The organism is Actinomadura rayongensis (assembly GCF_009831215.1).
GTDB classification, from domain to species: domain Bacteria; phylum Actinomycetota; class Actinomycetes; order Streptosporangiales; family Streptosporangiaceae; genus Spirillospora; species Spirillospora rayongensis.
This window is the reverse complement of sequence record NZ_WUTW01000005.1, coordinates 1-55,388: the sequence shown is the minus strand read 5'-3', so window position 1 is coordinate 55,388 and position 55,388 is coordinate 1. Positions and strand designations below refer to the sequence as shown.

Annotated in this window: 53 protein-coding genes, 1 tRNA gene and 1 riboswitch (1 of these 55 running past the window's edge); of the genes, 34 read left to right on the top strand and 20 right to left on the bottom strand. The window is 73.6% G+C overall.

All coding sequences use genetic code 11. The annotated features are described in order from the left end of the window. On the top strand, positions 1-844 hold the 3' portion of the coding sequence (locus GQ466_RS21825; protein WP_161104873.1) for an ATP-binding protein. Its footprint begins 365 nt before the window's first position; 844 of the gene's 1,209 nt are visible here — the last part of the coding sequence; its start codon lies off the left edge, out of view; its stop codon occupies positions 842-844. A gap of 85 nt (positions 845-929) precedes the next feature. Next, positions 930-1,610 (top strand): response regulator, encoded by a 681-nt coding sequence (locus GQ466_RS21820; protein WP_161104872.1) that lies wholly within the window; start codon positions 930-932, stop codon positions 1,608-1,610. A gap of 76 nt (positions 1,611-1,686) precedes the next feature. Here GQ466_RS21820 and GQ466_RS21815 read toward each other — a convergent pair whose 3' ends face one another. Next, positions 1,687-2,538 (bottom strand): hypothetical protein, encoded by an 852-nt coding sequence (locus GQ466_RS21815; protein ID WP_161104871.1) that lies wholly within the window; start codon positions 2,536-2,538, stop codon positions 1,687-1,689. Positions 2,539-2,687: 149 nt separating this feature from the next. Further along, the gene (locus GQ466_RS21810; RefSeq protein ID WP_161104870.1) at positions 2,688-3,455 is read right to left on the bottom strand and encodes a hypothetical protein; all 768 of its coding nucleotides are present in this window, start codon (positions 3,453-3,455) and stop codon (positions 2,688-2,690) included. A gap of 296 nt (positions 3,456-3,751) precedes the next feature. On the opposite strand from GQ466_RS21810, the gene GQ466_RS21805 reads away from it, so the two are divergent. Together GQ466_RS21805 and ispF are read left to right on the top strand one after the other, a co-directional pair. Then, a complete protein-coding gene (locus tag GQ466_RS21805; RefSeq protein WP_019632798.1) occupies positions 3,752-4,234 on the top strand; it encodes a CarD family transcriptional regulator in 483 nt (160 codons plus the stop codon). A 35-nt stretch (positions 4,235-4,269) separates the two neighbouring features. Beyond that, on the top strand, positions 4,270-4,740 hold the full coding sequence (ispF, locus tag GQ466_RS21800) for a 2-C-methyl-D-erythritol 2,4-cyclodiphosphate synthase (protein WP_337193576.1): 471 nt from the start codon (positions 4,270-4,272) through the stop codon (positions 4,738-4,740). An 18-nt stretch (positions 4,741-4,758) separates the two neighbouring features. On the opposite strand, the gene GQ466_RS21795 is transcribed toward ispF, so the two are convergent. Further along, complete coding sequence (locus GQ466_RS21795) at positions 4,759-6,033, bottom strand: DUF2637 domain-containing protein (RefSeq protein ID WP_161104869.1); 1,275 nt, start codon at positions 6,031-6,033, stop codon at positions 4,759-4,761. A gap of 199 nt (positions 6,034-6,232) precedes the next feature. Here GQ466_RS21795 and cysS point away from each other — a divergent pair, with 199 nt between their 5' ends. The 6 genes from cysS to GQ466_RS21765 all read left to right on the top strand — a co-directional run bounded on the left by cysS (position 6,233) and on the right by GQ466_RS21765 (position 11,433). Continuing rightward, the gene (gene cysS / locus GQ466_RS21790) at positions 6,233-7,627 is read left to right on the top strand and encodes a cysteine--tRNA ligase (RefSeq protein WP_161104868.1); all 1,395 of its coding nucleotides are present in this window, start codon (positions 6,233-6,235) and stop codon (positions 7,625-7,627) included. Positions 7,628-7,702: 75 nt separating this feature from the next. Next, positions 7,703-8,263 carry a Clp protease N-terminal domain-containing protein gene (locus GQ466_RS32925; RefSeq protein WP_161104867.1) on the top strand — a complete coding sequence of 187 codons (561 nt, stop codon included), beginning with the start codon at positions 7,703-7,705 and terminating at the stop codon, positions 8,261-8,263. Positions 8,264-8,349: 86 nt separating this feature from the next. Further along, on the top strand, positions 8,350-9,267 hold the full coding sequence (rlmB, locus tag GQ466_RS21780; protein ID WP_161104866.1) for a 23S rRNA (guanosine(2251)-2'-O)-methyltransferase RlmB: 918 nt from the start codon (positions 8,350-8,352) through the stop codon (positions 9,265-9,267). A 40-nt stretch (positions 9,268-9,307) separates the two neighbouring features. Beyond that, on the top strand, positions 9,308-9,505 hold the full coding sequence (locus GQ466_RS21775; protein WP_161104865.1) for a hypothetical protein: 198 nt from the start codon (positions 9,308-9,310) through the stop codon (positions 9,503-9,505). Between the two features lie 29 nt (positions 9,506-9,534). After that, complete coding sequence (locus GQ466_RS21770; RefSeq protein ID WP_161104864.1) at positions 9,535-10,203, top strand: HAD-IA family hydrolase; 669 nt, start codon at positions 9,535-9,537, stop codon at positions 10,201-10,203. 54 nt (positions 10,204-10,257) lie between these two features. Further along, entirely contained in the window at positions 10,258-11,433 is a 1,176-nt protein-coding gene (locus GQ466_RS21765) for a zinc-dependent alcohol dehydrogenase (protein WP_161104863.1), read from the top strand. Here the strand turns inward: GQ466_RS21765 and GQ466_RS21760 are convergent. Both GQ466_RS21760 and GQ466_RS21755 read right to left on the bottom strand, forming a co-directional pair. Beyond that, positions 11,411-12,436 (bottom strand): DNA topoisomerase IB, encoded by a 1,026-nt coding sequence (locus tag GQ466_RS21760; protein WP_161104862.1) that lies wholly within the window; start codon positions 12,434-12,436, stop codon positions 11,411-11,413. The two genes, GQ466_RS21765 and GQ466_RS21760, sit on opposite strands and share 23 nt — an antisense overlap. Positions 12,437-12,521: 85 nt before the next feature. Further along, positions 12,522-12,689, bottom strand: coding sequence for a hypothetical protein (locus GQ466_RS21755; RefSeq protein ID WP_161104861.1), 168 nt, complete (start codon positions 12,687-12,689; stop codon positions 12,522-12,524). Between the two features lie 143 nt (positions 12,690-12,832). Here GQ466_RS21755 and GQ466_RS21750 point away from each other — a divergent pair, with 143 nt between their 5' ends. Continuing rightward, positions 12,833-13,579 carry a 3-oxoacyl-ACP reductase family protein gene (locus GQ466_RS21750; RefSeq protein WP_161104860.1) on the top strand — a complete coding sequence of 249 codons (747 nt, stop codon included), beginning with the start codon at positions 12,833-12,835 and terminating at the stop codon, positions 13,577-13,579. 461 nt (positions 13,580-14,040) lie between these two features. On the opposite strand, the gene GQ466_RS30960 is transcribed toward GQ466_RS21750, so the two are convergent. Continuing rightward, the gene (locus GQ466_RS30960; RefSeq protein ID WP_202420932.1) at positions 14,041-14,673 is read right to left on the bottom strand and encodes a DUF3618 domain-containing protein; all 633 of its coding nucleotides are present in this window, start codon (positions 14,671-14,673) and stop codon (positions 14,041-14,043) included. A gap of 823 nt (positions 14,674-15,496) precedes the next feature. After that, the gene (locus GQ466_RS21740) at positions 15,497-16,090 is read right to left on the bottom strand and encodes a TetR/AcrR family transcriptional regulator (RefSeq protein ID WP_337193575.1); all 594 of its coding nucleotides are present in this window, start codon (positions 16,088-16,090) and stop codon (positions 15,497-15,499) included. A gap of 64 nt (positions 16,091-16,154) precedes the next feature. On the opposite strand from GQ466_RS21740, the gene GQ466_RS21735 reads away from it, so the two are divergent. Further along, entirely contained in the window at positions 16,155-17,603 is a 1,449-nt protein-coding gene (locus tag GQ466_RS21735) for an MFS transporter (protein WP_161104859.1), read from the top strand. A 395-nt stretch (positions 17,604-17,998) separates the two neighbouring features. On the opposite strand, the gene GQ466_RS21730 is transcribed toward GQ466_RS21735, so the two are convergent. Then, a complete protein-coding gene (locus tag GQ466_RS21730) occupies positions 17,999-18,427 on the bottom strand; it encodes a MarR family winged helix-turn-helix transcriptional regulator (protein ID WP_161104858.1) in 429 nt (142 codons plus the stop codon). Between the two features lie 88 nt (positions 18,428-18,515). On the opposite strand from GQ466_RS21730, the gene GQ466_RS21725 reads away from it, so the two are divergent. The 3 genes from GQ466_RS21725 to GQ466_RS21715 are packed head-to-tail and all read left to right on the top strand — an operon-like array spanning position 18,516 to position 20,269. After that, the gene (locus GQ466_RS21725; protein WP_161104857.1) at positions 18,516-19,454 is read left to right on the top strand and encodes a quinone oxidoreductase family protein; all 939 of its coding nucleotides are present in this window, start codon (positions 18,516-18,518) and stop codon (positions 19,452-19,454) included. Positions 19,455-19,512: 58 nt separating this feature from the next. Beyond that, positions 19,513-19,944 (top strand): SRPBCC domain-containing protein, encoded by a 432-nt coding sequence (locus GQ466_RS21720; protein WP_161104856.1) that lies wholly within the window; start codon positions 19,513-19,515, stop codon positions 19,942-19,944. After that, positions 19,934-20,269 (top strand): ArsR/SmtB family transcription factor, encoded by a 336-nt coding sequence (locus GQ466_RS21715; RefSeq protein WP_161104855.1) that lies wholly within the window; start codon positions 19,934-19,936, stop codon positions 20,267-20,269. The genes GQ466_RS21720 and GQ466_RS21715 overlap by 11 nt, the downstream gene beginning before the upstream one ends. 3 nt (positions 20,270-20,272) lie before the next feature. Here the strand turns inward: GQ466_RS21715 and GQ466_RS21710 are convergent, their stop codons facing one another. Next, positions 20,273-21,091 carry an MmyB family transcriptional regulator gene (locus tag GQ466_RS21710; RefSeq protein WP_161104854.1) on the bottom strand — a complete coding sequence of 273 codons (819 nt, stop codon included), beginning with the start codon at positions 21,089-21,091 and terminating at the stop codon, positions 20,273-20,275. Between the two features lie 135 nt (positions 21,092-21,226). Here GQ466_RS21710 and GQ466_RS21705 point away from each other — a divergent pair, with 135 nt between their 5' ends. Continuing rightward, the gene (locus GQ466_RS21705; protein WP_161104853.1) at positions 21,227-22,093 is read left to right on the top strand and encodes an aldo/keto reductase family oxidoreductase; all 867 of its coding nucleotides are present in this window, start codon (positions 21,227-21,229) and stop codon (positions 22,091-22,093) included. Here the strand turns inward: GQ466_RS21705 and GQ466_RS21700 are convergent. After that, positions 22,040-22,843, bottom strand: a complete 804-nt coding sequence (locus GQ466_RS21700) for an SDR family oxidoreductase (RefSeq protein ID WP_161104852.1) — start codon at positions 22,841-22,843, stop codon at positions 22,040-22,042. The genes GQ466_RS21705 and GQ466_RS21700 overlap by 54 nt on opposite strands. 94 nt (positions 22,844-22,937) lie before the next feature. On the opposite strand from GQ466_RS21700, the gene GQ466_RS21695 reads away from it, so the two are divergent. Beyond that, entirely contained in the window at positions 22,938-23,771 is an 834-nt protein-coding gene (locus tag GQ466_RS21695; RefSeq protein ID WP_337193574.1) for a sigma-70 family RNA polymerase sigma factor, read from the top strand. Here the strand turns inward: GQ466_RS21695 and GQ466_RS21690 are convergent. Beyond that, complete coding sequence (locus tag GQ466_RS21690) at positions 23,768-24,613, bottom strand: SMP-30/gluconolactonase/LRE family protein (protein WP_161104851.1); 846 nt, start codon at positions 24,611-24,613, stop codon at positions 23,768-23,770. The two genes, GQ466_RS21695 and GQ466_RS21690, sit on opposite strands and share 4 nt — an antisense overlap. Positions 24,614-24,718: 105 nt before the next feature. Between GQ466_RS21690 and GQ466_RS21685 the strand changes: the two genes are divergently transcribed. After that, complete coding sequence (locus GQ466_RS21685; RefSeq protein WP_161104850.1) at positions 24,719-25,678, top strand: helix-turn-helix transcriptional regulator; 960 nt, start codon at positions 24,719-24,721, stop codon at positions 25,676-25,678. A 62-nt stretch (positions 25,679-25,740) separates the two neighbouring features. Here the strand turns inward: GQ466_RS21685 and GQ466_RS21680 are convergent, their stop codons facing one another. The 3 genes from GQ466_RS21680 to GQ466_RS21670 all read right to left on the bottom strand — a co-directional run bounded on the left by GQ466_RS21680 (position 25,741) and on the right by GQ466_RS21670 (position 32,347). Next, complete coding sequence (locus GQ466_RS21680; protein WP_161104849.1) at positions 25,741-27,609, bottom strand: class I SAM-dependent methyltransferase; 1,869 nt, start codon at positions 27,607-27,609, stop codon at positions 25,741-25,743. Positions 27,610-27,613: 4 nt separating this feature from the next. Beyond that, entirely contained in the window at positions 27,614-28,639 is a 1,026-nt protein-coding gene (locus tag GQ466_RS21675) for an alpha/beta hydrolase (protein ID WP_161104848.1), read from the bottom strand. Positions 28,640-28,861: 222 nt separating this feature from the next. Next, positions 28,862-32,347 (bottom strand): FG-GAP-like repeat-containing protein, encoded by a 3,486-nt coding sequence (locus GQ466_RS21670; protein ID WP_161104847.1) that lies wholly within the window; start codon positions 32,345-32,347, stop codon positions 28,862-28,864. Between the two features lie 226 nt (positions 32,348-32,573). Between GQ466_RS21670 and GQ466_RS21665 the strand changes: the two genes are divergently transcribed. Together GQ466_RS21665 and GQ466_RS21660 are read left to right on the top strand one after the other, a co-directional pair. Continuing rightward, positions 32,574-33,068: a DinB family protein gene (locus GQ466_RS21665; protein WP_161104846.1), complete on the top strand. Its 495-nt coding sequence runs from the start codon at positions 32,574-32,576 to the stop codon at positions 33,066-33,068. Between the two features lie 318 nt (positions 33,069-33,386). Beyond that, positions 33,387-33,560, top strand: a complete 174-nt coding sequence (locus GQ466_RS21660) for a hypothetical protein (protein ID WP_161104845.1) — start codon at positions 33,387-33,389, stop codon at positions 33,558-33,560. On the opposite strand, the gene GQ466_RS21655 is transcribed toward GQ466_RS21660, so the two are convergent. Further along, positions 33,560-33,633 (bottom strand) — tRNA-Thr (locus GQ466_RS21655). The genes GQ466_RS21660 and GQ466_RS21655 overlap by 1 nt on opposite strands. Positions 33,634-33,755: 122 nt before the next feature. Here GQ466_RS21655 and GQ466_RS21650 point away from each other — a divergent pair. From GQ466_RS21650 to GQ466_RS21630, 5 genes are all read left to right on the top strand, one after another. Further along, the gene (locus GQ466_RS21650) at positions 33,756-34,904 is read left to right on the top strand and encodes a hypothetical protein (RefSeq protein WP_161104844.1); all 1,149 of its coding nucleotides are present in this window, start codon (positions 33,756-33,758) and stop codon (positions 34,902-34,904) included. Between the two features lie 337 nt (positions 34,905-35,241). Further along, positions 35,242-35,742: a DUF485 domain-containing protein gene (locus GQ466_RS21645; RefSeq protein WP_161104843.1), complete on the top strand. Its 501-nt coding sequence runs from the start codon at positions 35,242-35,244 to the stop codon at positions 35,740-35,742. After that, positions 35,739-37,424: a solute symporter family protein gene (locus GQ466_RS21640; protein WP_237418267.1), complete on the top strand. Its 1,686-nt coding sequence runs from the start codon at positions 35,739-35,741 to the stop codon at positions 37,422-37,424. Before GQ466_RS21645 ends, GQ466_RS21640 begins: the two co-directional genes overlap by 4 nt. 128 nt (positions 37,425-37,552) lie before the next feature. Next, positions 37,553-40,012, top strand: coding sequence for a S8 family serine peptidase (locus GQ466_RS21635; protein WP_161104841.1), 2,460 nt, complete (start codon positions 37,553-37,555; stop codon positions 40,010-40,012). 100 nt (positions 40,013-40,112) lie between these two features. Continuing rightward, positions 40,113-40,373, top strand: coding sequence for an SHOCT domain-containing protein (locus GQ466_RS21630; RefSeq protein WP_161104840.1), 261 nt, complete (start codon positions 40,113-40,115; stop codon positions 40,371-40,373). A gap of 510 nt (positions 40,374-40,883) precedes the next feature. Here GQ466_RS21630 and GQ466_RS21625 read toward each other — a convergent pair. Then, on the bottom strand, positions 40,884-41,498 hold the full coding sequence (locus tag GQ466_RS21625) for a MarR family winged helix-turn-helix transcriptional regulator (RefSeq protein WP_337193573.1): 615 nt from the start codon (positions 41,496-41,498) through the stop codon (positions 40,884-40,886). A 174-nt stretch (positions 41,499-41,672) separates the two neighbouring features. Here GQ466_RS21625 and GQ466_RS21620 point away from each other — a divergent pair, with 174 nt between their 5' ends. From GQ466_RS21620 to GQ466_RS21610, 3 genes are all read left to right on the top strand, one after another. Beyond that, complete coding sequence (locus tag GQ466_RS21620) at positions 41,673-41,993, top strand: DUF3263 domain-containing protein (RefSeq protein ID WP_161104839.1); 321 nt, start codon at positions 41,673-41,675, stop codon at positions 41,991-41,993. 19 nt (positions 41,994-42,012) lie between these two features. Further along, positions 42,013-42,813, top strand: a complete 801-nt coding sequence (otsB, locus tag GQ466_RS21615; RefSeq protein ID WP_161104838.1) for a trehalose-phosphatase — start codon at positions 42,013-42,015, stop codon at positions 42,811-42,813. Positions 42,814-42,947: 134 nt separating this feature from the next. Further along, on the top strand, positions 42,948-43,646 hold the full coding sequence (locus GQ466_RS21610; protein WP_161104837.1) for a hypothetical protein: 699 nt from the start codon (positions 42,948-42,950) through the stop codon (positions 43,644-43,646). Between the two features lie 40 nt (positions 43,647-43,686). On the opposite strand, the gene GQ466_RS21605 is transcribed toward GQ466_RS21610, so the two are convergent. Beyond that, entirely contained in the window at positions 43,687-44,265 is a 579-nt protein-coding gene (locus GQ466_RS21605; RefSeq protein WP_161104836.1) for a PadR family transcriptional regulator, read from the bottom strand. A gap of 129 nt (positions 44,266-44,394) precedes the next feature. Beyond that, the gene (locus GQ466_RS31855) at positions 44,395-46,743 is read right to left on the bottom strand and encodes a serine/threonine-protein kinase (protein ID WP_337193572.1); all 2,349 of its coding nucleotides are present in this window, start codon (positions 46,741-46,743) and stop codon (positions 44,395-44,397) included. A 58-nt stretch (positions 46,744-46,801) separates the two neighbouring features. Here GQ466_RS31855 and GQ466_RS21595 point away from each other — a divergent pair, with 58 nt between their 5' ends. Then, positions 46,802-47,353: an RNA polymerase sigma factor gene (locus GQ466_RS21595; protein ID WP_103560709.1), complete on the top strand. Its 552-nt coding sequence runs from the start codon at positions 46,802-46,804 to the stop codon at positions 47,351-47,353. A gap of 13 nt (positions 47,354-47,366) precedes the next feature. Here GQ466_RS21595 and GQ466_RS21590 read toward each other — a convergent pair whose 3' ends face one another. Further along, positions 47,367-48,791 carry an alpha,alpha-trehalose-phosphate synthase (UDP-forming) gene (locus tag GQ466_RS21590; RefSeq protein WP_202420930.1) on the bottom strand — a complete coding sequence of 475 codons (1,425 nt, stop codon included), beginning with the start codon at positions 48,789-48,791 and terminating at the stop codon, positions 47,367-47,369. Between the two features lie 184 nt (positions 48,792-48,975). Then, positions 48,976-49,117: riboswitch (SAM riboswitch) on the top strand. 14 nt (positions 49,118-49,131) lie between these two features. Here GQ466_RS21590 and thrC point away from each other — a divergent pair. The 5 genes from thrC (at position 49,132) to GQ466_RS21565 (ending at position 53,787) form a co-directional block, all read left to right on the top strand. Further along, the gene (thrC, locus tag GQ466_RS21585) at positions 49,132-50,394 is read left to right on the top strand and encodes a threonine synthase (protein WP_161104835.1); all 1,263 of its coding nucleotides are present in this window, start codon (positions 49,132-49,134) and stop codon (positions 50,392-50,394) included. A 29-nt stretch (positions 50,395-50,423) separates the two neighbouring features. Then, positions 50,424-50,702, top strand: a complete 279-nt coding sequence (locus GQ466_RS21580; protein WP_161104834.1) for a MoaD/ThiS family protein — start codon at positions 50,424-50,426, stop codon at positions 50,700-50,702. A gap of 358 nt (positions 50,703-51,060) precedes the next feature. Further along, positions 51,061-52,686 carry a chaperonin GroEL gene (gene groL / locus GQ466_RS21575; RefSeq protein WP_161104833.1) on the top strand — a complete coding sequence of 542 codons (1,626 nt, stop codon included), beginning with the start codon at positions 51,061-51,063 and terminating at the stop codon, positions 52,684-52,686. 115 nt (positions 52,687-52,801) lie between these two features. Further along, positions 52,802-53,392 carry an LURP-one-related family protein gene (locus GQ466_RS32920; RefSeq protein ID WP_161104832.1) on the top strand — a complete coding sequence of 197 codons (591 nt, stop codon included), beginning with the start codon at positions 52,802-52,804 and terminating at the stop codon, positions 53,390-53,392. Beyond that, positions 53,389-53,787 (top strand): hypothetical protein, encoded by a 399-nt coding sequence (locus tag GQ466_RS21565; RefSeq protein ID WP_161104831.1) that lies wholly within the window; start codon positions 53,389-53,391, stop codon positions 53,785-53,787. The genes GQ466_RS32920 and GQ466_RS21565 overlap by 4 nt, the downstream gene beginning before the upstream one ends. Here the strand turns inward: GQ466_RS21565 and GQ466_RS21560 are convergent. Beyond that, positions 53,784-54,647, bottom strand: a complete 864-nt coding sequence (locus GQ466_RS21560) for a prenyltransferase/squalene oxidase repeat-containing protein (RefSeq protein WP_161104830.1) — start codon at positions 54,645-54,647, stop codon at positions 53,784-53,786. The two genes, GQ466_RS21565 and GQ466_RS21560, sit on opposite strands and share 4 nt — an antisense overlap. Positions 54,648-55,388 lie beyond the last annotated feature (741 nt).

Genomic DNA, 55,388 nt, shown 5'->3' with positions numbered 1-55,388 from the left:
GCTGCGCCGCGAGGGCCGCTGGTTCGCCGTCCGGGTCGCGCCGCTCGGCACGCACGGGCTCGTGCTCGTCCTCGCCGAGGACCTGACCGAGTCGCGCCGCGTCGAGGCCATGCGCCGCGACTTCGTCGCCAACGTCTCGCACGAGCTGAAGACCCCGGTGGGCGCGCTCGCGCTGCTCGCCGAGACCGTCGAGGGCGCCGCCGACGACCCCGAGGCCGTCCGCCGCTTCTCCGGCCGGATGCAGCACGAGGCCGTCCGGCTCACCAACCTCGTCCAGGACCTCATGACGCTGTCGCGCGTGCAGGGTGAGGAGCCGCTGCCCGAGGTCCGGCCGGTCGCGCTGGACGAGGTCATCGCCGAGTCGCTGGACCGCAGCCAGATCCGCGCGACGTCCAAGAACATCGACCTCGGCTCGGGCGGCGCCACCGGCCTCAAGGTGCGCGGCGACGAGGAACTGCTCGTCACCGCGCTGCGCAACCTCATCGACAACGCCATCGCCTACAGCCCCGAGAACACCCGCGTCGTCGTGTCCACGCGCTGCTGCGAGGAGGACGGCGACGGGCAGCCCGAGGTCGAGCTGAACGTCACCGACCAGGGCATCGGCATCCCCGCCGGCGAGCTGGACCGCATCTTCGAGCGGTTCTACCGCGTCGACCCCGCCCGGTCCCGGCAGACCGGCGGCACCGGACTCGGACTCGCCATCGTCAAGCACGTCGCCACCAAGCACCACGGCACGGTCTCCGTGTGGAGCGAGGAGGGCCACGGCTCGACGTTCACGCTCAGGCTTCCGCTGCTGACGACCCGTCCGCCGGACGGACCGACGCCCGAGGAGCCCGATCTGTGAGCCCGGCCGCGCACCCGGCACGGCCCCCCACCCGGCGCTCCCGCGCCGGAGCCCGACACCGCACCACCCGCCAGGAGGCAACACCGTGACCCGCGTGCTCGTCGTCGAAGACGAGGAGTCGTTCAGCGACGCCCTGTCGTACAACCTGCGCAAAGAGGGCTTCGAGGTGGCCGTCGCCGCCACCGGCCCGGACGCGCTGGAGCAGTTCGATCAGGCCGGGGCCGATCTCGTCCTCCTGGACCTGATGCTGCCCGGCCTGCCCGGCACCGAGGTCTGCCGCGAGCTGCGCTCCCGCTCGAACGTTCCAGTGATCATGCTGACCGCCAAGGACAGCGAGGTGGACAAGGTCGTCGGGCTCGAACTCGGCGCCGACGACTACGTCACCAAGCCGTTCTCCACCCGCGAGCTGATCGCCCGGATGCGCGCCGTGCTGCGTCGCCGGGGCGAGGGCGGCGAGCCCGTCGTCGCGACGCTGGAGGCGGGACCGGTCCGCATGGACGTTGAGCGCCACGTCGTGACCGTCGAGGGCGGCAACGTCCAGCTGCCGCTGAAGGAGTTCGAGCTGCTGGAGGTGCTTCTCCGCAACGCCGGGCGCGTCCTCACCCGGATGCAGCTCATCGACCGGGTCTGGGGCGCGGACTACGTCGGCGACACCAAGACCCTCGACGTCCACATCAAGCGGCTGCGGGCGAAGATCGAGGACGTCCCGTCCACGCCGCGCCACATCATCACCGTGCGGGGCCTCGGGTACAAGTTCGAGCCCTGATCGGGGTCGCAGACCGGGTGTGCGCAAAGGGAAAGGGGAGTGGGCCCTCGCGGGCGCACTCCCCTTTCCTGTGGGTTCAGTGCTGCGGCGAGGCGGTGGGCGAGCCGCCGCCCGACGTCGGCGCGTCGTTGTTGGCGCCCGGCGTGCCGGGGCCGCCGTTGTGGCCGCTCTGCGTCGGCGCGGGCGACTCCGGCGTCGTCGGGGCGGGGCTGCGCGGGACGCCCGCCGACACCGCCGTGTAGGACGCGTACTCGTTCTGCTGCGGGACGACCGGGACGACGACCGTCACCTGGCCCGCGTTCTGGAACGACAGCGTCAGCCGCAGGTTCTCGCCGCCGAGCAGCGGGCTCTGCAGGCCGGTCAGCACGACGAGCGGCTGCCGCGCATCGGCCGCCGCCGGTCCGCTCGGGGTCGCCGCGCCCGCGCCGCCCGCGCCCGGGGTGGGCTGGTCGCCCGCGCCGGTGTTCTGCGTCGCGGTGATCTGCGCGGCGGGCGACTCGGTCTTCTTCGGCTTCTTGGCGGGCGTCGGGGTCGCGGACGGCTCGGCGGCCGTCTGCGCCGTCCCGAGGAGGTTGGTCAGGCTGCCCCGGCCGTCGGCGTCGCGCGGCGGCAGCGTGATCGCGCCGCCGGTGATCTTCGCGGTCCCGAACTTCTCGGCCGTCACCGCGACGAGCCGGTCCTGCGCCCCGGTCTGGTTGATGATCGACGCGTACAGCGGGACGCGCGCCCCTGGGTCGAGCCGCTCGCCGGGCTTCGGGCCGAGCAGGAACATGTTCCGCACGTCGATCCGGGTGCCGTTCTCCGGCAGCGAGACGTTGACGCCCTCGGTGAGCTGGGTCGGCTCCACGGTCTGGGGCACCTGCCCGGCGCCGCAGCCGGAGATGACCGGCGCGATGGCCACGGCACCCGCGAAGGCGAGTGCCGCCACTCGACGGCTGTTACGGATCACGGCGTCGGTCTCCTCGGCGAAAGGCGGATCGGGGTTGCGTCAGGGGCGTGTGAGAACGCCAGGCAAAGCGTAGCGAGACCTGATCACCGATCGGCCTCCGGGGTGGCCCGGCGGCGGGAAAACGTCGGTCAGCGCAGTTCCTTGATCCGCCCGACGAGATCGGGCGCGGGCTGGGCGGCCGACAGCGGCAGCGTGCGCGCGTCCGCGACGATTCCGTCGGCCTGGACGAGCACGGCCGTCAGGCCCGCGCCGGGCGTCCCGGCCGCCGGGGCGTAGGCGCCCGCGAGCACGCCGGACGGGTCGGCGACGAGCTGCGGCGAGCCCTCGTGCGCGGTGGCGGCGAGCGCGCGCAGCTCGCGGCGGACGGCGTCGCGCGCGAACGTCCGGCCGCGCGTGTCCGCGACGAGCCAGAACCGCAGCTCGAACTCGCGGGCCGTCCCCGACAGCTTCGCGACGAGCCCGGAGCACGCGCAGCCCGGCGGCACGATTCCGATGACGCCCGGCCGCAGCGTGCTGAGGTCGGCCCGTTCGGTGCGGCCGGTGACGAACTCGACGGTCCCGTTCGGCAGCGGCCCGTCGACCTCCCCGGCGGGCGCGGCCGGGCTGCGCTCCAGCAGCGACGCCGTCGGGCGCACCGTCGGACGCGGCCCGAACGCCGTCATGAGCCCCCCGCTGACCAGCGCGGCCAGCAGCGCCAGCGTGATGATCGGGACGGCGACGCCGAAGCGCGTGACGGGCGCGACCAGCCGCGCGGCGCGTTCGCGGCGGCGGCGCCTGCGCTCCTCGCGGCGGTAGGCGAGGACGTCGGCGGCGAGCGCGCGGGCGTCGTCGGGCACCACGACGTCCACCCGAGGGAGCCCGTAGTCGTCGGGCTCGTGGTCGCCGTCTGGCCGCACGCCGCACCTCACCTCGCCGGAACGCCGTATCCTGGGGTATTCGCGTCGTTCGCGCGCTTCGTACCCGCCTGGTCCGGCATGTTCACCTCCAGTATGCGGCGACCGCCGGACGTCCCGGCGGAACCCGGCCGCCGGACCCGGGCCGCGACCGCTCGCCGACGGGCGCCCGAACGCATGGAACGCTGCCCTTGTCAAGCTCCCAATTAGGGGGTTGACCTGCGCATTTGTCGAGAAGGCCGGTGCGGCGCCCTTCGGGCCCGTGCTAAACTGGTGTCAGCGGAAGGGGTATCTGTCACATGACTTTCCAGGTCGGCGACACCGTCGTCTACCCCCATCACGGGGCTGCTCGAATCGAGGCCATCGAGACCCGCACCATCAAGGACCAGGAGAGGATCTACCTGGTCCTGAAGGTCGACAAGGGCGACCTGACCGTGCGCGTCCCGGTCGAGAACGTCGAAGAAGTGGGCGTCCGGGACGTCGTGGGCAAGGAGGGCCTGGAGAAGGTGTTCGAGGTGCTGCGCGCACCTTACACCGAGGAGCCCACCAACTGGTCCCGCCGGTACAAGGCGAACCTGGAGAAGCTCGCCTCCGGTGACGTCAACAAGGTCGCCGAGGTCGTCCGCGACCTGTGGCGGCGCGACAAGGAGCGCGGGCTCTCGGCCGGCGAGAAGCGCATGCTGGCCAAGGCCCGGCAGATCCTGGTGAGCGAACTCGCGCTCGCCGAGAAGACCAACGAGGACAAGGCCGAGGCCCTCCTCGACGAGGTGCTGGCGAGCTGATCCCCGCGTTGAATCCCGCGGAACGGCTCCCCCGGGTGGGCGTCGGCACGGACGTCCACCCGTTCGGTGACTCCGGCCGTCCCCTCTGGGTGGCGGGCCTGCTCTGGCCGGACGAGGGCCCCGGGCTGGCCGGACACTCCGACGGCGATGTCGCCGCGCACGCCGCCTGCGACGCGCTGCTGTCGGCCTGCGGGCTCGGCGATCTCGGCGCGGTCTTCGGCACGTCCGACCCGCGCTGGTCCGGCGCCGCGGGGACGACCCTGCTCGCCGAAGTCGCCCGGCTGGTCGGCGAGGCCGGCTACGTGATCGGCAACGTGGCGATCCAGGTGATCGGCAACCGGCCCAAGATCGGCAAGCGGCGGGCCGAGGCCGAGGACGTCCTCGCCAAGGCCCTGAACGGCGCGCCGGTCTCCGTCTCGGCGACCACCACCGACGGGCTCGGGCTCACCGGGCGCGGCGAGGGGCTCGCCGCCGTCGCGAACGCGCTCGTCCTTCCCGCGCTCTGACCCGGCCGCCTCACCCCTTCACTCGGCGGGCGGGGTCGGGGAGCTGCGGAAGCTCCCGGACGGCGGGTTCCAGTCCCAGATCTCCAGGTCGCCGTCCTTGGCGGGCCGCTCGACGTCCTCGCCCTCGTCGTCCCGGACGATCCGCTCCTCTTCGGTGAGCGTCGGTTCGGCGGGCACCGGATCGGTGGCCTGCTCGGCGATCGTGCGGACGTCCGACGGCAGCAGCACCGGCGCGGGCTCGGGCGCGTCCACCTCCGCGTCCGACGCGGGCAGCGGCGGCGCCTGTTCCTCGCGCCGCGCGACCTCGTCCTCGTCCCGCGCCTCGCGGCGCGTGACCTCCGGCTCGTCCTCGCCCGCGCGCACGTCGTCGGGTTCCTCGGCCGCGAGCGCGTCCTGTCGCGCGGCGGCCGACTCGTCCTGTGCCGGGCGCGCGTCGTGGTGGGTGACGGGCGGCTCGTCCTGCGCCGGATGCGTGTCGTGGCGGGTGACGGCCGGTTCTTCCTTTGCCGGGCGCGCGTCGCGGCGGGTGACGGCAGGTTCGTCGTCCTCGCTTGCGCGGGGTTCGGGGAGTTCGACGGGCGGGTCGTCCGGCAGGTCGGGGTCGTCCAGGAGCAGGGGGTGGGCGGGCTCGTCGTCGTCGGCCCAGGCGACCTCGCGCATCGTCCGGACGTCGTGCCGGGGCATCTCGCGGGTCTCGTTCCACGTGCCGCCGGCCTCGGCGCGGGCCGCCCAGACGGCGCCGTAGTCCTCGTCCGGCGCGGGCGGCGGGACGACCAGGACCTCGGGTTCGGCCTCCGGCAGCGGCGGGGCGTCGGCCTCGGCGCGCGCCGGCGCCTCCGGGACGGGCCCGGGGGACCGTTCCGCCGCCGTCCTGAGCTGCTTGATCATCGTCAGCCACAGCCACACCGCGACGGCCAGCATGACGTTCGGCGCGACCGCGACCCCGGCCTTCACCGCGTCCCGGGGAAGCGACCCGTAGCCCCGCACCGCGTACTGCACGGCGAGCGCCGCGCCGCCCGCGAGCAGGACGAGCAGCAGCAGCCACCGCAGCGTCCGCGCGAACCAGCCCGCGCGCCGCGCGACCACGACCGCCAGCAGCGCGACGACGATCAGCGTGTCGGCCATGACGGGGTACGCGGGCGCCCAGCGCGCCTCGACGCCGCCGGTGCGGGCGAGGACGCACAGCGGTTCGTAGGTCTGCACGAACCCGGCGCCGGCGAGGACGAGCACGGCGAGCGCCGCCGACCAGGTGAAGAACCGGCCGGGGCGCGGTGGACGGGAGGACGACGGCATCGCGGGCTCTCTCCGGGGGAAGGGGTCCGGTCCCGGTGGATGCCCGTTCGCGGCCGGGTCATCCACGGAGGCGCGGTGATCATTCCGCTGTCCGCGACCCTAGCCGCTCCGCGCCGCCGAGCGTGGGAGGCCCGCTCCGGACACTGCTCCCTACCCGCGAACCGTGCCCGCGAAGCGCCGCATCCCATAACCTGGATCGGTGAGCCTGCACCTCTACGACACCGGCACCCGTACCGTCCGCGTTTTCGAGCCCCTGCGCGAGGGCCGCGTCGGGATGTACGTCTGTGGTGCCACTCCGCAGGCCGCGCCCCACATCGGCCATCTGCGCTCCGGCGTCATCTACGACGTGCTGCTGCGGTGGCTGCTGCGCTCGGGGTACGAGGTGACGTTCGTCCGGAACGTCACCGACGTGGACGACAAGATCCTCGCGGTCGCGCACGCCACCGGCGTCCCGTGGTTCGCGATCGCCGAGGGCAACCAGCGGGTGTTCGGCCGGGGCTACGACACGCTCGGCTGCCTGCCGCCGACGGTCGAGCCGCGCGCGACCGGGCACGTCCCGGAGATGATCGGCCTGATCCGGCGGCTGATCGAGAACGGGCACGCCTACCCGGCGGGCCGCGACGTGTACTTCGACGTCCTGTCCTGGGCGGACGAGTACGGCGCGCTGTCCAACCAGAAACTCGACCACATGCGCCCGTCCGGCGACGTCGTGGACGAGGAGGCCAAGCGCGACCCGCGCGACTTCGCGCTGTGGAAGGGCGCCAAGCCCGGCGAGCCGTCCTGGGAGACGCCGTGGGGCGAGGGACGTCCGGGCTGGCACCTGGAGTGCTCGGCGATGGCGACCCGCTACCTCGGGGCGGAGTTCGACATCCACGGCGGCGGCATGGACCTGATCTTCCCGCACCATGAGAACGAGATCGCCCAGTCCCGGGCGGCCGGGGACGCGTTCGCCCGGTACTGGCTGCACAACGGCCTGCTCACGGTGGACGGCGAGAAGATGAGCAAGTCCGTCGGGAACGTCGTGCTGCTGCCCGAGCTGCTGAGCCTGGCCCGTCCGGCGGAGGTCCGGTACTACCTGGCGTCCGCGCACTACCGGTCGCTGCTGGACTTCACGCGGACCGCGCTCGGCGAGGCCGTGTCGGCGTACCAGCGGATCGAGGGGTTCGTGACGCGCGCCGCCGAGCTGGCCGGGCCGGTCGAGCCCGGTGAGCTGCCGGCGGCGTTCACCGACGCGATGGACGACGACCTCGGCGTCCCGCAGGCGCTCGCGGTCGTCCACGAGACCGTCCGGGAGGGCAACAACGCGCTCGCGGCCGGGGACGCGGCGGCCACGGCGGCGGCGCTCGCGGCGGTCCGCGCGATGACCGGCGTCCTCGGCCTGGACCCGCTGGACGAGCAGTGGGCGGGAAGCGCCGAGAGCGACCTGCGTCCGGTCGTGGACGCGCTGATCCGCGTCGCGCTCGACCAGCGGCAGGCCGCGCGGGCGCGCAAGGACTACGTCGCCGCCGACGGGATCCGCGACAGCCTCGCCGAGGCCGGGATCCTCATCGAGGACACCGCGCACGGGCCGCGCTGGGAGCTGAAGCGTTCCTGACGAACCGGGCGGCAACGGGTCCGGGGGCGAGTACGGTCGGAGGCCGGGACTCCCCCTACCCCGAGGCGGTGCGACGTGTTAGAGCGGTTCACCGGCCGCGCCCGCGCGGCGGTCGCGGCGGCGCGGGACGAGGCGCGGCGGCTGCGGCACGACCATGTCGGCACCGAGCACCTGCTGCTCGGCCTGCTCGGCGCCGACGACGATCCGGCCGCGGCGGCGCTGGCGGACGCGGGCGTGACGCTCGACGCCGCCCGCGCCCGCGTCGTCGAGCTGGCGGGCCGCGCGGCGGACGCGGCGGCCGGCGAGATCCCGTTCACCCCGCGCGCGAAGGCGGCGCTGGAGCTGGCGCTGCGGGAGGCGCGGCGGCTGGACGCCGAGTCGATCGACACCGGGCACGTCCTGCTCGGCGTGCTCCGCGAGGGCGGGGGACGCGGCGTCGCCGTCCTGACCGGCCTCGGCGCCGAGCCCCGCGCGCTGCGCTCGGACCTGCTGGCCCGGTGCGGCGGGCCGCGCGCCGAGCCGTTCCTGCCGCGCGCGCGGCCGTCCACCGCCCGTCGCCTGGACGCCATCGAGCGGCGGCTGGAGAACATCGAGACGCTGCTGGCGACCGTCGTGGAGCGCATGGACCGGACGTGACGCCTCCGCGCGCCGCGTAAAATCGGAAGGTCCGCCCCCGAACCCGTGCGGGCGTCCGCACCCGCAACCGCATCCGAGGGACAGACATGGCCAAGCGCAAGGGCAAGGGACCGACCCCCAAGGCCGAGGACCGGCACTGGCACGCCAAGCGCCAGCGCGCCCGCGCCGCCAAGAGCGCCAAGCGCACCGGCACGCCGACGGCCGGTCCGGGCACGTCCCGTCCGGCCGAGCGCGAGCCGGTCCGCAAGAGCCGTCCGGCGGGCGCGCGGCGGGCCAACGGCGAGACGCCCGAGCTGGTCACCGGCCGCAACCCGGTGGTCGAGGCGCTGCGGGCGGGCGTGCCGGGCAGCGCGCTGTACGTGTCGGAGGGCCGGGACGACCGCGTCCGCGAGGCCATCCAGATCGCGGCCGACCGGCGCATCCCGCTCATGGAGATCGGCCGGGCCGAGCTGGACCGGCTGACCGACGGGGCCGTCCACCAGGGCCTCGCGCTCCAGGTCCGGCCGTACCGGTACGCGGACGCCGAGGACCTGCTGCGCGGCACCGCGCCGCTGATCGTCGCGGTGGACGGCATCACCGACCCGCGCAACCTCGGCGCGATCGTCCGGTCGGCGGCGGCGTTCGGCGCGAGCGGCGTCGTGGTGCCCGAGCGGCGCGCGGCCGGGGTGACGGCGGGCGCGTGGAAGGCGTCGGCGGGCACGCTCGCGTCGATCCCGGTGGCGCAGGTGACGAACCTCGCGCGGCAGCTCAAGGCGTACCAGAAGGCCGGGTGCTTCGTGGCCGGGCTGGACGCCGCGGGCACCGTCCCGGTCGGCGAGATCGAGGTCGCCGACGGGCCGTTCGTGCTGGTCGTGGGCTCGGAGGGCAAGGGCATCGGGCGCCTGGTCGCCGACACGTGCGACCTGCTCGTCACGATCCCGATGCCGGGCGCGGCCGAGTCCCTGAACGCGGGCGTCGCGGCGGGGATCGCGCTGTACGAGGCCTCGCGGCTGCGCTCGTCCTGACCCCGCGTACCCTGGGAGCGAGCAGATAGGGGGCACCGAGATGGCACTGCGCCGCCCGTCGTTCCTGCCGTCGCTGGACGAGCTGGAGAACCAGGTGGAGGCCCGCGCCGCCGCCCAGGCCCCGAGTAAAAGCGCGTACTTCGACCACCCGATCGCGCGGAACATCTTCTGGGTCTCGCTGGTCCTCGTGATCGTGTCGCACCTGGTCGCGCTGTCGCTGTTCTTCTTCATCGACTGAACCGCGCCGCGGCGGGTAAGCGGTCCCGCGTGAAGGACGCAGTGATCTTCGACGTGGACGGCACGCTGGTCGACACCAACTACCTGCACGCGGTGAGCTGGTGGCAGGCGTTCCGGCAGCACGGGCACACGGTGCCGATGGCGTCCGTCCACCGGGCGGTCGGGATGGGCTCGGACAAGCTGCTCGACGCCGTCCTGCCCGCCGACCGGGACCGCTCCGCCGACGACGCGATGCGCTCCGGCCACACCGCCCTCTACGCCCAGTACTGGGACCGTCTGGACGCGTTCGCCGACGCGGGCGCGCTGCTGCGGCGCTGCGCGAGCCAGGGCAGCCGCGTGGTGCTGGCGAGTTCGGCGTCGGCGACCGAGATGGGCGCGCTGCGGCGGGCGCTGGACGCCGACGACGCGATCGACGCCATCGCCTCGTCCGCCGACGTGGAGGAGAGCAAGCCCGCGCCCGACCTGGTCGAGGTCGCGCTGAGGACGGCGGACGTGGCGGCGGAGCAGGCCGTGTTCGTCGGCGACGCCGTCTGGGACGTGCGGGCCTGCGTCCGGGCGGGCGTGCCGTGCGTCGGCGTCCTGTCGGGCGGGACGTCCCGCGCCGAGCTGATGGACGAGGGCGCCGTCGCCGTCTACGCCTCTCCGGCCGAGCTGCTGCGGGAGTTCGACGCGAGCGTCCTGCACCGGACCATCGCATAGCGGTTCGCTCCGGGGGTAGGCGCGAGGTTCCGTCGATCTTCCGGGAGGAACCTGATGAGAGCGCTCACCTGGCAGGGCAAACGCGACGTCCGCGTGGACGAGGTCCCCGACCCGGTGCTCAAGGAGCCGAACGACGCGATCATCCGGGTGACGTCGTCGGGCATCTGCGGCTCCGACCTGCATCTTTACGAGGTGCTGGGGCCGTTCATCGAGCCCGGGGACGTGCTCGGGCACGAGCCGATGGGCGTGGTCGAGGAGGTCGGGGCGGAGATCACGAACCTCACGCCCGGCGACCGGGTCGTCGTCCCGTTCAACATCTCGTGCGGGCACTGCCACACGTGCGACCAGAAGCTGTACGCGCAGTGCGAGACGACGCAGGTCCGCGAGCAGGGCATGGGCGGCGCGCTGTTCGGCTACACCAAGCTGTACGGCGAGGTGCCCGGCGGGCAGGCCGAGTACCTGCGCGTACCGCAGGCGCAGTTCGGGCCGGTCAAGGTGCCGCAGGGGCCGCCGGACGAGCGCTTCGTCTTCCTGTCGGACGTGCTGCCCACGGCGTGGCAGGCCGTCGAATGGGCGGACATTCCGGACGGCGGGTCGGTGACCGTCCTCGGCCTCGGGCCGATCGGACAGATGTCGGCGCGCATCGCCCGGCACCGCGGCTACCGGGTGATCGGCGTGGACCTCGTCCCGGAGCGGCTGTCGATGGCGCGGCGGCACGGGATCGAGTGCGTCGAGCTGTCACCGGACACGGTCGAGGCCGTCCGCGACCTCACCGACGGGCGCGGCACGGACTCGGTGATCGACGCGGTCGGGATGGAGGCGCACGGCTCGCCGTTGGGCAAGGCCGCGCACACGCTCGTCGGGTTCATGCCCGACCGGGCCGCCGAGCAGCTCATGACCCGCGCCGGGGTGGACCGGCTCGCCGCGCTGCACCTGGCGATCGAGATCGTCCGGCGCGGCGGGACGATCTCGCTGTCCGGCGTCTACGGCGGCATGACCGATCCGCTGCCGATGCTGCGGATGTTCGACAAGGGCATCACGCTGCGGATGGGCCAGGCGCACGTCAAGCGGTGGATCGACGACCTGCTGCCGCTGGTGAGCGACGACGCGGACCCGCTCGGCGTCATGGACTTCACCACGCACAAGCTGCCGCTGGAGCAGGCGCCGCACGGCTACGAGATCTTCCAGAAGAAGCAGGACGGCGCGATCAAGGTGCTGCTCCAGCCCTGAGCATCGTCCGGACGGCCTCCTCGACGCGGCCCTGCGTCGCCAGCTCCCCGAACTGCGCCTCGCCGCCGAGTTCCTGGAGCACGGGCGCGATCGTGACGCCGTCCTCGTACAGCTCGATGACGCGCGGGTTGATGTAGGCGTCGCGCGCGACGGCCGGGGTGTTGCCGAGATAGCCGGCGACCTCCCGGACGACGCGCGCGACCGCGCGTTTGCGGGCCGTCTCGGTCTCCGCCGCGCGGGTCGAGACGGCCAGGCCGACCGCCGCGAGGACGGTGGCGTGCCACGTCCTGAAGTCCTTGGCGGTGAAGTCGCCGCCGGCCGCCGCGCGCAGGTAGTCGTTGACGTCCGCGCCGCGCACCTCGTGCCAGCGGTCGCCGTCGCGGTGGATGAGCAGCTGGCCGCCGCCGTCGGCGCGCCGCTTCAGCGCGCTGACGACCCGGCACACCGATTCCTCCACGACGGCCTGGTGCCGCTCCTTGCCGTGCTTGGCGGGGTACTCGAACGTCACGGCGCCCCTGGCGCAGGTAACGTGCTCGCGCAGGACGGTGGCGAGGCCGTAGGTGCCGTTCTCCTCGGCGTACTCCTCGCCGCCGATGCGGAAGAAGCCGAGGTCGATGAGCCGGACGGCGGCGGCGAGGACGCGTTCGCGTGTGAGGCCGCGTCCGTCCAGGTGCGCGGCGACGGTCGTCCGGACGCGCGGCAGCCGAGCCCCGAACTCCAGCACATGGTCGTGCTTGGCGCGGTCCCGCTCCTCTCGCCAGCGCGGGTGGTAGAGGTACTGGCGGCGGCCGGCCTTGTCGACGCCGACGGCCTGGAGGTGGCCGTCCTCGTGCGGGCAGATCCACACGTCCTGCCAGGCGGGTGGGACGACGAGCGCCTTGACGCGGTCGAGTGCGGCGGGGTCGGTGAGCGGCCGTCCGTCCGGACCGAGGTAGCGGAAGCCGCGCCCGTGCCGTCGCCGCCGGATCCCGGGGCCGCCCGGGTCGCTGCGCCGCATCGTCATGGCTCAAGATCCGTTACCCGGCCCGGGTACGGCGAAACGGGGGCGACGGCTCGGCCGCCGCCCCCGTCAGCACGACGCGGTCGGCTCAGCCGGGAATGAGCTGGCCGATGACCGGCAGGCCCTTGAGCAGGTCGCCGGGCCCGCCGGCGGCGTGGACGGGCGCGGCCGGAGCGGCCTGGGCGACCGGGGCCGCCACCAGCGGCGCGGCGAGGACGGAGGCCGCGACGACGGTCGTGGTCAGCAGACGGCGCATCGAGTTCCCTTTCACGGGTGGACTTCGGACAGCCACCACTACAGCATGCGACGGCCCGATCACGTGCGGTGTTGGCCGAATGGACGAACCCGATGCCGCTTACATGCCAGCACAGCCCCCCGCCCCTCCACAAAGCTCGAGCCATGAACGACACGACTTTCACCGGCCGCTCCGCACTGGTCATCGGCGGTTCCCGCGGCATCGGAGCCGCCATCGCCCTGCGCCTGGCCGCCGGAGGCGCGGACGTGGCCCTGACCTACCGAGAGGCCGAGGACGACGCCGAAAAGATCGCATCGGCCATCACCGAAACAGGCCGCCGCGCCCTCCCCCTACGCGCCGACAGCGCCTCCCCGGACGCCCTGACCGCCGCCGTGGACCGCACGGCCGCCGAGTTCGGCCGTCTGGACATCCTGGTCAACAACGCGGCGGCCTACCTCGTGGGCCCCCTGGACGAACTGGGCCCCGAAGAAATCGACCACGTCCTGGCAGTGAACGTCCGCGCCCCCTACCTGGCATCACGCGCCGCAGCCCGCCACATGACCTCCGGCGGACGCATCATCACGATCGGCAGCAACATCGCCGAACGCACCCCCTTCCCGGGACTGACCCTCTACGCCCTGAGCAAGACGGCCCTGGTCGGCCTGACCCGCGGCCTGGCCCGAGACCTGGGCCCACGCGGAATCACGGCAAACCTCGTCCACCCCGGCCCCACGGACACCGACGCCAACCCCGCCACCGGCCCCGCAGCCCCCACGATCAGCGCCCTGACAGCCCTCAACCGCTACGCGAACCCCTCCGAGATCGCCGCCGTAGTAGCCCACCTGGCAGCCCCCGACGCCGCCTACGTGACCGGCGCCGTCCTCTCCGCCGACGGCGGCTTCGCCGCCTGACCCACCCCAACGGCGCACGCGGACGCACTGCACACCGAACGGCGTAAGCCGTCGGCGCCACCCGCCGGAAGGCGCCCACGGGCACGCCACCCGTCCGAACGCCGTCCACGGACTCGCCACGAGCCGAGCGACGTAGGCGGACCCGCCGCCCGGCCAAGCCCCGCACGCCAGCGCGCCACCCATCCGGGCGGTGCACGCGGGCGCATCATGTGCCCTGAGCGGCGCGCCACCCGTCCGAGCGGCGTACGCGGGTCTGTCACGTGCTCGAGCGACGGCGGCTTCGCCAGCCGTCCGGGGGCGTACGCCAGCGCGCCACCCATCTGCACGCCGCAGGTGGGCGCACTGCACGCTCGGGCGGCGTTCGCGGGCGCGCCACGTGCCCTGGTGGTGTTACGCGGGCGCCGCCCGCCGGGTGGTGCGTGGGGCGCTGCTCGGCGGGCGGCGTGCGGCGGTGGGTGGGGTCAGTGGCGCTTGCGGATGCGGGACGCGATCAGGAGGGTGGCGGCGGCTGCCAGGGCGCCTTGGGCGCGGGGGCGGGTGGCCGGGGAGGCGGCCGTGCGCGCGGCCACGTCGCGGCTCCGTTCGGCGGCGCGGACCGCCAGGTCCTGGCTCTGGGCGGCGGCGCGGGTCGCGATGTCCTTGGCCTGTCCGGCGGCGTCGCTGCTCGCCAGAACGGCGCCCAGGTCGCGGAACTGGCCGGACGCGCGCTGCCACGGCGTCGCGTTCTTGCGGGCGCGGCGGCGGCGCAGCGCCCGGCCGGCCAGGGCGCCGGCGGCCAGCAGCGCGGCGCTCGCCGGGATGAGGATGCGGCGGCGCGTGCCCGGGTCCTCGCGCGTCGCCTCGACGACCTGGCGGGTCGTGGCGCGGGCGTGCTCCTGGGCGCGGCGCACGGCCGTGCCCGCCTTCTCCTTGACTTCGTCGGCCTTGTCGCGGACCTCGTCCGCGGTGTCCTTGGCCCGGGCCTTGACGTCCGCCTTCGCGGCCAGCGCCTCGACCGTCTCGCCGAGGTCGGCGCGCTTGCGCTCGATCTGGGCGCGCAGGCCCGCGGGGCCGTCGGCGTCCTTCGTGGGTTTCTCGTCCTGCTGCTTCGCCATCGCTCCGCCCTTCCGTTTCCGCTGTGCGGCGAGCGCCGTGCTCGCCCGCCGGGGGCGAGGGTGCCCAGGGTCAGCGTTTTAAACAGGATGGGTCGGGAGGTTTTCCCTTACCTGAACGAGGTACAGGGCTCGCCAGCGCACAACGATCTCGCCCACGTCAGGATGGAGGTGACGTCCGATCCTCGCCGCCGCGTTCGTTCTTCCCGCCGTGGCGCTCGCCGGGCTGATGCTCATGCAGCGTTTGGAATCGGTCTTCGTACCGAACGACCCGCCGCGCGCCCCCGAACCCGCCCCCCGGCGCCCGTCCCGACAGCGCACTGGCGCCCACACGCACCACCGACCACCCCGCCCGCACAACACGCCGCGAAGCTGCGACCGCCGCCGCCCGGCGCACGTCACCGAACACGTCCCCGCCTGACGACCAGGCCTCACCCCTGACGCCCCGACCGGCTTGCGCCCCGGCTGCCTTGCGGCCCGCCATGCTCACGTCCCGACGTCCCGACGTCCCGACGTCCCGACGTCCCGACGTCCCGACGTCCCGACGTCCCGACGTCCCGACGTCCCGACGTCCCGACGTCCCGACGTCCCGACGTCCCGACGTCCTGACGTCCCGGCGTGCCTGCGTCCCGGCGGTGCGGCGTCCCGATATGCCGACGGTCCGACGTCCCGGGCGGCGCGGCGGCCTGACGGCGTACGACTCTGACGCGTGCCGACGTCCCGGCGGTCCGGGCGGTGTGACCGCGTAACCGCGTACAAGCCTCACGCCCTGATGGGCTCGCGCCCGAACAGGCTGGCGCCCTGACGGGCTTGCGGGCTTGCGGGGCTATTTCTTGGGCTTGAGGGAGTCGAGCCAGCGGTTGAGGCGGGCGCCCTCGCGTGTCATGACGTCCGGGTCGCGCAGTGCGTTGGACATCACCGACATGCCCTGGTAGCTGCTGATGAGGGTGAGGGCCAGGTCGGCGGCGTCGGCGCGGCCGAGCGCGCGGAACTGTTGTTCCGTCCAGTCCAGTGCCTGGCGGATGAGCTTGCCCGCCTCGATGTCGAGGCCGCCCTCCTCGCGCTTGTCGAGTTCCATCGCGAGCGTTCCGGCGGGGCAGCCGAAGCGGGCCGCGATGTCGCGCTGGCCGATCCAGGTGCAGACGAGCACCTTGAGGCGTTCGAGCGGGTCGTCCAGGCGTTCGAGTTCGGCCGTCAGCTCGGTGAAGCCGCGCGCGTGCTCGGTCAGGGCCGCCAGGACGAGCGCGTCCTTGGTCTTGAAGTAGTAGTACACGTTCCCGGCCGGGACGTCGGCGGCCTGCGCGATGTCCGCGATCGTCGTCCGCTCGACGCCCTGCTGGTGCAGCACCCGGGCCGCTGCGGCCATCAGCCGCTGCCGCTTCCCGGCCGCCCGCGTCCGGACGGAAGTTGAGTCAGTCACCTGACTGAGTCTAGCTCATGTGCTACGGTCGGTTTTAAGTCAGCCAACTAACTAGGGACCGCCCATGCCGAACTCCGCCCTGGCGACGCCGCGCGGACGACTCCTGCTCGCTCTCCTCTGCCTCGTCGCGTTCCTGGACTTCGTGGACGCGTCGATCGTCAACGTGGCGCTCCCGGAGATGCGCGAGGACCTCGGGTTCTCCGTCCCCGCGCTCCAGTGGGTGCCGAGCGGCTACCTGCTCACCTACGGCGGGCTGATGCTGCTCGGCGGGCGCGCCGCCGACCTGCTCGGCCGCCGTCCGGTCCTGCTGCTCGGCACGGCGCTGTTCGCCCTCGCGTCCCTCGCCGGCGGGCTCGCGCCCACGGCCGGCGTCCTCGTCGCCGCGCGGCTCGGCCAGGGCGTCGGGGCCGCGCTGATGCTCCCGGCCGCCCTGTCGATCCTCACGACGACGTTCCGCCACGGCACCGACCGCGCCCGCGCCCTCGGCGCCTGGGGCGCCATGGCGGGCCTCGGCTCGGCCGCAGGCGTGCTGTTCGGCGGGCTGCTCACGGAAGGGCCCGGCTGGCGCTGGGTCATGTTCGTCAACCTGCCCGCCGCCGCCGTCGTCCTGTTCGGCACGGTCCGGCTGGTCGCGCCGGACGGCCGCCGCGCCCGCCTGCTCACCTTCGACCTGCCGGGCGCGCTGCTGTCCACGGCCGGGATGCTCCTGCTCGTGTTCACGCTGGTCAAGGCGCCCGACGTCGGCTGGGGCAGCGTCCGGACGGTCGCGGGCCTCGCCGGCGCGCTGCTCGTGCTGGCCGCGTTCGTCCTCGTCGAGGGACGCGGCGCGCACGCCCTCCTGCCGCTGTCCCTGCTGCGGATCCGGGGGCTCGTCGCCGCGAACGTCACCCAGCTCATCGGCCTGGCCGGGTTCCTCGCGGTGTTCTTCTTCCTGACCCTCTACATGCAGAACATCCTCGGCTACTCGCCGATCCGGACGGGCCTCGCGTACCTGCCCGTCACGGTCGGCGTCGGCGTCGCGGCGGGGGCCACGCCGCGGCTGGTGACGCGGATCGGCGCCCGTCCGGTGATCGTCGCGGGCGCGCTGCTCGCGGCGGTCGGCGTGGGACTGCTGTCCCGCGTCCCGGTGGACGGCTCGTACGCCGTGGACCTGCTCCCCGGCCTCGTCGTGATGGCGATCGGGCTCGGCATGGTGTTCGTCGCGGTGACGACGGCCGCGAACGCGGGCGTCCCGGCCGAGCGGGCGGGCGCGGCGGCGGCGCTGCTCAACGCGTCGCAGCAGCTCGGCGGCGCGCTCGGGCTGGCGGTCTTCACGGCCGTCGCGGTCTCCCGGACGAACGACCTGATGGCGGCGCACGCGTCCGCGCCCGTGGCGCTGACGTCCGGCTTCCACCGCGCGCTGCTGTGCGCGGCCGGGGTGCTCGTCGTCGCCGCCGTCATCGCGCTGCGCACGGCCAACACCCGCCACGAGCCCGCGCAGACCGTCCCGGAAGAACAGCCCACCCACGCCTGACCATCAGCGCGACCACGACACCGCACCCCGACGACGGCACGTCCGCGGCGCCCGCAAGCGCCGCGGACGCGCCGTACGACCGCGTCCGGCGAACGACCGGCGCGGTCGGCGGCGTCTCGGACCCCGCGCGGTCACGTCGAAAGGGGGCCCGGGGCGGTTGGCAGCGTCACCGGGTGTCGCGAACGTGCGCGGTGTCCGGAATGCGGATCGCGCGGTCGGCGTGTCGCCAGGTGCCTCGAACGCGTGCGGCGTCCAAGAGTGGCTCGCGGTGCCCGACGAGCGGATCGCGTAGCGACCGACTTCGCGTTCGCGCCGGCCGTCCTGGCGGTTGCGGTCGTGGAGCGTCGTCGGCGGGTTTTGGGCGCGGTGGTGGTTCGGGGCGGCTCGCGCGGGGGTCAGTCGGTGGGGGCTTGGACGAGTGTTGTCGCCAGCGCGGTGAGGCGGGTGCGTTGTGCGGCTGTGAGGTGGTCGGTCAGTGCGGCGATGCGGCGGTCCACCTCGGCGGTGCAGTGCGCGGTCAGTTCACGGCCGCGCGGGGTCAGCGCGACGCGGACGGCGCGGCCGTCGTCCGGGGACGGCGACCGTTCGACCAGGCCCCGCTTCTCGGCACGGCTCACCAGGCCGGTCATGGAGGACTTGTCGAGGCCGAGGTGGCGGCCGAGTTCGACCATTCCGGGCGTCCGGTCGCGCAGGATCCCGAGCAGCCGGAGCTGGATCACCGACAGGTCGTGCTCGGCGGCGGCCTCGGCCAGGACGCGCTGGACGCGGAAGGAGAGCCGCACCAGCGCGTCCGTCGTGGTGAGCGGCCCGTCGTCGACGATCATGCGCGCCAGGCTACTTGACACTGGTACGCGACACAAACTACTTTCACCGCCAAGTAGTACGTGACACAAACCAGATGGGGGCTCGTCCATGCACGCAGCGATCGTCCACGCGTTCGGCAGTCCGCCCCGTTATGGCACGGTTCCGGAGCCCGTCGCCGACGGCGCGGACGAGGTTCTGGTCGACGTCCTCGCCGCCGGGCTGCACCCGCGCGTGCGGTCGGGCGCGGACGGCAGCCACTACACGTCCGACGGCGTCCTGCCGCTGGTCCCGGGCGTCGACGCGGTCGGCCGCGCCCCCGGCGGCGAGCTGCTGTACTTCGTCGCGCTGGACGGCGAGCCCGGCACGATGGCGGAGCGGGCCGTCGCGGACCGGCGGCGCGCCGTCGTCCTGCCGCCGGACGCGGACCCGGTCGCCGTGGCCGCCGCGATGAACCCCGCGATGTCGTCCTGGATCGCGCTCCGCAGCCGCATCGGGTTCCGGCCGGGCGGGTCGGTGCTGGTGCTCGGCGCGACGGGCGGCGCGGGCCGGCTGGCCGTCCAGATCGCCCGGCGGCTCGGCGCGGCGCGCGTCGTCGGCGCGGGCCGGGACGAGCGCCGCCTCGCCCCGCTGCGCGCCCTCGGCGCCGACGCGACCGTCCGGCTGGACGACACCGCGCGCCTCGCGGAGACGGCCGCCGACGTGGACGTCGTGCTCGACTACGTCTGGGGCCCGCCGACCGAGCAGGCCATGCCCGCGCTGCTGCGCGCCCGCAAGGACCGTTCCAAGCCGCTGTCCTGGATCCAGATCGGCTCGGTGGCGGGCGCGGAGATCACGCTGCCGTCCGCCCTGCTGCGCGTCGCGAACCTGACGCTGCTCGGCAGCGGCCAGGGCTCGGTGTCGACGGCGGGCATCGTCGCGGAGCTGCCGTCCCTCGCCGAGGTGATCCCCGACCTGGCGATGGAAGCGCTCCCGATGCCGCTCGACCGGGTCGAACAGGCGTGGAGCGCGCCGGTCGAGGCGGGCCGGCGGATCGTCCTGGTGCCTTGACGCAACCAAACGGTTGCCATAAAGTCGCAACCCAACGGTTGCTACTAAGGAGGACGCCATGGGCTTTCCCGACCGCATCGAGCGGACGATCGACCTCGCCCAGCCCCCGGCCACGGTCTGGACCGCGCTGACCACCGCCGAGGGACTGGGGACGTGGTTCGGCAACGAGGCGACGATCGACCTGCGTCCCGGCGGGGCGGCGCGGCTGCGCTGGGACGCCGGGCACACCGCGTCCCTGCGCATCGAGCGCGTCGAGGAACCGAAGGTGTTCGCCTACACCTGGGGGATCTACGGCCTGCCCGAGGACGACCCGCGCCGCACCTACGTCGAGTTCACGCTCGAACCGTCCGGCGCGGGCACGCGGCTGACGGTCGTGGAGACCGGCTTCGCGCAGCTCCCCGACGACGCCCACCGCACGACCTACGAGGGCAACGTCCAGGGCTGGAAGAGCGAACTCGGCGAGCTGGCCGACTACCTGAATGCCGCCTGACGCCGAGGCGACCGCCGAGCGGGTCTTCGCGGCCCTGGCCGACCCGACCCGGCGCGCGATCCTCGCCGCGCTCGCCGCCGCGGGCCCGGCCACGGCCACCGACCTCGCGGTCCGGCTGCCGATCACGCGGCAGGCCGTCGCCAAACACCTGGCGCTGCTGGCCGAGGCCGGGCTGGTGACGGCCGAGCCGGGGGAGCGGCGCCGCGTCCGCTACCGGCTGGACTCGGCCCCGATGCGCGTCGCGCAGCAGTTCCTCGCCGCGCTGGCCCGCGACTGGGACGGCCCGCTCGACGCGCTCAAGGACCACCTCGACCGCGGGTCCTGAGGTTCACCGTCCGGGGGCGGCCAGCGAGCCGAGCAGCGCGAGCTTGTCGGCGCTGTCCGTCCCCGCGCGGGCGTGATAGATCGCGAGGAGCTGCCCGTCCGTCCCGCCGACCGCGAGCTTCTCGCGGTGCAGGGCCAGCTCGCCGACCTGCGGGTGGCGCAGGACGAGCGCCGACCCTTCGCGGCGCTTGACGTCGTGCCGTGCCCAGAGCGTGCGGAACCGCTCACTGCCGAGTGACAGTTCTCCGACCAGCTGGACGAAGCGGGGGTCGTCGGCGTCCCGCCCGACCGATTCGCGGAAAGCGGCGACGATTCCGGCGGACGCCTCGTCCCACGCGGGATACATCGCCCGTTCCGCGGGGTCGAGGAAAAGCGACCGCAGCCGGTTCTCGCCCTCCCGGAAACTCGGGGACAGCGCCCGGGCGAGGGAATTGGACGCGAGGACGTCGAAATACCGTCCCTCGACGAAGGCGGGCAGCCCGAGGGCGTCCAGCAACTGCCGCACGCTCGCCGGAACCGTTTCGCGGCGCGGACGGCGCCGGGCGGCGCGCGGCGCGGCCAGCGTCAGCAGATGGTCGGTCGCGGCCGGGTCGAGGAGGAGGACGCGGGCGAGCGCTTCGAGCACCTGCACCGACGGGTTGCGGTCCCGGCCCTGTTCGAGCCGCAGGTAGTAGTCCGCGCTGATCCCGGCGAGCAGCGCGACCTCCTCGCGGCGCAGCCCGGCGACACGGCGCGTCCCGTGGGCGGGGAGCCCGACGCTCTCGGGTCGGACGCGTTCGCGCCGCGCCCGCAGATAGTCGCCGAGCAGATTGGTCTCGTGCACGGTTTCCACGATAACCGCGCGCCACGGCGTCCTGCCTGTCCCCGCCACTCCCAGGATGACGGGGACGCTGTCTGTTTCGCGCCGTGCGGCGGAGTGTAGGGGGTGTTTCCGATGCACGCAGCGAAAGGTTTCCCCATGGCCACCGCACTTCCCGGCGGGACGTTCATGCTCGCCGATGACCTCACGGTCACCCGAATGGGGTACGGCGCGATGCAATTGGCCGGGCCGCACGTTTTCGGCCCGCCCGCCGACCGGGACGCGGCGGTCGCGGTGCTGCGCGAGGCCGTCGCGCTCGGCGTCACGCACATCGACACCGCCGACTTCTACGGGCCGCACGTCACCAACGAGATCATCAAGGAGGCGTTGCACCCGTATCCGGACGATCTGCACATCGTCACGAAGGTCGGGGCGCTGCGGGACGAGGCGGGCAACTGGCCGCAGGCGCTGGCGCCCGAGCAGCTCGTCCAGGCCGTCCACGACAACCTGGACCGTCTCGGGCTGGACGCGCTCGACATCGTCAACCTGCGCGTCGGAGGTGTGGACGAGCCCGTGCCCGGGTCGATCGCCGAGCCGTTCTCCGTCCTCGCGTCGTTGCAGGACAAGGGGCTGATCCGGCATCTCGGCGTGAGCAACGTCCTGCCGGAGCAGGTCGCCGAGGCGCAGACGATCGCGCCGGTCGTATGCGTCCAGAACTTCTACAACCTCGTGCACCGGCACGACGACGACCTCATCGACGCCCTGGCCGCCCAGGGCGTCGCCTATGTGCCGTTCTTTCCGCTCGGCGGCTTCTCGCCGCTCCAGTCGGACGAGCTGTCCGCCGTCGCCCGCCGCCTGGACGCGACGCCGATGGCGGTGGCGCTGGCCTGGCTGCTCCACCGCGCACCGAACATCCTGCTCATTCCGGGCACCTCGTCCATCGCGCATCTGCGCGAGAACGTCGCCGGCGCGTCACTCGCCCTGCCGCCGGACGAGCTCGCGCGGCTGGACGCCCTCGCCGGCTGACGTCCGCTCGGCCAGGAAGTCCTCCCAGGTGCGGGTTCCGCGCGTGCCGTCGAGCGTCAGGTTCGCGCCCGCGCGGTACGAACGGCCCGCCTTGCCCGGAATGCGAACCCCCACCAGCGGGCGGCGCCGCCCCCGGGCCGCCAGGTACGACCGGACGACGTCCTTCAGTTCGTACTCGCGCGGCCCGGCGAGGTCCGGCACGCGCCCGGCCGGTTCCGCGAGCGCCAGGTCGACCAGCCGGCCGGCGACGTCCCGCGCGTCGACGGGCTGGACGCGCATCCCCGGCACCGGCACGACCGGCAGCGCGGCCAGCTTCTCGGCCAGTCCGAGGACGAACTCGTGGAACTGCGCCGCGCGCAGCACCGTGAACGGCACGCCCGAACCGGCGATCGCCTGCTCGGCGGCCAGCTTCGCGCGGAGGAAGCCGAGCGGGACCGCGTCCGCGCCGATGACCGAGATGTGCACGATGTGTCGGACGTCGGCGCGGGCGGCGGCGCGGACGAGATGACGCGCGGCCTCGTCGTCGCCCTTCGGCCCGCCCGCCAGGTGCAGGATCGTCCGTACGCCGTCCACCGCCCGCTCGACGCCCTCGTCCGCCCGCAGATCGCCGGTGACGTACGTCACACCGGGCTCGGGTGCGCGGTCGCGGCGGCTGAGCACGCGCACGTCGCGTCCGGCCGCCCGCAGCAGCGGGACGACGCGCCGCCCGAGCGTGCCGGTGCCGCCGGTGACCAGGATGGGTGCCGTCATGATGCTCCTCTCCCGCCGGGTCCGCCCCGGCGCCCACCGCCCGTCCGGGGTGGGTCTACCGTGTCGACGTCCGGGGCGAGAGGAATGTGACAGCGTGGGCTTCGAGGAGCACCGGCCGCGTCTGCGCGCGGTCGCCTACCGCGTCCTGGGGTCGCTGAGCGACGCCGACGACGCGGTCCAGGAGACGTGGCTGCGGTTCCGGCACGCGGACGTCGCGGCTGTGGAAAACCTCGGCGCCTGGCTGACGACCGTCGTCACCCGGGTGTGCCTGGACGTGCTGCGTACGCGGGAACGGCGTGGTGAGGAGCCCTACGACCTGCGGATCCCGGACCCGATCGTGGACGCCGCGTCCGGGCCCGACCCCGAGCACGAGGCCCTGCTGACGGACGCGGTCGGCCTCGCGCTGATGGTCGTGCTCGAAACCCTGGCGCCGCCCGAGCGGGTCGCGTTCGTGCTGCACGACATGTTCGCGGTGCCGTTCGAGGACATCGCCCCGATGATCGAGCGGACCCCGGCCGCGACGCGGCAGCTCGCGAGCCGGGCGCGGCGCCGCGTGCGCGACCGGGCGCCCGCGCCGGACCGTTCCATCGCCGTCCAGCGGGAGGTCGTGGACGGGTTCTTCGCCGCCGCCCGCGCCGGGGACCTCGACGCGCTCGTCGCCGTGCTCGACCCGGGCGTCGTGCTGCGGTCCGACGGCGGCGCGGCGCGCGCCGGGCTCACGGTGACGGTCCGGGGCGCCCGCGACGTGGCCGGGCAGGCGGTGCTGTTCGGTCAGTTCGGCCCGTACGCGCGTCCGGCGCTGGTCAACGGCGCGGCGGGCGTGACGGTCGTCCGGGACGGGCGCCTGCTCTCGATCATGGCGTTCACGGTGGTCGGCGGCCGGATCGTCGCGATCGACGTCCTCGCCGACCCGGCGCGCCTCGGCTAGGGACGGCCCGCGCCCGGTACGTCCACCTCGACCGCGAGGACCTGCCCGGTGCCCGGCGGGACGGGACCGGACGGGCCGGAAAAGCCCGCCCATTGCGCGGCCACGATGAACAGCGTCCTTTTCTCGGGGCCGCCGAGAACGCAGGCGAAACCGCCCCGGTCCAGCTCGATCGTCCGCAGGACCGCGCCGCCCTCGGCCACGCGGACGCAGCGCTCATTCGGCACGTCGGCGTACCAGACGGCGTTTTCGGCGTCGACGCAGATGCCGTCCGGGGTGCCGTCGCCGAGATCGGCCCAGACGCGCCGACCCGAGAGCCCGCCGTCCGGTTCGATGTCGAACGCGACGAGCCGGTGGCCGTAGGAATCGGCGACGATCAGGGTGGAACCGTCGGCCGTCACCGCCATTCCGTTGGGGAACTCGATGTCGTCCGCGACCCGGCGCACCGTGCCGTCGGGCGTGGCCAGGTGGACGAATCCCGGTTTGGGCGGCTCGCCCGTCGCCAGGTCGAATCCGATGCGGTTGACGTAGGCGTTTCCGCGATCGTCCACGACGATGTCGTTCCATCCGGGTTCGCCCAGGTCGGCGTGGACGCCGAGCGATCCGTCGGAACGGCGGCGCAGCAGTTTTCCCTCGCGCGACGAGACGATGAGCAGATCGCCGTCCGGCAGCCACGCCGTGCAGAGCGGCAGCGCATCGACGCGCGCGACCACTTCGCTGTTCCCTTCGAGGTCGACCGCGATGACCTCGCCGGACGACCAGTCCGAGAAATACAGCCTGCCCTCGTGCCAGCGCGGCGACTCCACCAGTCCGCGCCCGTCGAGCAGCACCTTCACCTCGTCCATGACGGATCTCCCTTCCACACCGGTGCAGACCGTCCGGCCCGGCGAAAATCATCGCTCGGGGTCGGCGGCCAGGTGCTGTCCTCTTCTCCGGGCAGAATGGACGCCATGCCGAAGACTTCCGCCCGGCTGCTGGCGCTGCTGTCGTTGTTGCAGGCGCGCCGGGACTGGCCGGGCGCCCTGCTGGCCGAACGGCTGGAGGTCAGCCCGCGCACCGTTCGCCGCGACGTCGACCGGCTGCGGGAACTGGGTTATCCGATCGCGGCCGTGAAAGGCCCGGACGGCGGTTACCGGCTCGGTGCCGGCGCCGATCTGCCGCCGCTGCTCTTCGACGACGAACAGGCCGTCGCGCTGGCCGTCGCGCTGCAAATCGCCGCGACGGCCGGGGCGGGAATGGAAGAGGCGGCGGCGCGGGCGCTGACCACCGTCCGGCAGGTGATGCCCGCGCGGCTGCGGCACCGCGTCGACACCGTCCGGGTCACGGCCGTCGCGCGGCCCGCGACCGGGACGGAACCGCAGGTCGACAGCGGTGTGCTGGTCGCGCTGAGCGCCGCCGTCCACGCCCGCGAGGTGCTGCGCTTCGACTACGCGACGGCGTCCGAACCGCGTCGTGTCGAGCCCCATCATCTGGTGACGTGGGGCGGACGCTGGTATCTCGTGGCGTTCGATCTCGAAAAGGACGACTGGCGCACTTTCCGCGTGGACCGGATCGTTCCGCGCGTGCCGACCGGGCCTCGGTTCCGTCCCCGCGAACTGCCCGGCGGAAATGTCGCCGCGTTCGTCGCGGACCGGTTCTCCGGCGGTTCCGGCGGCTGGCCCTGCACCGGCGAGGTGATCCTCGAACGGCCCGCCGCCGAGGTGTCGCCGTTCGTCCGGGACGGAATCGTCGAGGAACTCGGGCCGGACCGGTGCCGGCTCGTCCTCGGCTCGTGGTCGTGGCCCGGCCTCGCCGCCGCCGTCGGCCGCTTCGACGCCGCTTTCACGATCGTCGGGCCGCCCGAACTCCGCGCCGCCTGCGCGCGCATGGCCGACCGCTACGCCGGGGCCTCCGGGACGGACGGGTCGTAACGGCCGAAACGAGCGCGCCCGTCCTCAGCCTGAGAGGCGAAGACGGGCGCGCGGTGAGGCCCTTATGCCCCGGTGACATCCTCCTTGCGGGCCAGCACGCGGTAGGTGTTCGCGCCGCCGAAGCGGTGAACGAACGGCCGCGCGAGCTGGTCCGCCGTGCCCGCCGCCACCATCAGCGGCGTCCCGGCGAGCGTGAGCGCGACCCGCGCCGCGACGCGCGGGAGGCGGCGGCCCGGCGGCGCCCACGGCCGGTCCGGATGGACGGGCGCGACGCGGTTCAGCATCAGCATGACGACCATGAGCAGGTCGATGTGCTGGTGCGCCGTGCCGCGGTCGACGGCGACCGTCCGCAGGCCCCGCGCGGCCAGCGCCTCGACGAGGTTATCCACAGGGATGAAGTGGAGGTGCTGCGGCTGGAACCAGTTGTGCCACCATCGTTTTGCCAGCCGGGCGACGGGCGACTCGGGGTCGGGCACCTCGATGAGCAGATGTCCTCCGGCGGGCAGCACCCGGGCCGCCGCGTCGAGTTCGGCGAGCGGATCGAGGGTGTGTTCCAGGTAGTGGTGCATGCTGACGACGTCGTAGGAGCCGACCAGCTTGTCGGCCAGGTCCCGGAACTGGCCGTAGTGGGCGAGGTCGACCCAGCCGCGGCGCTCGGCCTCGATGATCCCCGACCCGAAGTCGAGGGCGTCGAAGCGGGTGTCGGGCCAGATGTCGCGGGCGGCGTTGCAGAAGTGGCCGTGACCGCCGCCCACGTCGAGCCACGCCCGGGGGACCGCGCGCCCCCGGAGCATCCCGGCTCGCGCCCGGTAGTGCTCGCCGCTGAGCTGGAACCCGCGCTCGACCTCCGCCTCGCCGATGCCGTCGTAGTAGTCCCGGTAGTAGAACTCCAGGCCCGCCTCGTTCAGGCGCGGGTTCTGGAAGACGTGTCCGCAGGAGGTGCAGCGGTCGAGCCGGAACGTCCCCGGCTTGCGCTGCTGGTAGTCGAGGCTGGTGATGTATGGACGCGGAGAGTGAGAACCGCACCACGGACAGTCGGTGCGGGGCGGTTCGAGGAAGCGCTCCACGCCGAGCGCGAGGTCGTTCTGGTACCGGGCGCGGAGGCGGGGGAGGTCCGGGTCCTGCTCCTCGCGCGCGAGGGCGACCTGCGCCCAGCGCGCGGGGGCCGCGACGGGGCGCAGCAGCGCGAAGCGGCCCCGGTCGCGCGGACGCAGCGGCGTGCCCGCCGTCGCGAGGTAGGGCTGCGCGCAGGCCGCCGCGAGCACCGCCGCCGCGGGCCCGGGCCGGCGCGCCGCGAACAGCGCCGCCGCCGCGAACCCGCCGAGCACGGTCGCCAGATGGGTGGGGAGGTCGAGGTGCCAGCGCGTCCGCAGGACGGCGCGCCGGTCGCGCGGGGTGAACGCCGCCGCCGGCCGTGCCGCGAGGTCCGGCGCGACGGCGACGTCGGTGGTCGTGGGAGCGTGCCGCTTGAGCTTGACGGCGAGGGCGTCCAGCTCGGCGGGCGACAGGCCGTCCGGGCGGTCGAGCACGTCGTCCGCGCGGGCGCGGCGCAGCACGTCCGCGCGGACGACGACGGCGTGCCCGGCGGTCTCGCCGCGCGCGAGCCGCGCGGCCCGGTAGGACGCGGGGTCGAGCCGTCGGAGGAGTTCGAGCGCGCGGGCCGTGTCCAGGCCCGCCGGGACGAGTTCCAGCACGTCGAGCCCCTCGCGGGCCGCGTGGGAGAGCGCGGCGGCGCGGGTCGCGGGGTCGACGTCGACGCCGGCCGCGGTGACGAACCGGAAGTCCCCGGCGTCCTCGTCGGCCTGCGCGTCATCGGTTCGGGCGGGGGGCGGGAGGACGTTCAGCCGGGCCGCGCGCGAACGGCGCCACACGCCGTCCGCGACGAGGCCGAGAGCGACGGCCGCCGGCGTCCACCGGGTCCTCAGATCCATGCGGTCACACCTTTTCCGCGCCGAGGGCCTGCATCATCAGCGGCCATTCGGTCGTCAGCTCCCGGCGCCAGTAGTTCCAGTTGTGCCAGCCGTCTCCGTACAGATGGGTCGTCGCCGGGATGCCGAGCCGCTGCAGCCGGGCGACGAAGTCCTTGGCGGTGCTGCCGACGATCAGCTCGCCGGTCGCGCCGTAGATGTTGGAGTCGAGAGGAGTCTTGGACGGGTCGTCCAGCGGGCCGGGCAGCCCGGTCGTCCCGCTGGAGATGTAGAGCTGCGTGCCGCGCAGCTTGTCGGCCAGTTCGTAGGGGTCGTGGGCCTTCCAGTTCGCGTCGTCGAACCCGGGCACGCCCCAGACCGCGAACGGGTCGGAATCGAACGTGACGCCCTGGAGCATCAGCGTCCACTGAATGGGCGGGGAGGAGCTGTGGAGCAGACCGCTGAAACTCGCCGCGTAGGCGAACATTCCGCGATGCCGCGCGGCGTAGGCGATGGCGCCCTGCCCGCCGGAGGAGACGCCGAGCGCGGCCCGCCGCGTCCCGGCCCGGTAGTTGCGTTCCAGAAGCTGGAGGACCTCGGTGGTGTGGAAGGTCTCCCACTTCGGGGTGCCGCCCCTGCCGTAGTTCCACCAGTCGGAGAACCCGCCGCCCTTGCCGCCGGCCGGCATCACCACGAGCACGCCCCACTGCGAGGCGAGATCGGAGATCTGGCTGCCCTTCACCCATGACAGATAGTCGTCGTTGCCGCCCTGGTAGGCGTAGACGACCGGCCACGTGCGGGACGCCGTCCGCGACCAGCCCTGCGGCACGATGACGCGGATCATCTCGTCGTCCCCGACGGCGGGCGTCGCGACGGTGAGGTCGACGGTCCGGGAATCGATCCAGGTCTCCGTCTTGATCCGCGCGCCGTCATCGGCCGGAACCGTCTGCTCCGCGGCGGCCGGCCGGGCGACGCCCGGCAGCACGCCCGCCGTGAGCAGGAGCGAAAGAGCGCCTCCCGCCAGTCTGCGCAGAGCGCGAGAAGAGCAGCGCATCGTCACCTTCCGAGTTCGGACCCCCGATACGGCGGGCCAGCGTAATTCGCGGAACGGGCCGCGGGCAGACGCCCGCGGAGTCTCTCCGACCCCAGATTTGTCGATCACCTGACAAACCGCGAGGGCCGACTCACCGAACGACAAGCGCTCGTGCGGCAATTTGGCAGGAAGCGCGCAAGAAATACCGGGCAAGGGCGTCGCAAGCGCTGGGAGGACAATGGACTAGGTGAAAATCTGCGGTGGGCCATAGTTGTTCGCGTCGTCCACCGGCTGGACGGTTATCCGCCCTGCCGGGACCGTCAGACGCTGGATCGTGTTCGGGTCGGTCGTCGCCGGGACGATCGTCGTGCGTCCCGCCGCCGTGATCCGGTAGGACGTCACGCGGCCGGTGAAGAGGTCGTCGCCCGGCGCGGTGAAGGTCAGTGTCGTGCCGGAGCGGACCGCGTTGCGCAGCGGGCCGGGGGCACGGGTGTCGGCGCCGTAGCGGCCCGTCCGGCGTTCGTCGTGGTGGTAGGTCCACCACTCGGTGTTCGCGGCGGCCTTACCTGACGTCTTCCAGGCGAAGAGGTAGCCCTCGCGGGTGGTCGTCACCAGGTCCGTCCGGCCGTCGCCGTCCAGGTCGCCGGCGGACGGCGACCATAGCGTCCAGCCGCCGGTGAACGCCGGGAAGCCGGACGCCTGACGGCCCGAGCCGCCGAACGCGTGCAGCGTCGAGGTGTCGCCGCCGTCCACGATCTCGGCCTTCCCGTCGCCGGTGACGTCGGTGATGATCGGCGCGCCGAGGAAGCCGAGGCCCGTCCGTCCCTGCGGGAAGCCGAGGACGGGCAGCGCCGTCGCGGCGTCGTAGCCGCGCTGGTAGTTCCCGATCGCCTGCCCGCTGCCGGGGAACAGCAGCGCCGCGACCAGCGACAGCGCGCCGGATCCGGCCTCGCTGTAGCCGAGCCTGCCGAACGGCCCGAACCGGCCGAACGCGCCGGACGTCGTGAACGACAGCGGGACGTCCGGGCCGAGGGCGCCGCCGAGCACCGCGCCCGGCGACAACTGCCCCGCGATGTTCTCCAGCGGGCCGTAGTTCTTGACGATCTTCCCGGCGCCCGAGATCAGGTAGGTCGGGCCGAACGACGGGCCGGTCGCCACCTCGTCGCGCCCGTCGCCGTCCACGTCCGCGACGGCGGGCTGGTTGACGCCCTCGGTGATGAACTCCTGCGCCGACCCGTAGAACGTCAGCGTGGAGTTCATCCGCACGGGCCAGCCGCGCACCGGCGCGCCGGACGCGTGGTAGGCGAACACGTAGTTCGCGCCGTAGAACTGCTCGCCCGGCCCCTTGGTGTCGGAGTACTGCGAGCGGACGACGATCTCGGGCTTGCCGTCGCCGTCCAGGTCCGCGAGGGCGGGCATGCCGGGCAGCTTCTGGTCATTGATCCGGACATAGCCGGACGGCGGCGGCGCGTCCAGCGTCACCCGCACCGGCCAGCCGGGCAGTGTCGAGCCGTCCGGCCGCCAGGCGTGCAGCCGTCCGTCCCAGCCCGCCTGGACGACGTCGAGCCGTCCGTCGCCGTCCAGGTCGGCGAGCAGCGGCGACGCGGTCGCGCCCCGCACCGGCAGCCGCGTGTAGCGCAGTGCGGGACGGGGGATCGGCGGCGCGGACACGCCCGCGTCCAGCGCCTTCGGCCAGCCCGGCAGCAGCCGCCCGGACGCCGAGAACGCGTAGGTGCGCCCGGTCGTGCTCGTGACGACGACCTCCTGCCGCCCGTCGTGGAACAGGTCCCCGACGGCGACCGGCGCGACGATCGGCTCGTGCCCCGGGTCGATCCCCGGATAGGCGTGCTGCGGGACGGTCGGCAGCGTCGTCACGGGCCAGCCGGGCAGCTCGCGGCCGGTCTGCTCGTCACGGGCGTGGACGCGTCCGTCGCCGTCGCCGTACACGATCGCCTGCCGTCCGGTGCCGGTCAGGTCGGCGAGCGCGGGCTGGCTCTCGTTGCCGATCCCGAGCTTCAGCGGGAACCCGGGCCGCAGCGCCGGGTCGTGGTGGACGGCGATGGCGCGCCGTTCCTCCGACATCCGTCCCGCCGCGTCCCAGACGCGCAGCCGCAGCGTCACCGTGTACTGCTCGGTGGACGACAGCGCCTTGTCCGACGACAGCCCGTACGCCTTCTTCCACACCGACTCGGGGACCTTTGACAGGTCCAGCGTGCCGAGTTTGCCGTCGCGCGGCGCCGTCCCCGAACCCGAACCGGCCGTCGCGAACGCCTTCTCGCCCGGCTCGATCCCCGGCGCCCACTGGAGTTCGTACCGGTACTTCGGGGAACGCGGCGCGGCGACGTACCCGGCGACGTCCACCTTGTCCGTGCGGGACGGGTCGTACAGCGCGTACCAGTCCGGGCTCGTGATCGACCCGACGGGCGGCACCGCGCCCGCCTTGATCGCCGCGAGCGCCTTGGCGACGTTGGGCCGTCCGTACCCGTACTGCCGGTCCCATCCCGGTTTGCCCGGCCAGCCGAGCGACGGGTCGTCGATGTCGGACGCCGTCGCGCGCAGCACCTGGATCGCTTCCTCGTTGGTCAGCGGATGCCCGATCTGGATCCCGTAGGACAGCAGCAGCCCGAACACACCGCCGGTCGTCGGTGTGGACTCCGACGTGGAACCGCCCTGCGTGGACACCGAGAACATGGCCTTGGCGCCGAACGACGTCTGGCCCGAGCGGGTTCGGTACGTGGTCGTCAGCGGGTTGGCGATCGGGTCCGGAATGCTGCCCGCCGTGTTGGCGACCAGCCCGTTCCCCGGAACCACGTGCGGCCAGAACATGCCGCCCTGGTGATCGGTGGAGTCGAAGTCGTTGCTCGACTCCACCATCACGACGCCCTCGCGCCATAGCTTCTCGACGGTCTGCCGCATGTACGACGAATAACCGAGGTCGGCCGTCGTGCTCACGATCACCTTCGCGCCCATGTGCGCCGCGTACAGCCAGGCCTGCGCGAGGTCGTCCGTCCGGTCCAGGGCCTCCTGGCCCGCGCGGATCGGCAGGACGCGGCAGCGCGGGCAGACCCCCGCCCCCGCCGTCGCGTTGTTGGTCTGCGCCGCCGCCTTCCGCATCTGGTCGTTGGCGTGCCCGTAGGTGGCGTCGTACGTCGCGGGGTCGTTCTGACGGTCGTAGAAGTCCCATCCGGAGATGTCGTCGACGAAGCCGTTCTTGTCGTCGTCCTTGCCGTTGGAGAACGCGACGATCAGGTCCTCGGGGTCGATGCGCCCGTTGCGGTTGGCGTCCTTGACGCGCGGGTCGCGGGCGTAGTCGGCGGCCGTGACGGCGCCGTCGCCGTCCTTGTCGTAGGTGGACGACCCCTGCGGCTTGGGCAGCTCCCCGGTGTTGAGGAACACCTTGTCGGCCAGCTCGGCGACATCGTCGCCATGCCAGTTGACGCCCGCCTCGACGTACGCGATCGTCACCGCCGGCGACCCGGTCGTGTAGTCGCGCCAGGCCTTGTCCACCGACATCCCGGACGCGTTCTCCGGGTCCTTGGCGTTCGGCGTGCAGCGCGGCATGAACGAGTACAACCCGTGCTGTTCGTTCCCGGCGACCTTCGAGCACGCGCCGCCGCCCTCCAGCGGGGCGTAGGACGGGTCGTCGGGGTACCCGCCTCCCGCGGCGGCGGCCGGCAGGCCGAGCAGGGCCAGGGCGACCAGAAGGGCGCCGGTCGAGCGCATCCGCATACGGACTCCGTCCCAGGGGGCGATCATGCGGATACGAGAATGTCTCACCTTCGGCCGTTCGCGATACGGCTTGCGGTGACAAACAGCAGAAAGTGCTTACTTGTCGCGCCCACACGCGCCGGACGCCGAACCGGGCGCGCGGTCGTCCGATAAGGGACAAAAGCCCTGATCAAGGGCAAGATTCGGGGCCCGGAAAATGTCAGAGGCGGCTCGTAGAGTGACGGGCATGACGAACGAGACGACCGAGCTGGACGAACTCCTCGACGCGCTGGCCGTGCACCGGGGCCTCCTGCGCCGGACGGTCCGCGACATCACCGACGAGCAGGCCGTCCTGCGCCCCACGGCCAGCGAACTGAGCCTCGGCGGGATCATCAAGCACGTCGCCAACACCGAGGAGAGATGGGTCCGCTTCGTCGTCGCGGGGCCGGACGCGCTGGAGGCCTCCGCCGCCTGGGCCGACGACTTCCGGCTCCTGGACGGCGAGACGCTGGCGGGCGAGCTGGCCCGCTACGACGAGGTGGCCGCCGAAACCGAGAAGGTCTTCCGCTCCCTGCCGGACCTCGGCGCGTCCCAGCCGCTGCCGCAGGCGCCGTGGTTCCCGCCGAACGCCCGCCGCTCGGCCCGCCGGGTCCTCGTCCACCTGGTGGCCGAGACGTCCCAGCACGCGGGCCACGCCGACATCATCCGCGAGTCGATCGACGGAGCGAAGACCATGGGCTGACCCGCACACCCTCCCCGGGCACGGCCGCGCACCGGTTCCCCGCCGGCGCCCGGTGGTGTGACCTTCTACGGCCATGGCCGCGCGGCGGTTCCTCGCCAGGGCTCGGCAGTGTCACCTCCCTGGGCATGAGCGTGCGGCGGATCTTTTCGGCGCTCGAAGGTGTCGCCTCCTCCGGGCAGGGGCGCTCGACGTCCCCGTCGGGACGGTCATGAGCCAGCTGTCCGCGGCACGCGCCGCCCTCGTCCGCTCGATGCCCGAAAGGGGGACTCGGATCATGACCGACGCATCGTTCACCTGAGCCTCGACGAACTCGTCGCCATGGCGGGCCGTCCCGACGAGACCCGGCCCGAGCCGTCCCACCTGGAACATCGCGCGGACTGCCGCGCCGAGCTGGACCAGTGGCGGAGCGTCGCGCGGTCCGGGGACGGCGCGTTCCAGGGGGGCCGGAAGGTGCGTCCGCCGGCCGCGCGGCGGACGTCCGGCGGAGGGTGAGCCCCCGGCCGGATTCGAACCGGCGACCTGCTGTTTACAAGACAGCTGCTCTGGCCGACTGAGCTACAGGGGCGCGGCCGGGGGTGCGTAGTACCCGGCAGCCCCACAATACCGTCGCCCGGCCCGACGCGCGCGAGCGTGACGAGCGGCGCGAAGCCGGGAACACCGGTGCGGGACGGTCATAGGGTGGCGGATGTGAGCGTGCGGGACGAGACCGAGCGCGTCCTGCGGGCGTGGGACGCGTTCGAGCGGGCCTCCGGCGGCGAGCCGGTGATCGACTTCGACTGCCGGCCGGGGGAGCGGGCGGCGCCGCTGGACCGGGCCGAGGTCCGGCGGCGGCTGCGAGCACTGCGGGCCGACGCCGAGGGCGAAGTCGCCGAGCGCATCGACGCCGACCTCGCCTACCTCGACGCGCTGCACGGCGAACGGCCGCCGCTGGACGCCTACGTCCGCGCGACGCAGGGCTGCGTCGCCCACGGCTGGGACGACGACCGCCTCGACGCCGTGCGGCGGCAGGCCGAGAGCGCGCTGGAGAAGGTCGGCGTCGCGTGGGGCCCGGCCGCGCACCGGGAGCTGCGCGCGCTGGAGGAACCGCTGGACGTCCTGGCCGCCCCCGGCGCGATCCGCGACGCCGTCGCCGAGCTGGAGCCGCTCGTCCGCGCCGCGACCGGGAGCACCGCCGACTACCGGCTGAGCATCGAGGCCGTCGCCGTCGACGCGTACTGGGCGTACTGGCTCGACGGCGCGGGCCGCGACGTCCGGCTGCGGCTCAACCTGCCGCAGGTCGAGTTCACCCGCGTCGGCGCGCGGCAGTTCGCGCTGCACGAGGTGCTCGGCCACGGGCTGCAGAGCGCGAGCCTGTCCGAGCGGGCCGGGACCGAGGACGTCCCGTGGGTGCGCCTGCTGTCGGTGCACGCGCTGTACCAGGTGACGCTGGAGGGCCTGGCGCAGGCGTGGCCGCTGTTCCTGCTGCCGGACGACGCGCCGCTCGTCGCCCGCGTCCGGTTCGATCATTATGTGCAGCTCGTCAGGGCCAGGGCGCATGTGCAGGTCAATTCAGGAATGTCCATTGACGACGTCGCCGACGGCATGCGCGCCCGCCTCCCCTGGTGGGACGGAAAAGCCGGACGAAACGTCATTCGCGACCGTCGCGACAATCCGCAGCTTCGCTCCTACCTTTGGGTGTATCCGGCGGGAATGGAATGGTTCGCCCACCTGGCCGAAGCGAACGAAGAGAGCCGGAACAACGTCCTGAAAGCCGCCTACCAGCGCCCTCTCACGCCGCGTGCGCTGCGCACGCTCTGGCCCGGCGGCCCGGACATCGGCGGCACCCCCGCGCCATGATTCGGTCACCCGGGCGCGGTGGTTTCGGCGCGCCCGGGACAGGGCGCGTGTGCGGACCGTGGCGCATAGGGTTCATCGGCGGAGGCCGGAAAAGAACGCATTTCGTCCCGCTTGGTCCCGGTACCGACGCGACGAGTTGACCTTGCCGTGGCCTCTTTTTCTCCCATTCTCGTGAACCGGCCGCTATCCCCCATCATTCTTTGATCTCATAGTGACGTCATCGCTACACAGTGTCATCACGAGGTTGGAGGGTCGGATGGTCTGGGACTCGCGGCCACCGGAGCGCCGGAGCGGCGGCCGGGCGGTCCGGCAACGGCCGGGGACGCGGTTCGCCGCCATGGCGGACGACGAGCGGTTCCGGGCGTTGCGGCGCAGGTACCGCCGTCACGCCCTGACGATCGTCGGGACGTTCCTCGGCTGGTACCTGCTCTACGTGCTGCTGTCGGCGTTCGCCCGCGGCTTCATGGCGGGCAAGGTGGTCGGGGACGTCAACGTCGCGCTCGTCCTCGGCATCCTCCAGTTCGTCTCGACGTTCGCGCTGGCCTGGTGGTACACCGCCTACGCGCGCCGCGCTCTGGACCCGCTGGCCGCCGAGCTGCGCCGCGAGGCCGAGTCCGCCGACGTCGCGCCGCTCGGCGTCGACCCCGGCGACCGGCGGGTGGCGCCGCGCGGCGGACGGCACGCCAAGGGCCGCGAGCCCGCCGCCGGCCTGGCCCGCCGGCCCGTCCCGGACGGGATCCCCGAGCAGCGCGCCCGCCGCACCGCGCCCGACCAGCAGCGCGCCCGCGACGGCGGCTGGACCGGCCCGATCCGCACCGACCCGGGGTGGCTCCGATGATCGCGGCGGCGGCCGGGCCGATGAGCGGACGCGCCCTGACGTTCCTGATGTTCCTGGCGTTCATCGGCATCACCCTCGGCATCACCCTGTGGGCGCGCGCCAACACCCGCGGCGCGACGGACTTCTACGCGGGCGGACGCGTCTTCTCCGGCCCGCAGAACGGCATCGCGCTCGCGGGCGACTACATGTCGGCGGCGTCGTTCCTCGGCATCGCGGGCCTGATCGCGCTGTCCGGTTATGACGGGTTCCTGTACTCCGTCGGCTTCCTCGTGGCGTGGCTGCTGACGCTGCTGCTGGTCGAGCTGATGCGCAACGCGGGCCGGTTCACGATGGCGGACGTGCTCGCCTACCGGATGCGGCAGCCGCCCGTCCGGACGGCGGCGGCGATCTCCACCGTCACCGTGTCGGTGTTCTACCTGCTGGCGCAGATGGTCGGCGCGGGCGCGCTCGTGTCGCTGCTGCTCGGCATCCGGCCCGGCGAGACGTTCCTCGGCATGTCCGCGGGCACCGCGCAGGTCATGACGATCATCGTGGTCGGCGCGCTGATGATCTTCTACGTGATGTTCGGCGGGATGAAGGCCACCACCTGGGTGCAGATCATCAAGGCGGTGCTGCTGCTCGGCGGCGCGGCCGTGCTGAGCCTGCTCGTCCTCGCCCGGTTCGGGTTCGACCCGTCCACGCTGCTCGGCTCGGCGGCGCACAGCAGCGGGCACGGCGACGCGTTCCTGCGGCCCGGCCTGAAGTACGCGCAGGACGTTCCGGGCGATCCCGGGCAGACGATCGTCAACAAGCTCGACCTGATCAGCCTCGCGCTCGCGCTGATCCTCGGGACGGCCGGGCTGCCGCACATCGTCACGCGGTTCTTCACCGTCCCGGACGCGCGGGCGGCGCGCACGTCCGTCAACTGGGCGATCGGCCTGGTCGGCGTCTTCTACCTGATGACGATCGCGCTCGGCTTCGGCGCGACCGCGCTGGTCGGGCACGACGCGATCGTCGCGCAGGACCCGGCGGGCAACACCGCCGCGCCGCAGCTCGCCCGGGCCATCGGCCAGCACTTCTGGGGCGACCTCGGCGGCGACCTGCTGCTCGCGTTCATCGCGGCGGTCGCGTTCGCGACGATCCTCGCGGTCGTGTCGGGGCTGGTGCTGGCGTCGTCCACGTCCCTGGCGCACGACTTCTTCGGGCACGTGCTGATGCTCGGACGGCCGCGCGAGTCGCAGGAGGTCGCGGTCGCCCGGTTCGCCGCGCTCGTGATCGGGACGCTCGCGATCGTCCTCGCGGTGATCGCCAAGAACCTCAACGTGGCGTTCCTCGTCGCGCTGGCGTTCGCGATGGCCGCGGCGGCGAACCTGCCCGCGATCACGCTGTCGCTGTTCTGGCGGCGGTTCAACACGCGCGGCGTCGTCGCCGGGATCTACGGCGGGCTGGTCAGCTCGCTGGTGCTCGTGTTCTTCTCGCCGGTCGTGTCCGGGAAGATCGACCCGGTGACGGGCGCGAGCCAGTCCCTGTTCCCCGCCGGGGTGGACTTCCACATCTTCCCGATGGAGAACCCGGGCCTGGTGTCCATTCCGTTCGGGTTCCTGTGCGCCGTCCTCGGGACGCTGCTCAGCGACGAGGAGCCGGACGAGGAACGCCACGACGACCTGTCCGTCCGGGCCCTGACGGGAGCCGGATCGGTCTGACGCGCGTCCCCCTCCCCGGCCCGGCCGCGCGGAGGGGGGTCGCTCCCGCCGGGACGCAACTGCAAGAATGCCCCGTGCCCGCCGTGGGTGGCTCCCGCGGAAACGCGGCCGGGGGAGGAGGTGCGGCGGTGGACCAGGCGCGTCGTCGCCGGACGCCGGCCCGTGTCACCGGCGCGCTGACCGCGCTGGCGCTGGCCGCCGCCGTCGCCGTCCCGGTCGGGCTGTGGCCGGGCGGCGGGACGGGCGCGTCCCGCTCCATCGAGGGCGCCGCCGGGAAGGCGCTGCTGCGGACCCCCACCGACCAGATCCGCGCCCGCGAATGGCACCTCACGACGATCCGCGCGGCCCGCGCCTGGCGGTACGCGCGCGGCGCGGGCGTGACGGTCGCCGTCCTGGACACCGGCGTGGACGGCCGCCATCCCGACCTCGCCGGACGCGTCCTCAGCGGCCCGGACCTGACGGGCGGCAAACGCCGTCCCGGCAGCCGCTACTGGGGCCAGCACGGGACGTCGATGGCCAGCATCATCGCCGGCCACGGCAACGGCGCGGACGGACGGCGCGGCGTCATCGGCGTCGCCCCGCTCAGCAAGATCCTCTCGATCCGGGTGACGTGGGAGAACGACGACCCGGTGCGCCGCGCGGGCCGCTCCGGCCTCAGCCGCGACACCGTCGCCCAGGGCATCCGGTACGCGGTGGACCACGGCGCGCAGGTCGTGAACATGTCGCTCGGCGGCGGGCAGCTCTACGGCAACGGCAGCCGGGCCGAGGAGAGCGCGATCAAGTACGCGCTGAGCCGGAACGTGGTGCTGATCGCGTCCGCCGGGAACGACGGCGCGACGGGCAACCGCCGCAACTTCCCCGCGGCCTACCCCGGCGTGATCGCCGTCGGCGCGCTGGACCAGCACGGACGCCTCTGGAAGGACAGCAACCACCGTCCCTACGTCGGAGTCTGCGCCCCCGGAGTGGAGATCGTCAGCGCGGGCCCCGGCAGCGGCTACGTGGTCGGCAGCGGGACGAGCCCGTCCTCGGCGATCGTCGCCGGGGTGGCGGCACTGATCCGCTCGCGCTACCCGAGCCTCACCCCGCCCAAGATCAAGCAAGCCCTTGTGGAGGGCTCCCCCGCCCGCCCCGGCCAGCCAACGGGCTCGCCGACCTGCGCAGGCCCCCTGGACGCGTCCCGCGCCCTCAAGGCCGCAGGCGAACTGAACCGAGCCTCCGGCGGCAAGGTCGCCACACCCCCACCGACGACGTCCCCAACGTCCGCGAAGCCCACAACCTCCGCCGCCTCATCCCCCCTGCTCCGCGCCATCCTCGTGGGCGGCGGAGTGCTCGTCCTGATCGGCCTGGTGCTCGGCTGGCGAGGCCGCCGCCGCCCAGAAACAGTTCCCCCCACCCCGCCCCACCACCCAATGCCCCAAGACCCCGCCGAACAAACCCCCCACCCCACCACCCCGCGCACCCCCGCCACCTCAGGCGAAGCGGCCACGCCACACAAACCCACCCCACCAACACCCCGCAGCTCCACCGCACCGCGCGACCCTTTCAAGCCGCACGACCCCGTCTCCTCACACGAGGCACCCGTGCCACCTGAACTGACTCACCCGGGCGCCGAGCCCACGCCGCGCGAGTCCACTACGCCGCCGTATGGGCCTGCCACACCGCACGAACCTGCCGCCCCGGCCGAGGCGGCTCTGCCGCACGAACCGACCCAGCCGGGCGCTCCGCTCGGGCCGCGCGAGTCCGCTGCGCCGGGCGCACCGCCCATGCCGCGCGGCTCTGCCGCCCCGCACGGACCTTTCGCGGCGCGCGAGCCTGTTGTGTCGGATGAGACGGCTGCGCCGCGCGAACCGGCCTCACCGGGCGTCCCGCCCGAGCCGCCCGGCCTTTCCACGCCGTCCGGGCGGGGCGCGCCTCCTGGGCTGCGCGGTTCTGTCGCACCACCGGGGCCTTTCGCGCCGCGCGACCCCCTCGCTTCCGGTGAAGCGGCTGTGCCGCATGAAGCCGCCCCGCCGGGAGTCCCGCCCGCGCCATCCGGGCGTGCTGCGCCGGACGTCCAGCCCCCGCCGCGCGGTTCTACCGCGCAGGGCGAGTCCGTCGCCTCGCATGAGGCGGCTCTGCCGCATGAACCGACTCAACCGGGCGTCCGGCCCGCGCCGCGCGGACCTGCTGCGCCGCGCAATCCTTCCGCGCCGCGCGAGGCGGCACCTCCCGCGCCGCGTGAGCCTGCCGCGCCGGGCGTTCCGCCCGCGTCGGGGTCTGGCGCGCCGCACGGGGCAGGTGTGCCGGGCGAGTTGTTCGCGTCGCGTGGGCCTGTTGCGCCGGGGGACGGTGAGAAGGCGCCGGTCGATGTGACCTTCGAGGCGTCCGGGGCGCGTAGTGAGGACGACGACGAGTACACCGGGCCCGTCTTCGATGACGACGAGTGGGAGCGGTTCCGGCAGCGGGCGTTGCGTGAGCCGTTCTTGGCGGACGACGAGGACGAGCCCGCCGAGCGTCCGGTTCCGGCCACGCCGCCGGAGGAGCCGCCGGGCGCGTCCGTCCCGAGGGACGCCGACCAGGACGACGAGTACCGCCCACCCTGGTGGTGATACGTCCTGCGGCGTAGCGCGGATGCCTCCGCCGGGGGGACGCGGTGCGCGGTGGCAGGGCGGAACGATCGGATCGTCCACCGAAGAGAAGGGACGATCCATGTTCACCACTGTGCTCGCCCACGGGCCCTGGAACGACTCCGGCGGCCCGCACGCCTTCTGGCCGCTGTTCCCGCTGCTGTGGGCGCTCGTGCTGGGCGGCGGGTTCGTGCTCGTCCGGCGGCGCATGACGGCCCGGCCGGCGACCGCGCAGGACCCGACGCGGAACGCTCGCGCGCTGCTCGCCGACCGTTTCGCTCGCGGGGAGATCGACGAGGACGAGTACCACGCCCGGCTGGCCGTCCTGCGGTACGACGCCTGAGCCGGGCGCCAGCCCGGCTCGGCGCGTCCCGGCTCGGCGCGTCCCGGCTCGGCGCGTCCCGGCTCGGCGCGTCCCGGCTCGGCGCGTCCCGGCTCGGCGCGTCCCGGCTCGGATGGCGAGGCTCGGACCGACGTAGCCCGGCCCGGCCCGGCGCGGCTCGGCGCGGCCCGGTGAGGCCCCGCGCGGCATGGCGCAGAGCAGCGGCGGGGTGGCACGGGGGCGGCACGGCGTAGTGCGGGGCGGCGGCTCGACGTGGCGCGGGTGGCGCGGCTCGGCACCGCTCGGCGCGTCCCGGCTTGGCGCAGCCCGGGGTGGCCCGGCACAGCGCGGTAGGGCAAAGCGCGGCGCGGGGTGGCGCGGGTGGCGAGGCATGGCGCAGAGCGGTACGGCGCGGCACGCGCGGGTGGCGCGGGGCAGAGCAGTACGGCGCGGCGCGGGGGCACGGAGTGGCCCGGGCGGCGTGGGGTGGTGCGGCGTGGTGTGGAGGGTGTTGTGCGGGAGGTGGGCGGGTTAGTCGGCGGATACCTCGGCTGCTGCGAAGATGCGGTCCACGCGGTCGGCCTCGGTGGGGTAGCGGGCGGCGGTTTCGGCGAAGCGGGTGAGGAGGCGGGCGAACTCGGCGCGTTCGGCGGGGGTCCAGCCGTCCATCAGTTCGTCCAGGTAGGCGCGGCGGAAGCGTTCGGCGACCCGCTTGACGCGTTCGCCGGCCTCGGTCAGGCCCAGGTTGGCGCGGCGGGCGTCCAGGGGGGACGGGCGACGGGAGATCAGGCCCGCGTCTATGGCGTGGCCGACGAGCCGGGACGCGGTGGACGGGTCGATCTCCAGGCGGTCCGCGACGGCCCCGACCGTGACCTCGCCCTCGGGTCGCTGCTCGGCGCAGAACGCGGTCAGCGCGGCCACGGCCTGGACGACCATCAGGTTCGAGATCTGCAGCGGACGGCCGCCGGGGCCGTCGGCGGTCTGGGCGCGGATGCGGCGCATCAGGTCCGGTTTGAACCAGACGCGGCGCAGGTGGAACAGGGCGAGCGAGACGTCGGCGAGCACGGGGTCGGACAGCTCGTCCGGCTCGTTCTGCGGCGCCATGTGCGGGTCTCCCGTCCAGCGTGCGTCACGGTACGGATGCACCGTGCACACTTTAACGCGGCGGACCGGTCCCGAGTTTCCGTCCGTCGCCCGTGTGTACCGCGAACGTCGGGTGCGTGTCGTCCCGGACGCGTACGATGGCACCGGCCGAACCCGGACAGCCCGGGATTAGTGACCACAGAGGGGACCGGGGGCGTTCCCCGACAGGACGGCAGCATGAACGACGGCTCAGCCCTGGACCCGATCGATCCTGAGCTGGAGAACGACGACGACGTCTTCCCGGCCGACCTCCTCTCCGAGCGCGACCGCCAGATCCTCGCGTTCGAGCGCCGCTGGTGGAAGTACGCGGGCGCGAAAGAGCAGGCCATCCGCGAACTCTTCGACATGTCCTCGACGCGGTATTACCAGCTCCTCAACCTCCTCATCGACCGTCCGGAGGCGATGGAGCACGACCCGATGCTGGTCAAGCGCCTGCGCCGGACGCGGTCGCAGCGGCAGCGGCAGCGCGCCGCGCGGCGGCTCGGCATCCGTCCGTGACGTGGGGGAGACTGGGGGGATGACTTCCGTCACGTCCGTCGGCGCGGACGGTCTCGACGCGCTGCGCTCCCACCCCTCCACCGCCGTCCTCGGGCTGGACTTCGACGGCACCCTCGCCCCGATCGTCGACGATCCGGCGGCGGCCCGCGCGCAGCCGGGCGCGGCCGACGCCCTCGCCCGGCTCGCGTCCCGGCTCGGCGGCGTGGCGGTGATCACCGGCCGGCCGGCGGGCTTCGTGGTGGAACAAGGCGGTTTCGGGGGGATCGACGGGCTGGTCGTCCTCGGGCAGTACGGCCGGGAGCGGTGGGAGTCGGGGACGCTGACCGTCCCCGAGCCGCCGCCCGGCGTCGCCGAGGCCCGCGCGAAGATCCCCGGCGTCCTGGCCGCGTCCGGCGCGCCGCCCGAGGTGTTCGTGGAGGACAAGGGGCTCGCGCTGGCCGTCCACACGCGGCGCTGCGCGGAGCCGCAGGTCGCGCTGGACCGGCTGCGCAGCCTGCTGGCCGCGCTCGCCGAGCGGACGGGCCTCGCCGTCGAGCCGGGACGGTTCGTGCTGGAGCTGCGTCCGCCGGGCATGGACAAGGGCGCGGCGCTGCGCGGCTTCCTCGCCGAGCGCGGCGACCCGTCGGCGGTGCTGTTCGCGGGCGACGACCTCGGCGACCTCGCGGCGTTCGACGCGCTGGACGAGCTGCGCGACGCGGGCGTCCCGGTCGTCAAGGTGTGCAGCGGGTCGGCGGAGGTCACCGAACTCGCGGCCCGCGCGGACGTCGTGGTGGACGGCCCGCCCGGCGTCGTCGCGTTCCTGGACGCCCTGCTGCCCTGACGGGCGCTGACAAACCCCGCGCGGCGGACTGTCGCTCCCCGCGCGTGTTCCGGCCCGCCCCTGGACGCGCCGCCGCCGTGCGCCACAATGTCGTCCGGTCCCGAGGTGACGCGCGCGTGAAGGGAAGGCGAACGGTGGACGAGCGACCGGCGACCCCCGGCGCACCGCTGGGGTTCCGCGAGACGAGCGGTGTCGAGGTGCGGATCGTCGCGCCGGGCGACCATCGGGGCGGCGGGCGCCGCACCGGGTTCGCCGCCGTGGCGGTCGCGGTGCTCGCGGTCCTCGGGGTGGTCGCGTTCGTGTTCCTGCCCGGCCGGGGCGACGACGCGCCGCCCGCCGCGACGGGCGCAGACCTGGACGCCGCGTTCGCCGACGCGGGCCGTCCGGTGGACGTGAGCACGGCGGACGGGTCGCGCTACCGGGTCGCGGCGGTGACCGGCGGGGCGTCCGGATCGTCCGCGTACATCGAGTACGTGCTGGCGAACCCGTCGCCGACCGCGAAGGCGCTGCTCGACTTCCCCGCCGATCTGTTCCTGACGAACGACCTGCTGGCCGCGCGGGACCGGGGCCGCTGCATGTGGCAGGCGGGCGTCCCGGACGCGATGTGCACCCCGCCCACCCGGAGCGAGGTCGTGCGCGGCCTGGCCGGCGGCGCGCTGCTGCCCGGGGACGGCGACGACCGCTATCTCCCGCCCGCGTCGGCGTTCCTCGTGCGGACGACCGTCCAGATCCCGGTGCGGTCGACCGTCCGGCGCGCCGACCTGCGGCTCTACCTGTGGAAAAAGCTGTACGTCGACGACCAGTACGCCCGGCTCGCGCCCTTTCCGAGGTGACGAAGGGCGCCGCGCGCGGGGCGCGGCGCCCTCTGAGTGATCATTCGGCCGCGGGGTCGTCGGCGAGGATGCCGTAGACGCGGCGGCGGGCGTCGTTGACGACGTCCAGCGCCCGCGCCTTCTGCTCCTCGCTGCCGACCGCCATGACCTGGTGCAGCGCTCCCATGAGCTGGCCGACGGCCTCCCGGCCGCGCAGCGCGTTCTCGCCGGCGGCGGCGGTGACCTCGTCCCAGGGGGCGGCGGTCTGCGCGTCGGCCTCGGCGCGGCCCGTCTCGGTGAGGGAGAAGAGGCGCTTGCCGCCCTGCTCCGTCCCGGTGATGAGGCCCTCGTCCTCCAGCATCTGGAGCGTCGGGTAGACCGAGCCGGGGCTCGGGCGCCAGACGCCGCCGGTGCGGGAGTCGAGCTCCTGGATCATCTCGTAGCCGTGCATCGGACGCTCGGCGAGCAGCGCGAGCAGGGCGGCGCGGACGTTGCCGCGCCGGGTGCGCCGGCCGCGACCGCCGCGTCCCCGGCCGCCGGGTCCGCCGGGGCCGAAGCCCGGGCCGAACGCCGGTCCCCAGCCGAAGGGGTCGCGGCGGCGCCGGCTCTCATGGTCCTGAAAGTGGTGGTTTCCACGCATCGTGGTTCTCCTTATCGTTGGACGATGCTTAACGATATATCGGTGAACACTCGCGATGCAACTGGCATTCCCGAGCACGACGACCAGGCGATCGGCCGCCGGGCCGGTCGCCTGAGGTGAACGCGCAGGTCAGGGTGCGGTGAGGTGGAGGGAGTCCAGGATCGTGGTCGTCAGCTTGCGGGCGTCGGTCTCCTTGACGCGCACCCACGCGCCGAACCGTCCGCTCCGGTCGCGCAGGCCGACCTCGGTGACCGTCGGCGTCCCCGCACGGCAGCCGGTGAACCGGGTGATCGTGCCGGTGAGCGCCTTGTCGGGCGACGTGTAGCGCTCCGGCGCGCCCTGCGTGCACTGCGGGTGCTTGGCCGCGCCGGACGGCGGGAGCTTGCCGTTCGCGACGTCCGTCGTCAGCCCGACGAAGACGCCCGGGCCCCGGCCGTCGCCGAGGAACGCCGCGAGGCTCGGCGTCGCGCGCAGCACCGGACGCGGCGTCGCGTCGGCCAGCCCGACCGACGACGGCGTCCAGGTCGGCTCGGCGGCCTTCGGCCACGCCTTCGGCGCGGCGAACCGGATGTGCCCGGACGCATCGCCGAGCTGGACGAAGTCGGCGGGCAGCACGGGCTTGTCCGCCTTCTTGTCGCCCCCGGAGAACAGCTTCCCGAGCAGCAGCCCGCCGACCAGCGCGACCACGAGAACGACCGCCCCGACCGCCAGCATCGTGACGTTCTTCCGCGACGCCCCCCGCGGCTGCGGCGCCCCGTCCGGCCCGCCCTGCGGCGCCCCGCCGGGCCCGCCCTGCGGCGCCCCGCCCGGTCCGCCCTGCGGCGCCCCGCCCGGCCGGTACGGCTGCGGCCCGGCCCCGCCCGGTGGCGGCGGCCCCGGCTGCGGACGCGGCGGCGGCATCGGGGGCGGCGGCAGAGCGGGCAGCGCGAGCGTCCGGTCCTCGCCGCCCGGCGCGCGCGACGGACGGTCCACGACGGTCGGCTCGCTCTCGTCCGGCGCGAGCGGTTCGTACGGGTCGTGCCGTCCCGCCGGGACGGGCCGAGGCCCCGACGAGCGCGGATGATCCCGCACCGTCACGTCCGGATCGACGCTCCGTCCGCCACCGGACGCATCACCGGACCGACCGGACGGCGGAAAATCACCAGGCCCCGCGGCCCCCGGACCCGGCGCCGTACCGGCCCCCGGACCAGCGGGCATACGAGACGGCGCACCGGCGGACGGCCCGCCAGGCACCTCGCCGGGAGCACCGGGCGGCGCCCCGACGGGCGGGCCGCCAGGAGCGCCGGGCGTCGCGCCGCCGGGCGGACCGGCGGCTGGGCCACCAGGCGCGCCGGACGGCGTCCCGGCAGGTCGCCCGGCAGGCGCGCCGTCAGACGCGCCGACCGGCGGGCCGGATGGCGCGCCGACGCGTGGCCCCGCGGGCGCCCCGCCGGGCGCACCGGCAGGCGAGCCGCCGGGTGGGCCGGCAGGCGCGTTGACATGTGGCCCGGCGGGCGGGCCGGCAGGTGGTCCTGCGGGCGGCCCGGCAGTCGGGCCGCCGGGCGCGCCGGTGGGCGGGTCGGCGGGGACGTTGGCGCGTGGCCCGGCGGGCGGGCCGAGCGGCGCGCCGCCGGGCGGCGCGGCGGGGGCGCCGGACGGTGGGCCGGGGTGCGCGCCGCCGGGTGGGCCGGTCAGTGAGGTGGGGAGGGACGCGCGTAGGGCGGCCACCGCTTCGGCGAACGCCTGGGCCGTCGGGTGGCGGCGGTCGCGTTCGGCGGACAGGGCGCGCAGGATCACCTCGTCCACCTCGGGAGGCACGCCTTCGCGCAGCTCGCCGGGACGGCGGCGCACGGGCGCGGGGCCCGGGGGGCGGCCCGCGAGCATGTGGTAGGTCAGCGCGCCGAGCCCGTACACGTCGGCGCGCACGTCCAGCCCGCCGCCGAACCGCGCCTGCTCCGGCGACATGTACCCGGGCGTCCCGACGGGCAGCGTGAACGCCCCGGACGCGTGCGCGAGCGCCTTCGCCAGCCCGAGGTCGGCGATGAGCAGCTTCTCCCCGCCGCCGCGCGCCGACTGGAACAGCACGTTGGACGGCTTCAGGTCCCGGTGGATGACGCCCAGCGCGTTGATCACCTCGACGCCGTACGCGATCTCCTCCGCGAGCGCCAGAGCCTCGGCGATCGGCAGCGGACGGTCGCGCATCCGGTCCCCGAGCGTCCCCCGGTCGGCGTACGGCATGACGAAGTAGGGCCGCCGGTCCGGCAGCTCGCCGATGTCGTGGACGCGCACGAGCCGGTCGGAGTCGGCGCGGCGCAGGATCCGGGCCTCTTCGAGGAACCGGCTGCGGACGTCGAGGTCGTCCACGAGGCTGCCGGACAGGACCTTGATGGCGACCTGGGAGTCGAGGACGTCGTCGTGCCCGAGCCACACCGACGCGAACGCCCCGGATCCGAGGACGCGCTCGATGCGGAAACGACCGACGGCAGGTGGGATGGACACTCCCGTATCATGCCCAACAAACGGGGTGTGTGCGCGAACGAGCATTGAGGCTGCGGCGATGGCATTCGACGAAAGGACCGAGCAACTGGCGGTGCAGGCCGCCCAGGGAGACCAGGGAGCACTGAACGAACTGCTGCGCAGGATCGAACCCGACGTCCTGCGGCACAGCGCCCGCTTCCTGCCCTGCCGGCAGGACGCCGAGGAAGCCTGCCAGGACGCGTTGCTGCAGGTCGCGCGGAACATCCACCGCTTCGAGGGACGGTCGCGGTTCAGCACGTGGCTGCATGTCGTCGTCGCGAACTCGGCGCGGTCGACGTACCGGTCGCTGAAGCGCCGTTCGGTGGAGCAGGCGGGCGAGCTGCCCCAGCAGCGCCCCGACCCGCGCCGGACGAGCGTCATCGCGGGGTCCCGCGTCGACATCCTCGACGCCATGGAGGACCTGGAGGCCCGCAAGCCGGACCTGATCCAGGCGCTGGTGCTGCGGGACGTGTCGCAGCTGGAGTACGCGGAGATCGCCGAGCAGCTCCAGCTGCCGCTGGGCACGGTGAAGTCCCGCATCCACGAGGCGCGCAAGCAGGTGCGCCTCACACTGGGAGAGTCCTATACCTGACCGGTGACGAAAGTCAGTCCAGCGCGGCGAGCTGGGCGGCGAGCCAGGCGCGCGGCGGGAGGGCCGTCGCGCGCTCGGCGAGCCGGGCGCAGCGCGCGGCGCGGACGTCGGCGGGCATCAGCAGCGCCTGGTGCAGCGCGGCGGCGGTCTGCGAGACGTCGAACGGGTTGACGGTCAGCGCGTCCTCGCCGAGGTCGGCCGCCGCCCCCGCCTCCCGGGACAGGACGAGCGTGCACCCGTCCCGCGACACGACCGGCCCCTCCTTGGCGACGAGGTTCATCCCGTCCCGGACGGGATTGACCAGCAGGACGTCCGCCAGCGCGTACGCGGCGAGCGACCGCGGATAGTCGTCGTTGACCTCCACGATCAGCGGTTCCCAGTCGGCCGTACCGAACTCGGCCCGAATGTCGGCGGCCGTCCGCAGCACGGCGTCGGTGTACGCGCGGTAGACCGCCAGATCGGTACGGGACGGGTAGGCGAACACCAGATGCGTCACCCGGCCGTGCCACTCGGGATGGTCGGTCAGCAGCTCGCGGTACGCGGCGAGCCCGCGCACGATGTTCTTGGACAACTCCGTCCGGTCGATCCGGACGATGAGCCGCCGGTCCCCGACCCGGTCGCGCAAAGAGGTCTCCCGCGCGAGGACGTCCGGGGAAGAGGCGCGCGAGCGCAGCGCGGGACCGTCCACCCCGAGCCCGTGCACCCCGACGTGCGTGACATGACCCGCGTACCGGACGGTCCGCGCCGCGTGATCGACCCGCGCCCCCGGCAGCAGCTCGCAGCACGCGAGGAACGCCGACGCCCACCGCTCGGCGAGGAACCCCGCGTGGTCCGCGCCGAGCACCCCGGCGAGCAGTTCCGCGCCGAGGTCGTCGGGCAGCAGCCGGAAGTAGTCCGGCGGCGCCCACGGCGTGTGGGAGAAGTGGGCGATCCGCAGGTCCGGACGCCGTTCGCGCAGCATCGCCGGGGCCAGCGCGAGGTGGTAGTCCTGCACGGCGACCTTGGCGCCGGGCGCGGCGTCCCGGGCGAGCGCGTCGGCGAACGCCGCGTTGTAGGCCTCGTAGGACTGCCGGTCCCGGCGGGCGCGCGCGTCGAAGCACGGCTCGCCCGGCAGGTCGTACAGCATGTGGTGGACGAACCACAGGGTCGAGTTGGCCATGCCGTTGTAGGCGCGCTCGAACGTCGCGGCCGGGATGTCGAGCATCCGGACGGCCGCGTCCCCGGTGTCGTGCCCGGCCTGGTCGATGCGCCCGTCGGGGGACTTGCGCGCGGCCGTCCGGTCCGCCTCCGACAGCGCCGCGCACACCCACAGCACCTCGCCCGCGCCGGCCAGCGCGGACACCAGGCCGCCGCCCCCGCGACGCGGGACGAGCGTCCCGTCGTCGGCCGTGGAGAACGACACGGGTCCGCGGTTCGACGCCACCAGCACTCGGCTCATGGAGATCAGCATCGCAGTCGGGCGCGGCCGGACGCCACGCGCCCCGGCGCGGGTTCCGGCGAAAAACGAGAGGGTGATCATGAGGCGCCGGGGGTACGGTCGAGACGGTTCCGGCATCGCCGGACGAACCCCCGGCCTGCCCGCATCGGGCAGACCATGTAAAATCACGCAGACAACCGAATATCGCTCATCCAGAGGGGTGGAGGGACCGGCCCGTAGAAGCCCCGGCAACCACTCGGCTCGACAGCGCTCGCGATCCTGCGAGGCCGGCCGGGAGATGGTGCCAACTCCGGCCTGCGACCAAGGTGGCGCAGGGAAGATGGGGAGAAAGGCCTCGCTCATGGCGCCCACGCCTGTCAACGACCTCACGCCCGCCGGCAACCTCGGCCCGGCGACCGCGCTCGTCTGCCGCGAATGCGGCCACCGCCGCGAACTCGGCGCGTTCTACGCGTGTGAGGAGTGTTTCGGCCCGCTGGAGATCGAATACGACTTCGGCGGGCTCACCCGGGCCGACATCGAGTCGGGCCCGGCCAACATCTGGCGCTACCGGGGGCTGCTGCCCGTCCCGGAGAACGTCGCCGACACGCCCAACACCGAGCCGGGCCTGACCCGCCTCGTCCGCGCCGACAACCTCGCCGAGGCGCTCGGCCTGCAGCGGCTCTGGGTGAAGGACGACAGCGGCAACCCGACCCACTCGTTCAAGGACCGCGTCGTCGCGGTCGCGCTCGCCGCCGCCCGCGAGCTGGGCTTCAAGGTGCTCGCCTGCCCGTCCACCGGCAACCTGGCCAACGCGGTCGCCGCCGCCGCCGCGCGCGCCGGGATCCGCAGCGCGGTGTTCGTGCCGTCGAACCTGGAGCAGCAGAAGATCATCACGACGGCCGTGTACGGCGGCACGTTCGTCACCGTCGACGGCAACTACGACGACGTCAACCGCCTCGCCTCGGAGATCGCGGGCGAGCAGGACGACTGGGCGTTCGTGAACGTCAACGTCCGCCCGTACTACGCCGAGGGCTCCAAGACGCTCGGCTACGAGATCGCCGAGCAGCTCGGCTGGCGGCTGCCGGACCAGATCGTCGTGCCGGTGGCGTCCGGGTCCCAGCTCACCAAGATCGACAAGGCGTTCCAGGAGCTGATCAAGCTCGGGTTCGTCGAGGACAGGCCCTACCGCGTGTTCGGCGCGCAGGCCGAGGGCTGCGGGCCGGTGTCCGCCGCGTTCAAGGCCGGGCACGACGTCGTCCGCCCGGTCAAGCCGGACACGATCGCCAAGTCGCTCGCGATCGGCAACCCGGCCGACGGCCCCTACGTCCTGGACGTCGTGCGCCGCACCGGCGGGGCCGTCGAGGACGTCACCGACGCGCAGGTCGTGGACGGCATCCGCCTCCTCGCCCGCACCGAGGGCATCTTCGGCGAGACGGCGGGCGGCGTCACGGTCGGCGTCCTGAAGAAGCTCATCGACGACGGCACGCTCGACCCGTCCGCCGAGACCGTGATCATCAACTCCGGCGACGGGCTGAAGACCCTGGACGCGGTGTCCCCGGTCGTCGCGCCGTCGGCGAACATCGCCCCGTCCCTGGCGGCCTTCCGCGCCGCCGGCCTCGCCTGAACCCCAACGAGCCGACCTGGGAGGTCAGCATGAGCACCGTGTCTGTGCGGATTCCGACGATCCTGCGGACCTACACCGGCGGCGAGTCCGAGGTGAAGGCCGAGGGCGCCACGCTCCGCGCGGTCATCGCCGACCTGGAGGCGAGCCACACCGGCATCGCCGCGCGGATCCTGGACGACAACGGCAAGATCCGCCGGTTCGTCAACGTGTACGTCGGGGACGAGGACGTCCGGTTCGCCGACGGCCTCGACACCCCCACCCCGGCGGGCGCGCAGGTCTCGATCATCCCGGCCGTCGCGGGCGGCTGAGCACGAGTGCGACAGGCGCGGTCCCCGGTCGCGGGGGCCGCGCCTTCCGTCTGCGGTGACGGCTTCATGGCGGTCCGGTAAAGGCTGACCGCCGCCCGGTGTGCGGACCGTTCCAGCCGGGAACGTCCGGCGTGCCCGCCCATCGGGGCTGGTGGGCGACCCCCTGGCTTGCACTCGGCAGGGCAGAGTGCTAAACAGTGATTGGCACTCTGCTGTGGAGAGTGACAGCCCACAGCGTGGGTCGGGGCGATGAGGCCACGATCCGGCGGCGGAATGGCAGCCGTCCGGGGTGGCCGTCCGTCGCGGGCGTCGTCTCGATCCGTCTCATGGCCACCTGTTCCGGGAGGACTGGAGCCCTATGGCTGCAAAGCAGATCGCGTTCGACGAAGAGGCCCGCCGCGGTCTTGAGCGCGGCATGAACCAGCTCGCCGACGCCGTGAAGGTGACCCTCGGTCCCAAGGGCCGCAACGTCGTGCTGGAGAAGAAGTGGGGCGCCCCCACCATCACCAACGACGGTGTGTCGATCGCCAAGGAGATCGAGCTCGAGGACCCGTGGGAAAAGATCGGGGCCGAGCTGGTCAAGGAAGTCGCGAAGAAGACCGACGACGTCGCCGGTGACGGGACCACGACCGCGACCGTTCTCGCCCAGGCGCTGGTACGCGAGGGCCTGCGCAACGTCGCCGCCGGCGCCAACCCGATGTCGCTGAAGCGCGGCATCGAGGCCGCCGTCGAGCGCGTCAGCGAGGAGCTGCACAAGCTCGCCAAGGACGTGGAGACCAAGGAGCAGATCGCCTCCACCGCGTCCATCTCCGCCGGCGACCCGCAGATCGGCGAGATGATCGCCGAGGCGATGGACAAGGTCGGCAAGGAAGGCGTCATCACCGTCGAGGAGAGCAACACCTTCGGGCTGGAGCTGGAGCTCACCGAGGGCATGCGCTTCGACAAGGGGTACATCTCCCACTACTTCGTGACCGACCCGGAGCGGATGGAGGCGACCCTCGAGGACCCCTACATCCTGATCGTCCAGGGCAAGGCGTCGGCCAACAAGGACCTGCTGCCGGTCCTGGAGTCGGTCATGCAGTCCGGCAAGCCGCTGCTGATCATCGCCGAGGACGTCGAGGCCGAGGCGCTGGCGACCCTGGTCGTCAACAAGATCCGCGGCATCTTCAAGTCCGTCGCCGTCAAGGCCCCGGGCTTCGGCGACCGCCGCAAGGCCATGCTCGGCGACATCGCCGTCCTGACCGGCGGCCAGGTCATCTCCGAGGACATCGGCCTCAAGCTGGAGAACACCACGCTCGACCAGCTCGGCCGCGCCCGCAAGGTCGTCGTGTCCAAGGACGAGACCACCATCGTGGACGGCGCCGGCGACGCCAACGAGATCGCGGGCCGCGTCAACCAGATCCGCACCGAGATCGACGCGACCGACTCCGACTACGACCGCGAGAAGCTCCAGGAGCGCCTCGCCAAGCTGGCCGGCGGCGTCGCCGTCATCAAGGCCGGCGCGGCGACCGAGGTCGAGCTGAAGGAGCGCAAGCACCGCATCGAGGACGCCGTCCGCAACGCGAAGGCCGCGGTCGAGGAGGGCATCGTCCCCGGCGGCGGTGTCGCGCTGCTGCAGGCGGGCACCAAGGCGTTCGACAAGCTGGAGCTGTCGGGCGACGAGGCGACCGGCGCGGCCATCGTCCGGCGCGCGCTGGAGGAGCCGCTCAAGCAGATCGCCGTCAACGCCGGCCTCGAGGGCGGCGTCGTCGTGGAGAAGGTGCGCAACCTGACCCCGGGCGAGGGCCTGAACGCGGCCACCGGCGACTACGTCAACATGTTCGAGTCCGGCATCCTGGACCCGGCGAAGGTGACGCGGTCGGCGCTGCAGAACGCGTCCTCGATCGCCGCGCTGTTCCTGACCACCGAGGCGGTCATCGCCGAGAAGCCGGAGAAGAACCCGGCTCCCGCCGTCCCCGGCGGCGACGGCGGCATGGACTTCTGATCCGCTTTCGGATCGCGCGTCCCGGAGGGGCGGTTCCCGGTTGGGGACCGTCCCTCGTCGCGTTCCGGGCCGTCCGCCGGTTTGGGCGCGCGGTCCCGGCGGGCACGCTGGGCGGGTGACCGAACTCTTCACCGCTCCCTTCCTCCGGGTCGAGCAGCCCCGGCGCGGGCCCGCCGCCCGCACGCGCTACCGGGTGCTGGACGACGCCGGGACCGTCCTCGCCGTCGCCGCCGAGACCGGGGAACGCTCCCGCGCCGAGACGCTGAAGACCGTGTTCCCCGGCAAGTCCGGCATCGACGCCCGCGCCGTGCTCCTGACCGACCCGGACGGCTCCCCGCTCCTCGTCGTCGACAAGGCCGCCGGGCGCACGCTGATCACGTTGCGCGCACCGGACGGCGCCGTCCTCGGCACCTACACCGCCCACCACGCCGGCCGCAAGTTCGCGCTGCGCGACGCCGAGGACCGTCCGGTCGGCGGGCTCGACGGCGACCTTGCTCGGCGCAACTTCACCGTGACCGACCCGTCCGGGGCCACCGCCGGGACGATCCGCAAGCGCTTCGCCGGGGTCGCCACCCACCTGCTGACCACCGCCGACAAGTACGTCGTCACGATCGGCGCGGACGTCGCCGAGCCGCTGCGGACGTTCGTCGTCGCGGGCGCCATCGCCATGGACCTCGCACTGCACGAGGCCAAGGAGGTGACGTGACCGGCGGTCTGCGCCGCGCCCGCGCCGGGTACGTACCGGGCATGCGGGCGACGCGGGAACGGACCGACGGGCGGGAGATCTCCCCGACCGTCCCGACCATCGCCCACGGCCTGCTCGCGCTGCTCTGGACGTGCTCGACGTTCGGCGGCTGGGGCGAGACGGCCTACTGCGGCGACGGGCCCGACCGGGACCTGGCGTGTTCGGACGGGTTCGCGGTCGCCGTCCTGCTCTCGGTGCCCTTCGCCGCCGCCGCGACGGTCGCGGCGTTCGCCGCCTGGACGTCGCCGGAGCTGCGCCGCCACCCGACCCGGCTGGCCCTGCGGCTCACCGGCGCGGCGTCCGGCTGGATCGTCGCGGAGGGGATTCTGTTCCTCGCCGGGCTGGTCGTCCGCTAGGCCCGTCCGTTGGCGCGCAGCAGCCCGACGGCCGTGACGGTCGTGTACCCGCGCCAGTCGAGCGCGGCGGCGGGCGAGTAGCTGGCGAAGTCGGTGACCCAGCCGCCGTCGTCCTGCCGGCCCGCCGCGAGCCGGTCGAGGTCGGCGTCGACGACGTCCGCCGCGAACAGGTCCCGGGCAGGGCGGCCGGGGAACGGCGCGAAGTCGAGGGGGCGCAGCGTCTCGTCCGGGAGGCCGCCCACGACGGGGAGGAGACCGTCCGGTGGGACGAACTGTGCGAGTTTCCTGATCCGGTTCGCGTCGCCGAGCCGGTCCAGGAGCCGGACGGCGAACGAGAGGACGAGCGCGTGCGGCTGTTCCCCGAGCGCGTCGATCGCCCGCAGGCAGTAGCGCGTGGCGCGGTCGAGCCAGGGATGCCCGGCCAGCGCCGGGATCCGGTGCGCGTGCGTCGCGACGATCGCCGTGATCTGGAGGGACGAGACGTCTGGGTCGGCCTCGACCCAGAACGGCGCGCACGCCGTCGGGTCGGCGACGGGCAGCGCGAACGGAAGGCCGCCGTCGTCGCGGGTGACGGTGGCGAGCCAGTCGGCGAGCGCGCGGGCGTCCGGCGCGGCGAGGTCGCCGGGCAGCTCGGCGAGGACCTCGAACGCGTGGAACGCGGCGGCGGGCTGGCTCTCGGCGGCCCGCAGGTCGGGTTCGAGGCCGCGTCCGTAGCCGCCGTCGGGGTTGCGGTAGCCGTTCAGCGCTGCAAGAACGGCCTGTGGATCGGCGTCGCCCGTCAGCGCGTCGAAGCGCAGCCGGTCGAGGAGGCGGGCATGGGCGGTCATGAAGCGCGCGACGGCGGTCAGGTCGATGGACATGCGTCCAGCATCCGGGGCCGGCGTGCCCCGGGTCTTGCAGGATTCGGACGTCTTGCCGTCCCGGTTGCCGCGACGTGACCTCGGCCACGCCGGTCCCGCCGGGAACCTCGCGGCGCACCGGCGGCGTTGAACGGTGTGAGTCCGGGACGCCGCCGGGTGTCCTCGAACGGACAGGGGTATTCGTCCTGATCAGCGGACGCCGTCGAACAGATCGTCCCTCCGCATGATCACCGCCGGATGCCGGTGCCGGGTCCCGGAACGCCGAGCCGTTCGGCTGCGGGCCGTCCCGACACGGGGATGAAGGTTCGCCGAACGGTTTGACGGCGCTGCCCCGTGGGCATACTGTTCACTTCGCCCCACGGGGACCAGGACGCCGGTACGGCGGACGGCCCGGGGGAACCACCACGGAGAACCGGCTCGGCGACTATCGCCATGCCCGGGGTTCGGTGGGGGACCGGAAAGCGGCCCGGTTTTGACAACGGGACGGGATCTGGTGAAATAGAAAGGCCACCGAGAAGGGGCCGCGAAAGCGGACTCGAATCGGTGGAATCGGAAAGGCTCGGAATTGACAGTCCGAGCGGATCTGATAAAGTACAAAACGTCGCCCCGGAGCGAGCGCCACGGAAGTGAGCGGGAGCGCGGTGGGTGTCCGTTTCTTGAGAATTCAACAGCGTGTTAAAAGCCAGTGCCTTTATACGGCCCGACATTGGTTCGGGCCGTCCCCGAGGCCGCCGCGTTCGC

What these genes read in the sequence shown, in the direction of transcription:
- GQ466_RS21645 (WP_161104843.1), top strand. Translation starts at nt 35,242, where the DNA reads ATGGCGGACGACGAGCGGTTCCGGGCGTTGCGGCGCAGGTACCGCCGT.
- GQ466_RS21765 (WP_161104863.1), top strand. Translation starts at nt 10,258, where the DNA reads ATGAGAGCGCTCACCTGGCAGGGCAAACGCGACGTCCGCGTGGACGAG.
- GQ466_RS21690 (WP_161104851.1), bottom strand. Translation starts at nt 24,613, where the DNA reads ATGGACGAGGTGAAGGTGCTGCTCGACGGGCGCGGACTGGTGGAGTCG.
- GQ466_RS21730 (WP_161104858.1), bottom strand. Translation starts at nt 18,427, where the DNA reads ATGATCGTCGACGACGGGCCGCTCACCACGACGGACGCGCTGGTGCGG.
- GQ466_RS21805 (WP_019632798.1), top strand. Translation starts at nt 3,752, where the DNA reads ATGACTTTCCAGGTCGGCGACACCGTCGTCTACCCCCATCACGGGGCT.
- groL (WP_161104833.1), top strand. Translation starts at nt 51,061, where the DNA reads ATGGCTGCAAAGCAGATCGCGTTCGACGAAGAGGCCCGCCGCGGTCTT.
- GQ466_RS21705 (WP_161104853.1), top strand. Translation starts at nt 21,227, where the DNA reads ATGGCCACCGCACTTCCCGGCGGGACGTTCATGCTCGCCGATGACCTC.
- GQ466_RS21580 (WP_161104834.1), top strand. Translation starts at nt 50,424, where the DNA reads ATGAGCACCGTGTCTGTGCGGATTCCGACGATCCTGCGGACCTACACC.
- otsB (WP_161104838.1), top strand. Translation starts at nt 42,013, where the DNA reads ATGACTTCCGTCACGTCCGTCGGCGCGGACGGTCTCGACGCGCTGCGC.
- GQ466_RS21630 (WP_161104840.1), top strand. Translation starts at nt 40,113, where the DNA reads ATGTTCACCACTGTGCTCGCCCACGGGCCCTGGAACGACTCCGGCGGC.
- GQ466_RS21665 (WP_161104846.1), top strand. Translation starts at nt 32,574, where the DNA reads ATGACGAACGAGACGACCGAGCTGGACGAACTCCTCGACGCGCTGGCC.
- GQ466_RS21595 (WP_103560709.1), top strand. Translation starts at nt 46,802, where the DNA reads ATGGCATTCGACGAAAGGACCGAGCAACTGGCGGTGCAGGCCGCCCAG.
- GQ466_RS21735 (WP_161104859.1), top strand. Translation starts at nt 16,155, where the DNA reads ATGCCGAACTCCGCCCTGGCGACGCCGCGCGGACGACTCCTGCTCGCT.
- GQ466_RS21720 (WP_161104856.1), top strand. Translation starts at nt 19,513, where the DNA reads ATGGGCTTTCCCGACCGCATCGAGCGGACGATCGACCTCGCCCAGCCC.
- GQ466_RS30960 (WP_202420932.1), bottom strand. Translation starts at nt 14,673, where the DNA reads ATGGCGAAGCAGCAGGACGAGAAACCCACGAAGGACGCCGACGGCCCC.
- rlmB (WP_161104866.1), top strand. Translation starts at nt 8,350, where the DNA reads ATGGCCAAGCGCAAGGGCAAGGGACCGACCCCCAAGGCCGAGGACCGG.
- GQ466_RS21760 (WP_161104862.1), bottom strand. Translation starts at nt 12,436, where the DNA reads ATGACGATGCGGCGCAGCGACCCGGGCGGCCCCGGGATCCGGCGGCGA.
- GQ466_RS21700 (WP_161104852.1), bottom strand. Translation starts at nt 22,843, where the DNA reads ATGACGGCACCCATCCTGGTCACCGGCGGCACCGGCACGCTCGGGCGG.
- GQ466_RS21560 (WP_161104830.1), bottom strand. Translation starts at nt 54,647, where the DNA reads ATGTCCATCGACCTGACCGCCGTCGCGCGCTTCATGACCGCCCATGCC.
- GQ466_RS21755 (WP_161104861.1), bottom strand. Translation starts at nt 12,689, where the DNA reads ATGCGCCGTCTGCTGACCACGACCGTCGTCGCGGCCTCCGTCCTCGCC.
- GQ466_RS21715 (WP_161104855.1), top strand. Translation starts at nt 19,934, where the DNA reads ATGCCGCCTGACGCCGAGGCGACCGCCGAGCGGGTCTTCGCGGCCCTG.
- thrC (WP_161104835.1), top strand. Translation starts at nt 49,132, where the DNA reads ATGGCGCCCACGCCTGTCAACGACCTCACGCCCGCCGGCAACCTCGGC.
- GQ466_RS21590 (WP_202420930.1), bottom strand. Translation starts at nt 48,791, where the DNA reads ATGAGCCGAGTGCTGGTGGCGTCGAACCGCGGACCCGTGTCGTTCTCC.
- GQ466_RS21750 (WP_161104860.1), top strand. Translation starts at nt 12,833, where the DNA reads ATGAACGACACGACTTTCACCGGCCGCTCCGCACTGGTCATCGGCGGT.
- GQ466_RS21640 (WP_237418267.1), top strand. Translation starts at nt 35,739, where the DNA reads ATGATCGCGGCGGCGGCCGGGCCGATGAGCGGACGCGCCCTGACGTTC.
- GQ466_RS21725 (WP_161104857.1), top strand. Translation starts at nt 18,516, where the DNA reads ATGCACGCAGCGATCGTCCACGCGTTCGGCAGTCCGCCCCGTTATGGC.
- GQ466_RS21660 (WP_161104845.1), top strand. Translation starts at nt 33,387, where the DNA reads ATGGCGGGCCGTCCCGACGAGACCCGGCCCGAGCCGTCCCACCTGGAA.
- GQ466_RS21605 (WP_161104836.1), bottom strand. Translation starts at nt 44,265, where the DNA reads ATGCGTGGAAACCACCACTTTCAGGACCATGAGAGCCGGCGCCGCCGC.
- GQ466_RS21680 (WP_161104849.1), bottom strand. Translation starts at nt 27,609, where the DNA reads ATGGATCTGAGGACCCGGTGGACGCCGGCGGCCGTCGCTCTCGGCCTC.
- GQ466_RS21775 (WP_161104865.1), top strand. Translation starts at nt 9,308, where the DNA reads ATGGCACTGCGCCGCCCGTCGTTCCTGCCGTCGCTGGACGAGCTGGAG.
- GQ466_RS21620 (WP_161104839.1), top strand. Translation starts at nt 41,673, where the DNA reads ATGAACGACGGCTCAGCCCTGGACCCGATCGATCCTGAGCTGGAGAAC.
- GQ466_RS21675 (WP_161104848.1), bottom strand. Translation starts at nt 28,639, where the DNA reads ATGCGCTGCTCTTCTCGCGCTCTGCGCAGACTGGCGGGAGGCGCTCTT.
- GQ466_RS21795 (WP_161104869.1), bottom strand. Translation starts at nt 6,033, where the DNA reads ATGCCGTCGTCCTCCCGTCCACCGCGCCCCGGCCGGTTCTTCACCTGG.
- GQ466_RS21670 (WP_161104847.1), bottom strand. Translation starts at nt 32,347, where the DNA reads ATGCGGATGCGCTCGACCGGCGCCCTTCTGGTCGCCCTGGCCCTGCTC.
- GQ466_RS21685 (WP_161104850.1), top strand. Translation starts at nt 24,719, where the DNA reads ATGCCGAAGACTTCCGCCCGGCTGCTGGCGCTGCTGTCGTTGTTGCAG.